The sequence below is a fragment of the Nonomuraea sp. SBT364 genome, from assembly GCF_001083785.1.
GTDB lineage: Bacteria > Actinomycetota > Actinomycetes > Streptosporangiales > Streptosporangiaceae > Nonomuraea.
Genome location: NZ_LAVL01000030.1, coordinates 1 through 57,671, shown reverse-complemented (window position 1 = coordinate 57,671; position 57,671 = coordinate 1). Strand labels below are relative to the sequence as shown.

Here is a 57,671-nt window from a genome sequence, read left to right as displayed (position 1 = left end):
CTCTGCCTCACCGTGGAACACGTCGGGTCCGACCTGAGCGGGTCGCTGACCTACCGCGACAGCCTGTACGAGGAGGAGTCGGCCGGGCTGCTGCTCGACCAGCTCCGCACGTTCCTGGCCATCGCGCTGCGGGCGCCGGACCTGCCCGCCGACCAGATCCCGCTGGAGGACTACGCGCGGACGCGCGCCAGGGTGCGCGAGGCGGACCAGACGGCGGTGCTCGACCCGCTGCTGGCCTCCGCGCCCGAGCTCGTGCGCGCCCGCGCCGTGCGCGCGCCCGACGCGGTGGCGCTGGACTGGCCGGACGGCGGCCTCACCTACCGCGAGCTGGACGAGCGCGCCTCCGCCGTCACCGCCGCCCTGCGCGCGCTGCGCGCCGAAGGCGCCTCCGTCGTCGTCCGGATGGGACCGGGCCCCGCCCAGGTCGCCGCCGTGCTCGGCACGCTCGGCGCGGGCGCGCACCTGACCTGCCTGGCCACCGGCGACGCGGGGGAGCGGGGCAAGGCGGTGCTGGCCGAGCTGCGGCCCGCCTGCGTGCTGGCCGAGGGCCCCGCCGACGACCTGGTCCGGTGGTACGCGGAGGAGCTCGGCGGCACCGTCGTCGACGTCGCCGAGCTGGCCGCGCCCGCCCGGCCGGCCCCGCTCGTCAGCCCCATGACCACCGCGCCCGCCTACATCGCCTACACCTCCGGCTCGACCGGCAGGCCCAAGGGGATCATCCAGTCGCACGGCAGCCTGGCCCAGTTCGCCACCTGGCTGGCCACCGAGTTCCGGATGCGGCCCGGCGCCAGGGTCGCCCAGTGGGCGGCCCCCGGCTACGACGCCGCGCTGGTCGAGACGTTCGCCGCGCTGACCGGCGGCGCGACGCTCTGCCCGGTGCCCGAGCGGATCAGGGCCAACCCGGAGAAACTGGCCGACTGGCTCGCCGACGAGCGCATCACGCTGCTGCAGACCGTGCCGAGCTTCGCGCGCAAGCTCCTCGACGCGATCACGGCCGGCGACGCCGGCCGCTCGCTGTCGCTCAGCTGCCTGCTGCTCGCGGGCGAGCCGCTGCCCGGCGACCTGGCCGGCGACCTGCGCGCGCACCTGCCGGCCGTCCGGCTGGCGAACCTGTACGGCGCCACGGAGACGATCCTGGCCACCTGGTACGAGGTGACCGGGCCGGTGCACGGCATGACGCCGATCGGCGGGTCCATCCCCGGCCGGCAGGTCGTCGTGCTGGACGACTGGGACCGGCCCTGCCCGCCGGGCGTCACCGGGCACCTGGTGGTCAGGAGCCCGTACGTCGCCCTCGGCTACGCGGGCGGCGGCGAGGACACCCGGCCGTTCGAGCCCGTCTACCACCTGCAGGCGTGCGGATCCGGCTTCGGCCGCTTCTACCGCACCGGCGACCGCGGCCGCCTGCGGTGGGACGGCCTGCTGGAGTTCCGCGGCCGCGGCGACTCCCAGATCAAGTTCCACGGCACCCGCGTCGAACTGGCCGAGGTCGAGGACGCGCTGAACCGGAACGAGGCGGTCGCCGAGTGCGCGCTCGTCCCGGTGAGCGGCCCCGACGGCTGGATCACCCGCCTGGTCGCCTACGTCGTGCCGAACCGCACGGCGGCGGGCGAGGCGGAGGTGCGGGCCGCCGACCTGCGGGCCACGCTGCGCACGCGGTTCGGCAAGAGCACGCTGCCCCTGTCGGTCAAGACGGTCAGCGCGCTGCCGCGCAACGTGGGCGGCAAGATCGACCGGCGGATGCTGCCGGCGCTGGTGACCGGCGGGCCACGCGGCGCCGCGCGGACTCCGGCGGAGCTGGAACTGGCCGCCATCTGGTCAGACGTACTTGGGGCCGAGCCGGACAGCGACGGCGACCCCTTCTTCGCGGTGGGCGGGCACTCGCTGATGGTGCCCCGCCTGCTCGACCGTGTGCGTGAGAGGTTCGGCGTCGAGGTGCCCCTGTGGGAGTTCTTCGCCAACCCCACCCTGAACGGCCTGGCCGCTCAGGTGAGCGCGCACGCGCTTTCCGCTGATGCTGTCAACCAATCTATGGCGGGTGAGTGATGTGACACTGGTGGAGACCTCGACGTCAGTCGACTTCGATGGGGAGAACCTGGATGTCCCGACAGTACGGCTGATCGCCGAGAACCAGGTCACCTGCGGCGTCGCCCCGTCAGCCCTGGCCAAGGTCGCGGCCAACAGACGGCTGTTCGAGGACGTCATCGCGCGTGGCATCCCCGTTTACGGCGTGACGACCGGCTACGGCGAGATGATCTACATGCTCGTCGACACCTCCAACGAAGTGCAGCTCCAGACCAACCTCGTCCGCAGCCACAGCGCCGGCGTCGGCCCGATCTTCGCCGAGGACGAGGCGCGGGCGGTCCTGACGGCCCGGCTCAACGCCCTGTCCAAGGGCTATTCGGCGGTCCGGCCGGAACTGCTCGAACGCATGGCGCTCTACCTCAACCTGGGCATCACGCCCGCCATCCCCGAGATCGGGTCGCTGGGCGCCAGCGGCGACCTGGCACCGCTGGCGCACGTCGCCTCGACGCTGATCGGTGAGGGGTACGTGCTGCGCGACGGGCGCCGCACCGAGACCGGGCCGGTGCTGCGCGAGTTCGGCATCGAGCCGCTGCAACTGCGGTTCAAGGAGGGCCTGGCGCTGATCAACGGCACCTCGGCGATGACCGGCCTGGGCTGCCTGCTCGTCACCCGGGCACTGGACCAGGTCCGGCAGGCCGAGATCGTCACCGCGCTGATCTGCGAGGTGCTGCAGGGCTCGACCAGCCCGTTCGTCGCCGACGGGCACGACATCGCCCGCCCCCACCAGGGGCAGATCGACGTCGCCGCCAACATGCGCGCCCTGCTGAACGGCAGCGGCCTGGCGGTCGAGCACAGCGAGCTGCGCCAGGCGCTCAGCGTCGACCCGCTGCGCCTGTCGATCCTGCGCGACAGGGAGCCGCCGCGCCGGCGCAAGGACGACGAGGCGCCGGAGCACGGCGTCCACCGGACGGAGGTCTACCTGCAGAAGGCGTACACGCTGCGGGCCATCCCGCAGGTCGTCGGCGCCGTCCGCGACACCGTCTACCACGCGGCCGCCACGCTGCGCACCGAGCTCAACTCCTCCAACGACAACCCCCTCGTCTTCGAGGGCAAGGAGGTCTTCCACGGCGCCAACTTCCACGGCCAGCCGGTCGCCTTCGTCATGGACTACCTGACGATCGCGCTCACCCAGCTGGGCGTCTTCTCCGAGCGGCGGACCAACCGGCTGCTGAACCGCCACCTCAGCAACGGCCTGCCGGAGTTCCTCGTCGCCGGCGACCCGGGGCTCAACAGCGGGTTCGCCGGAGCCCAGTACCCCGCCACCGCCCTGGTCGCGGAGAACCGGACGATCGGGCCCGCCAGCACGCAGAGCGTGCCGTCCAACGGCGACAACCAGGACGTCGTCAGCATGGGGCTGATCGCCGCCCGCAACGCCCGCCGGGTGCTGCAGAACAACAGCAGGATCCTCGCGGTGGAGTTCCTCTCCGCCGCCCAGGCGGTGGACCTGTCCGGCCGCCTGGACCGGCTCAGCCCGGCCGGGCGCGCCACCTACGAGCGGGTCCGCTCGCTCGTGCCGGTCCTGGAGGAGGACCGGTTCATGTCCGACGACATCGAGCTGGTGGCCGCCGCGATCTCACGCGGCGAGTTCCTGGCCGCCGTCGAGCAGGCCGACGTCGCCCTGCGCTGACCGGCGGACATACGGAAGCGCCCCCGGGGAATCCCCGGGGGCGCTTTCGTCACGGGCTCAGAAGTGCAGACCGTTCTTGGCCTGCCGGATGTGGTCGAAGGACGACAGGTCGGGCACCGTCCAGCCGTCCAGGTCGTACTCGTTCAGGCACTGGTCGACGAAGGCCTTGTAGCCGTCGACCTGGCCGCTCGCCGTCTGCGCGGCCAGCAGCTCCACGCGGGTGTTCTCGTGGTTGCCCGCGTAGTTGCGCTCGTACAGCTCGTGCCGGCCGCCGAACTCGGAGCCCACGGCGTCCCAGAGGAGCTTCATCACCTTGATCCGCTCGACCGAGTCGATGCCGCCGGAGCCGCGCAGGTACTTGTCCAGGTACGGCCGCACCTCGGGGTTCTTGAAGTCCTCGGCGCTGGAGTTGATGTAGATCAGGCCGCTGGCGATGTCCTGCTCGATGATCTCCTTGACCCGGGGATAGCCGGTCTGCATGAACCAGCGGTAGGCCAGGCCGTACTCCGGGTTGGGCAGGACCGCGCCGTTCGTCCACGGGACGGGGTTGCGCGCGGCCGCGTCCGACAGTCCCCAGAACAGGTTGCGCCAGGCCAGCACCTCGCCGATGCGGCTCTGCACGCCCCGGAAGTCCTTGGTGCCGGTGATCTCGACGGCCTTGGCCAGCAGGCCGGCGATGAACTCCAGCTTCACCGCCAGGCGGGTGCACCCGTGGAAGGTGAAGCGCTCGGGGAAGCCGGATCGGCCGGTGAACAGCTGCACCTTGCCGAGGTGGCCGTAGATGAAGACGTTCTCCCAGGGGATGAGCACCTTGTCCAGGACGAGGATCGTGTCGTTCTCGTCCAGCCGGGACGACAGCGGGTAGTCGAACGGGCTGCCCATCACGGTCGCCGCGGCGGAGTAGGAGGGCCGGCAGATCAGCTTCAGCCCCGGCGCGTGCATGGGGATGGTCGCCACCAGGGCGAACTTCTTGTCCTTGATCGGCAGGCCGTAGTGGGCGATGAAGTTGTAGTGGGTCAGCGCCGATCCCGTCGCCACCACCTTGGCCCCGCTCACCACCAGGCCGGCGTCGGTCTCCTTCTCCACGTGCACGAAGACGTCGGCGACCTCGTCCGGCGGCCGGCTGCGGTCCACCGGCGGGTGCACGATCGCGTGGTTCCAGAACAGGACCTTCTCCTGCGACTCCCGGTACCAGCGCCGCGCGTTGTCGGCGAACGGCTCGTAGAACTCGGCGTTGGCGCCGAGCGTGCCGAGGAAGGCCGCCTTGTAGTCGGGGCTGCGGCCCATCCAGCCGTAGCTCATCCGCGCCCACGCGGCGATGGCGCGCTGGTTGGCCACCAGGTCCTCGGCGCTGCGCGGGGTGGTGAAGAAGCTGTGGGTGAAGCCGTCACTGCCCGTGTCGGTCGGCACGACGAGCGCGTCACGCCGCTCCGGGTCGTGCAGCGCGTCGTAGAGCCGGGCGGTCATCCTGATCGGGTTGTGGAAGGCCGGGTGCGCCGTCACGTCCTTCACGCGGTCGCCGTACAGGTAGATCGCCCGGTCGTCGCGCAGGCTCTCGATGTACTCGGCGCCGGTCATCGGGCGGGTCTTCGGCCGGGAGTCCGGAACGGGTGGCGCGTCCTGCAGGTCTGTCATGGCATTTCCCCTATTCGAGCCCGAACCGGGCCTTGGCCAGATCGCGTTTGGCGATTTTGGCGAGGTAGGTGGACAGGCCGGCGTGCGTGACGAACATCGACATGTCCCGCCACACCCGCTCGACGCGCTCGCCGGCGCGCACGGCGCTCGAACCCGCCGTGGGGAACAGGTGCGACTCGACCGCCCGCCAGCACAGGGCGACGGCCTCCTGGCAGATGGCCGCCAGCTTCAGCTCGTGCTCGTGCGTGACGGCGGCCGGGCCGCGGGCGCTCGCCTCGCGCCACTGCCGGACCGCGTCCGTCGTCGCGGCCTCGGCCGTGGCGATCAGGCCGGCGGCCTTGCCGTAGGTGAGCTGGAAGTCCGGGTCCTCGGTACGCGTCACGATCGGCGGGAACGGCGTCGTGCGGGTGCGCATGAGGTCCTCGTAGGCGTCCAGCGCGCCCTTGGCCATGCCGACGGCGAGCAGCGCGTCCTCCATGACCATGAAGCTGAGCTGCCCGCCGCCGTACTCGGGGCCGTGCAGCTCGCGGCCCGGAGTGCCGCCGGTGACGTCGATCTGGCTCATGTGGTGCTTGAGCACGTATCGGTCGGGGACGCGGCCGCCGGCGACGCGGATGCTGTGCGAGCCGCTGCCCTTCAGCCCCAGCGCGTGACCCCAGTCGTCGAGGCGGGTCCACTCGCTGCGGGGTGCGATGAACATGACGGGCTCGCCCGACTCGATCAGCGCGTGCCCCATGAAGTGGGTGGCGTACGGCGAGCCCGAGCAGTAGCCCCAGGTGCCGTCGATCAGCCAGTCGCCGTCGGGCGTGCGCTCGGCCGTCCCGCCGGGCATCACGGTCGCCGGGCAGATGAACTCCCCGGAGGCGAAGATCTCCTCCTGGGTGCGCTCGTCGAAGATCGTGGCGGCCGGCAGCGCGTGCGCGGCGCCCAGGCAGAACATCCACCCCGTCGAGGGACACCCCCTGGTGAGGTTGATCGCCACGCGGACGAAGGTGTCGATCCCGAACTCGTAGCCGCCGTATCGGCGGGGCACCAGGATCCGGTAGAAGCCCGCCCTGGAGAACTCCTCGTGGACGTCCTCGGCGTAGAAGGTACGCCGCTCGGTCTCGGCCTGGCGCTCGGCCAGTGCCGGAATCATGGCCTCCGCCCTGGCGACCACGTCCTCGGGGGTGAGTCCGGGCTCCGGCGGTTCGGCGAGGCGATGCTCGAAAACAGTGGTGTCGACACCCATCGCTATGCGCGTCCTCACGGTTTCGTGGTCGAATCGGGCATGCCGTCAGCGTCACATCCACGATTTGGCCGCGCATCTCCCGGCGTGCTGTTCTGCGCGGGCACGGCGAAGCCCCCGGCTCAGGAAGCAGTTCCTGGGCCGGGGGCTTTCACAGGCCGGGCAATTCCGGTTGCCGGGGCGGTCGAATTCCTTTCTCCCGTCGTTTATCCATTCGGCGGTCAGTTGAAGGAGATGGCCACCTCCCCGAGCACCTGGCTGTTGTTGCCGGCGCCGACGAAGCAGGAGGAGGCCGAGCAGTCCACCGGGCCCACCGGGGTGCCGTCGTACCCGACGCCGTCGAACTGGCGGTTCAGCTTGAGCGGGATCGTCGCCGAGCCGCTCGCGTCCGTCGTGAACGAGGTGGCCGTGCCCCCGTCGCAGGCGGCGCCGGACGCCGTGGTCGCGCAGGTGGCGATGCCGAACTCGGCATTGGGCAGCGCCCCGGTGACGGTCACCGTGGCAGTGGCGCCGTCCTGGACGTTCGAGGCCGGAGAGACTGAGAAACTGGGCGCGGCGGCGGAGGCCGCCGGGCTGGTGGCGAAGGCCAGACCGCAGGTGACCGCGGCGGCGAGACCCAGCTTGGCAATCAGACCAGTCTTGCGCGTCATTCTTTACTCCTTTTTTCGGGGCGATTTGTTTCGCCGTCGTGAGTACAACTCTGCGGCATCGGCGGGGGGCTTTCCAGAGGAAATCAATTCAGCATGCTGCAATCGCGGTGACTGCATCTTGTCAATGATCGCCTTGCGTTCTGTTTGAAGATGGGCTATCCGCAGGCGAGCAATGCCGGATAAGACACCGGGCCGCGCAGCCGGGAGAATCCGGACCAGTGTGCCCGTCCGTACGGCACGGCTCATCGCTTGGGAGCGGCTGTGACCATCGACCAGATCACCCGGGACGCCAACGTCTACGGCGACGACATCAGCGAGATCTACGACCTGCTCTACCTGCGGCGCGGCAAGGACTACGCGGGTGAGGCCGACATCGTGACGAGCCTCGTGCGTGAGCGCGTGCCGCACGCCGACTCCCTGCTCGACGTGGCCTGCGGGACGGGGGAGCACCTCAAGACGCTGCGCGAGCGCTTCTCCCGGGTCGAGGGCCTGGAGCTGTCGGACGCGATGCGCGCCAGGGCGCGGGCCAAGCTGCCCGGGGTCGCCGTCCACCCGGGCGACATCCGCGACTTCCGGCTCGGCCGCGTCTTCGACGCCGTGTGCAGCCTCTACAGCACGGTCGGCTACATGTCGGGCACCGGCGAGCTCGACGCCGCGGTGGCGAGCATGGGCCGGCACGTGGCGCCCGGGGGCGTGCTGATCGTGGAGCCGTGGTACTTCAGGGACGGCTTCGCCGACGGGCACATCGGCGACGACGTGGTCCGCGAGGAGGGCCGGACGATCGCCAGGGTGGCCAGGTCGGCCCGCGACGGCGACACCGTGCGCGTCCAGGCGCACTACCTGGTGGCCGACGGGGCCGGCGTGCGCCACTTCGAGCACACCCAGGTGATGAGCCTGTTCTCCCGCGCCGAGTACGCGGCGGCCTTCGAGCGGGCCGGCTTCACCGCCGAGTGCCTGGAGGAGACCGGGCCGCTGCTGGCCGGCCGCTCCCTGTTCCTCGGCGTGCGGCGGGACGGATCCGCGCGGTGATCCCCCTGTTCAAGGTCGAGGTGGCGGACGGCACGGCCGACCGGGTCACGGCCGTGCTGGACAGCGGCATGCTCGGGCACGGGCCGCTGGTCGAGGAGTTCGAGCGGCAGCTCGGCGACCGGCTCGGCAATCCGCACGTGGCCGCGCTCAACAACGCCACCTCCGGGCTGCAGCTCGCGCTGCGCCTGGCGGGGGCCGCGGACGAGCCGGGCGGCGAGGTGCTCAGCACCCCCTTCACCTTCGAGGCGTCCAACTGGAGCATCCTGGCCGGCGGCCAGCGCGTCACCTGGGTGGACGTCGACCCGGCCACCCTCAACATGGACCTCGACGACCTGGCCAAGAAGATCACCCCGCGGACCAGGGCGATCATGATCGTGCACTGGGGCGGCTTCCCCGTGGACGTCGATCGCCTGGCCCGCATCCTGGACGACGCCGAGGCGGCGCACGGCCACCGCCCGGTGGTCGTCGAGGACTGCGCCCAGGCGTGGGGCGCCACCGTGCACGGCCGCCCGCTGGGCAACCACGGCAACCTGTGCGTCTACAGCTTCCACGCGACCAAGCACCTGAGCTGCGGCACCGGCGGCCTGCTCGTGCTGCCCGACGAGCGGTCGCTGCGGCGCGCCCGGCGGCTGCGCTTCTTCGGCATCGAGCGCGACGCCGACCGCGTGCACGCCGACTACGACGTGCCCGAGTGGGGCTACAACTTCTACCTCAACGAGATCGGCGCGGCCATCGGCCTGGGCAGCCTGACCGTGGTGGACGACCGGATCGCCCGGCACCGCCGCAACGCCGCCTACTACGACGCCGAGCTCGCCGGGGTGCCCGGCCTGGAGCTGACGGCGCGGACACCGGGGCTGGACTCGTCGTTCTGGCTCTACCCCGTCCTGGTGGAGGACCGCACCGCCTTCATCCGCAAGCTGGCCGGCGCCGGGATCGCGGCGAGCGTGGTGTGCCGGCGCAACGACGCGCACGGCTGCGTGCGCCCGGCTCCGGAGCCGCTGCCCGGCCTGGAGACCGTGCACGACCGCGTGGTCAACATCCCGGTCGGCTGGTGGCTGTCGGACGAGGACCGGGCGCGGGTCGCGCACACCATAAGATCCGGCTGGTGACTCATGGCAATCGCCGATAAAGGTTCGCGCCGGGCCGATGTTAACGTCTATTCATGGACGCTTCCTGTCGAATTTGCAGCGGGCCGGTCAAGGCGTTTGTCGACCTGGGCCGCCAGCCCCGCGGAAACGCTTTCCCCCGGGCCGGCCAGGTGGCCGATGAATTTCGTTACCAGCTGGTCGTGGGAATGTGCGACACATGCACCATGGTCCAGCTGATGGCGGACATTCCCCAGGAAGTCAGATATCACGACGAATACCCGTACCACGCCTCCAACTCGGTGGTGCACAGCCGGCACTTCGAGGGCCTGGCCCGGCACTTCCTGGACAAGGAGCTGACCGGCCCCGACCCGTTCATCGCGGAGATCGGCAGCAACGACGGCGTCATGCTCGCCACCATCGCCGCGGCCGGGGTGCGGCATCTGGGCATCGAGCCGTCCACCCAGGTGGCGGAGATGTCCAGGGCGCGCGGCGTGCGGGTGCTGTCGCAGTTCTTCGACGAGTCCTCCGCCGGGCCGATCCGCGCCGAGCACGGCCCGGCCGACGTGATGTTCGGCGCGAACGTGATCGCCCACATCTCCCACCTGGCCTCGGTGCTCAAGGGCGCCAAGAAGCTGCTCGGGCCCGGCGGCGTCTTCGTCTTCGAGGAGCCCTACCTGGGCAGCGTCATCGAGCAGACCGCCTTCGACATCCTCTACGACGAGCACTCCTTCGTCTTCTCCGTCCGTGCCATCCAGGCCGCGGCCGAGCCGTACGGGCTCGAACTCGTCGACGCCGAGCCGGTGGCGCTGCACGGCGGCTCGATGCGCTACACCCTCGGCCAGCCCGGCGCCCGCCCGGTCGGCCCCGGCGTGCCCGCGCTGCTGGCCGCCGAGGCCGCCCAGGGGCTGGGCGAGCACGCCACGCTGGAGGCCTTCGCCCGCCGCGCCGAGCGCATCCGCGACGAGCTGACCGCGCTCGTCGGGTCGCTGCGCGCCGAAGGCAGGACCGTCGTCGGCTACGGCGCCCCCGCCAAGATCACCACGGTGACCAACTACTGCGGCTTCGGCCCGGACGTCATCCCCTTCGTGTGCGACTCCACGCCGTCGAAGCAGGGCCGGGTGGTGGCCGGGTCGCACATCCCCGTGGTGACCCCTGCCGTGTTCGCGGAGAGCGATGCCGACTACGCGATCCTGTTCGCCTGGAACCACGCCGAGGAGATCATGGCGAAAGAGCGCGCGTTCGCCGCGCGCGGCGGCCGGTGGCTTCTCTACGTGCCCGAGGTGCATATCGTCTGAGCGTTTTCAGCACATGTGGAGATGCGCCGTGCGGGGTGGCCGCCCACCATTTAGGTAATTCCCCCAGCCGGGCGGTCCGAGAGAAAGGAACCCACGGTGTCTGTGGCGGCGGAAATCAGTCATACAGGCGCTCTCGGAGAGCGCCGCCCCGACCTTCCCGCATTGACCGGCCTACGTATCATCGCCGCGTTACTGGTCTTCATGAGTCACGTCGTCTATCCGATGACGTCAGGAAATCAGAATCCCGCGACGCCCTACAGCGACGACGGGATCACGCAGACCCTCGTCTGGCTCTTCTACCCCGGCGGCTACATCGGGGTGTCGTTCTTCTTCATCCTGAGCGGCTTCGTCATCACCTGGTCCTGGCGGCCGGGCGGCCGGACCACGTCCTTCTGGCGGCGGCGGGCGGTGAAGATCCTGCCCAACCACGTCGTCACCTGGGGCCTGGCGATGCTGCTGTTCGCAGCGTCGTTCACGCCGCTGTGGGGCCTGCCGAACCTGTTCCTGGTCAACTCCTTCTCGCCCGACCCCAACCTGTGGGGCGGCGCCAACATGCCGGCCTGGTCGCTGAGCTCGGAACTGCTGTTCTACCTGCTGTTCCCGTTCCTGATCATCCCGATCGCCAAGATCAGGGAGAACCGGCTGTGGCTCTCGGCGGCCCTCGTGGTCGTGGCCATGGCGGCGGTCTGCGTGGCCACGCTCACGCTGCTGCCCGACTCCCCCCGCTACCCGGGTGAGGCGCTGGCGCTGACGCAGTTCTGGTTCGTCTACATGTTCCCGCCGGCGCGGCTGTTCGAGTTCGTGCTCGGCATGGTCCTGGCCAGGATCGTGATCAGCGGCCGGTGGCCCAGGATCGGCGTCGCGCCGGTCATCGCCCTGCTCGTGGCCGCCTACGCCGCCACGCTGTGGGTGCCGGAGCCGTACAGCATCTCGCTGGTCACCGCGATCCCGTTCGGGCTGGCCATCGGCACCTACGCCGCGGCGAACCTGCGCGGCCGGCGCACCTTCATGGGCAGCAGGGTCATGGTCTGGCTCGGCACCGTCTCCTTCGCCTTCTACATGACCCAGGCCGTGGTGCTCTACTGGCTGCGCGAGGCGGTGCTGGGCGACACCGAGTACGGGCCGGTCGGCGGCACCCTGCTGATCCTCGGCCTCATCGCGGTCAACGTGGTGGCCGCCTGGCTGCTGCACAAGCTGGTCGAGGCGCCCGCGATGCGGCACTGGAGCCGGTCGAAGAAGGCGCCACCGCCGCAGGAGGCGCCGCGCACGCCGGTGCCCGCCGCCTCCTCGGCCGAGTGACCCTTCCCCCTGCCGTGCCCGCGATGCCCACCCCGTCAGCGGTGGGCATCCGCGTGACAAGATCCGACAAGACCCAGGAGACTGCCGTGAACAGACGTTGCCCGGTCCTCGACACCACCGGCAAGAACATTCACGCCGAGACGGACCAGCTGCGCTCGCAGGGCCACGCGACCCAGGTCGAGCTGCCGGGCGGGGTCATCGCCTGGTCCGTCAACACCCACGCCGCGATCAGGCGGCTGCTCACCGACCCCAACGTCACCAAGAGCGCCCGCAACCACTGGCCCGCCTTCGTCAACGGGGAGATCCCGCCCGACTGGGAGATGATCAGCTGGGTGGCCATGGACAACATGGTCACCGCGTACGGCAAGGACCACGTGCGGCTGCGCAAGCTCGTCGGCAAGGCGTTCACGCCGCGCCGCACCGAGGCGATCCGCCCGCGCATGGCCGAGCTGACCAACCAGCTCCTGGACGCGCTGGCGGCCGTGCCGCCGGGCGAGGTGGTCGACCTCCGCCAGAGCTTCGCCTACCCGCTGCCGGCCATGCTGGTGGCCGACCTCATCGGCATGTCCGAGGCGGCCCGGGTGCAGACCGCCAAGGTCATCGACATGATGGTGGACACCACCGTGAGCCCCGAGCAGGCCCAGGGCATCCTGCTCGGCTGGCGCGGCGCGATGGAGGAGCTCATCGCCGAGAAGCGCCGCAACCCCGGCGAGGACATCACCAGCGACCTGGTGGCCGCCCGGGACGAGGACGGATCGCGGCTGTCCGAGGTCGAGCTCACCGACACGATCTTCGCGATCCTGGGCGCGGGCTCCGAGACCACGATCAACTTCTTCGACAACGCCATCACCGCGCTGCTCACCCACCCCGACCAGCTCGAACTGGTCAGGACCGGGCGGGCGACGTGGGACGACGTGATCGACGAGACCCTGCGGGTCGACTCGCCGCTCGTCCACCTGCCGCTGCGCTACGCCGTCACCGACATCCACCTGGACGGCGTCACGATCCCGCAGGGGGACCCGATCCTCATCAACTACAGCGCCGTGGGCCGCGACCCGGCCCTGCACGGCGAGGAGGCCGGCCGGTTCGACATCACCCGGCCCGACAAGGAGCACCTGTCGTTCGGCTACGGCCCGCACTACTGCCTCGGCGCCAGCATCGCCCGCGCGGTCGCGCAGACGGGGCTCTCGACGCTGTTCGAGCGCTTCCCCGAGCTGAGCCTCGCGGTGCCGGTGGACGACCTGGTGCCGCTGCCCACCTTCATCATGAACGGCCACCAGGCCCTGCCCGTCCGCCTGACCGCGGCGGTGCCCGCCACGGCCGGCGCCCGCTGACCCGCCCGCACACGCGACGATCCGGCCCGGAGCACCGGGCCGGATCGTCGCGTTCCGTCGCCGTGTCACGCGGCGGCCAGCTCGTAGGCCCGGCGGGCGGTGACGAGCGGCTTGGCGGCGCCGGCGCCGGTGTCGTCCTGGGCGAGCCACCACGGGTTCGCCCTGGCCCAGGCGATCGTCCGCAGCAGCCCATCCTCCAGCGAGGTGGCGCAGTCCCAGCCCAGCACCCGCCGCGCCTTGGAGCTGTCGGGGATGCGCCGGGGCACGTCCTCGTAGGCCGAGCCGAGCGCGGTGCGGGTGTCGACCGCGATCTCCTCGGCCTCGGCGCCCGTCAGCTTGGCCACCAGCTCGCCCGCGTCCCTGATGCTCGTCTCCACCATGCTGCCCAGGTTGAACGACTCGCCGACGGCCGCCGGGTGCGAGGCGGCCAGCAGGGTGCCCTCCACGGCGTCGTCCACGTACGTGAAGCAGCGGGTCTGCTCGCCCCGGTCGTACAGGACGATGGCGCGGCCGTTGAGCGCCCGGTGCACGCTGCGGCTGAGGACGAACGCGGGCCGCTGGCGGGGGCCGTAGGCGTTGAAGTAGCGCACGATCGTGGTCTCCAGGTCGTGCTGGCGGCCGAACGCGAACGTCAGGTGCTCGGTCAGCGCCTTGGCGGAGGAGTAGGTCCAGCGGTCGGCGGAGGTGGAGCCGAGGACCCGGTCGGCCTCCTCGGTCCACGGCACCGCCGGGTTCTTGCCGAACACCTCGCTGGTGCTGGCCACCACGACGCGCGCCCCGGCCCGCGCGGCCGCCTCCAGGACGTTGCGGGTGCCCTGGAAGTTGATGTCGATGACGTCCAGCGGGCGGGCCAGGTACTGGTCCACGCCGACCACCGCCGCCAGGTGGTAGACCACGTCCACCCCCTTGCCGATGGCCCTGGCCAGGTCCTCCGGGTTGCGCACGTCACCCCGCACGAGCCTGGCGTGCGCCCGGGCCAGGTGCTGGTGCTCGGGCAGCGGGCCGCTGTCGAAGACGGTCACCTCGTCACCGCGGGCGATCAGCCGCTCCACCAGGTGGCTGCCGATGAATCCGGAGCCGCCGGTCACGACCACGCGGGTGGGCCTCGGGCTGAGCTGCGCCAGGTTTGCGTTCGACATTTCTTCATCCCTTTCACGGGGTGTTTTATTTTCTTCGACAACTCCAATATCCCGGATCGAGGGCCGTTGAATAAGATTGTCCGGCTTCAGCAAGCTGCAGCGCCGGTCAGCTTCCTGCCGGAGAAATGAGAACACCCGGCCCTGGAAAAGGACCGGGTGTTTTCGGGGACGGGGTCAGCCGGCGGCCGGCGTGACGGTCCGGTAGGTGAGGATGACGATGCCCGACTCCAGCGGCGTGGCGCCGGCGAGCCTCAGCGGCGCCGCGGTGCCGTCGCTGTAGAGCAGCTCGCCGCCGCCGCCGCTGCCCACGAGGACGGGGTGGAGCCAGATCTGCACCTCGTCGAGGAGGCCGTGCTCGATGAGCGTGGCGGTGAGCCGGCCCCAGCCGTAGATGAGGATGTCGCCGCCCGGCTGCTCCTTGAGCTTCGTCACCTCCCCGACGGCGTCGCCGCCGAGTACGGTGCTGTTGTTCCAGCCGGCCTTCTCCAGCGTGCCGGAGACGACGTACTTGGGCAGGCTGTTCATCCGGGCGGCGTACTCGCCCCCGTCTTCCATCCCGGGCCAGGCCTCGGCGAAGCCCTCGTACGTCACACGCCCCATGAGCAGGGCGTCGGCGGCCTTGAGCGTGGCGAGGGCGTGGTTCTCGGCCTCGTCGCTCCAGTAGTCCATGGACCATTCCTCGGGCCGTTCGATGACGCCGTCGAGCGACATGATGACCGATGCGATGACCTTGCGCATGGGGCGACTCCAGAGAGGTGGATGGCTACGATCGGACGCTGTCGGAGGCGGCGGCCACCGGGACGCCGGGCGCGGCCTGGGCGACCGGCTCGGCGGGGCGGCTCTTGCCGAACCACCGCGTCCACAGTCTCATGACGGGACGTTCCAGGGCGTAGTAACTGACGGTCGAGAGCGCGACGCTGGTCGCCAGCACGAACAGGGCCAGCTCCCAGAAGCCGACCGTGCCGCGGAACTGGGTCGCGTCGACCGGAGTCGTGCCGAAGATGTTGCCGTTGCGCAGGAAGACCTCCTGCAGCACGACGTGCCACAGGTAGATGCCGTACGAGATCCGCCCGAGATAGCGGATCACCGGGTTGGCCAGCGTCACGTCCATGAGGCGCGACTTGGCGTGCGGCACGGTCAGCGGCACGATGAACAGCACGCCGAAGACGAGGACCAGCGAGTGCCCCACCAGCTCCTGGACCAGCGCGGGCACGTCACCGGCGCCCGGGGTGCCGAACGGCTGCGGCGCGTACGCCAGGTAGACGGCCGCCGCGCCCAGCCAGAACAGGTTCGGGCGCCGGGCGGCCAGCCGGTAGAGGCCGGGCGTCCGGCCCGAGGCGTCCTGGTAGGCCGACAGGGTGCCGAGCAGCATGCCGCAGGCGAAGGCGCTCATGTAGTAGAACGGCCAGAACCACAGCTCGTACGGGCCGGTGAAGGTGGGCAGGTTCGTCCAGGTCACCCAGGCCAGCCCGAGCACCAGCACGGCCACCGGGGTGACCATCATCCAGCGCAGCCGCGCCCGCAGGTCCTCGCGGCGCCGGGCGAGCCGGCCGGAGATCCACGCCAGCAGCGGGATGGCCAGGTAGAACGTCAGCTCCGTCGGCACCGTCCAGGTGTGCAGGAGGCCGGTCATCGGCTGACCTTCCTGCCAGAAGAAGTGGATCGCCAGGAACGGGCGCAGCACGTCCCACACGTTCGCGATGCCGTTGAGGTTGATCGCGAGCAGCGCGACCGCCAGGACCAGCCAGTACGCGGGCAGGATGCGCAACGCCCGCCTGGTGAGGAACGCGGGGATCGCCGGCCGCCTGGTGCCGGCGATCGCCGCGCGGGCGAACGGCCTGTACAGGAACAGGCCGGACAGGACGAAGAAGGGGGGCAGGCACACGGCCAGCCCGTCGGCCAGGACGCCCCAGATCCCGTTGCCCGGCTGGTCCATGAAGCTGGAGTCGCCGGACAGCCAGGCTGCGTGGAATACGAGAACTCCCAGAGCGAGGACTCCGCGCACTCCTTCCAATCTGGGAAGGCGTTCGCCTTCAGCGGTTCCGCCACCGCTAGCGCGGGCTGTTGCCACCATCGCGTGCTCCCATCAGGAGTGTTTCATCGGCACTTTTCTGGCCGTATCCGTTTATTGCTACGCGTCGATATCAGCACGGCCGATCGGTGAACTACATCTCCTGAATTGCGGGATATTGAGTTATGGGAACAGGCCGCGCTTTTCTGCAGTGACGATCAGCGGCGGACGGCTTCCCCGGGCGCCGGGCTCGGCGTCCAGGACGGCGCCGGGGCGAGCCCGCGCATGCCGTTCCGCAGCACCCGGAAGACCATGCCGGGGCTCATCAGCGCCTGCGGCGGGTCGACCAGACCGGCCACCCGCATGAAGGTCCTCGTCACCGCGCCGTCGCGGGTGGCGGCGACCTGCAGCTTCGCCATGTACGCGTTCATCATCTTGACCATCGCCGGGCGCGGCCCCGCCACCTCGGCGAAGCTGAGATCGCCGCCGGCCGAGATGTTCCACGGCACGTCGATCACCGCGGAGATGTCCTTGAGGAAGCTCAGCGGACGCGGCTCCACGCCCTGCCGCAGGTGCGTGCGCAGCGTGAGCGCCTCCAGCGCGGCCACCGTCATGCCCTGGCCGTACACCGGGTTGAAGCTGCACGCGGCGTCGCCCAGCACGAGCAGCCCGTCGGGGAAGCGCTCCAGCCGCTCGTAGTGCCGCCGGACGCTGGCCGGATACCTGAAGGACACCGGGTCGTCGAGCGGCTCGGCGTCCCGGATCACCTCGTAGATGTCCGGCACGGGCAGCGACCTGACGAACTCCATGAAGCCCTCGTGGGTCGCGGGCGCGCTGTCGCCGAGAACCCCGGTGAGCGACAGCACGCAGCGGCCGCCCTCGATCCGGGAGAAGAAGGCGCCGCGCGGGTGCGAGGGGCCGGAGACCGGGTTGATCGACAGATCGCCGTCCAGGATGCTCTCGTCGGGCAGCCGGTAGTGCCGCGTGGTGTAGGTCAGGTCGATCTTGACCTTCTCCTCGGCGGGCCGCTCGTAGCCGAACTCCTCCAGCCACACGGGCGTGCGCGAGCCCCGGCCCGTCGCGTCGACGACGAGGTCGGCCTCGATGAGCTCCTCCCGGTCGCCGTCCTGCGGCCGGACCCGGACGCCGGTCACCCGGGCGCGGTCGGCCGTCGCGACCAGGCCGGCGATGTCGCACCGCTCGACGAACGTCACGTTCGGCAGCTCGGCGACCCGGGCCCGCACCTGGCTCTCCAGCACCGGCCGGGCCGCCGACACGCACACCAGCCCCGTGGTGCCCGGTTCGAGCCGGACGCCGTTGAAGAACCAGCGCAGCTCACCCAGGTCGCCGGTCGGCACGCCGGCCGCCTTGGCGCCCTCGGTGAAGCCGGGGAACAGCTCCTCCAGGATCTGCTGGCCCCGGGCGAGCAGCCCGTGGACGTGGCGCCCCTGGGGCACCCCGCGCCGGGCGGTGCTGACGCCCACCAGGGAATCACGATCCACCACCAGCACGTCCGTATACGCCTCGGCGAGCACCCGGGCCGCCAGCAGGCCCGCCATGCTGCCACCGAGCACCACCGCGCGGTCTCCCACGGCCATCGCGGTCACCTCCCACGTTTCTGATCGTCGGCAGAACCATCGTCACGCCGCCCGGTGTGCGGGTGCATCTCCTGAAATGCCGGTCGGGACCCGTACGCTCCCGGCCGCCCGGCGACGGTCATCGCAGGGAGCGCGCGAACGCGCGGATGTCGCCGACCAGGGGGCCGGGCTGCTCCAGCGCGGCGAAATGGCCGCCCCGGTCGTACTCGGTCCACTGCGTGATCGTCGGCAGCGCCTGGTCGGCGAAGCGGCGGATCGGCCGGGTCGCGTCCGCCGGGAACACGGCCACCGCGACCGGCATGGCCAGCGGCCACGGCCCGCCCCACGTCCGGACGAACGCCGCGTCGCCGTAGGAGGACTCGTAGTAGAGCTGGGCGGAGGAGCCCGCCGTGGCGGTCAGCCAGTAGATGGACACGTTCGTCAGCAGGTCGTCGCGGCTCACCGCGTCCTCGGGCGACTTGTCGGAGTCCGTCCACTCCTTGAACTTCTCCACGATCCAGGCGAGCTGCCCGGCGGGGGAGTCCGTGAGCCCGTACGCGATCGTCTGCGGGCGGGTGGACTGGATCTTCTGCCAGCCGACCCCGTCCTGCTGGAACCGGCCGCCGTGCTCCAGCCGGGCGAGGTCGTCCGCGCTCAGGTCGGCCATCGCGGCCGGGTCCGGCGGCGGGAACGTCACCAGCATGTTGATGTGCACCCCGGCCACGTGCGCCGGGTCCGCCAGCCCGAGCTGGAGCGAGATCACCTTGCCCCAGTCGCCGCCCTGCGCGACGTAGCGGTCGTAGCCGAGCCGGCTCATCAGCTCGGCCCAAGCCCGCGCCACCCGGGGCACGTCCCAGCCGGTCTCCTTCGTCGGGCCGGAGAAGCCGTACCCGGGGATGGACGGGATGACCACGTGGAAGGCGTCGGCCGGGTCGCCGCCGTGCGCGGCGGGGTCGGTCAGCGGGCCGATCACGTCCAGGAACTCGGCGACCGAGCCCGGCCAGCCGTGCGTGATGATCAGCGGCGTGGCGTCCGGCTCGGGGGAACGGACATGCACGAAGTGCACGTTCGCGCCGTCGATCTCGGTGGTGAACTGCGGGAAGGAGTTCAGCCGCCGCTCGGCGGCGCGCCAGTCGAAGCCCGTGCGCCAGTACTCGGCCAGCTCCTTGAGGTAGTCCAGGGGCACGCCCCGGTCCCAGCCGACACCGGGCAGCTCGTCCGGCCACCGGGTGGCGGCGAGTCTCCGGTTCAGATCGTCGAGGTCGTCCTGCGGGATGTCGATACGGAACGGACGCATGTGTGCCCCTGGTTCGCTAGAGCTGTCTGGGGGAGGGGCGAGGACCGCGCGCGCCTCTGGCCCCACGACGTCATCGTCGGCCCCGCCCGCTCCCGCACGCATCTCGCGACGTGCGGCATCCGCCCGCTCTGCGGCCCGCCCGGCCGCCCTCCGGACATGCGGGCGGCCCGTCCGGTCCGCCGCCAGGGGCGGCAGGCCGGACGGGCCGATGTCCCGGCGCCGGCCACGCTGACGGCGCCGGCGGTCCGGTGCTAGGCGGTGACCTTGGTGATGACGTCCGCCACCTGGGCCACGGCCGAGTAGTCGCCGGGGCTGAACCGGGTCTTGGTGACGGCGAACGCGATGCCGCTGGGCAGGTGCAGCTCGGCGTGGCTGCCGCCGGCGCCGGGCCAGCCGATCACGGTCTTCGGGTCGGGGCCGTTCTCCACGGGCCGGCCGAGACCGAAGCCGAGCGCGTACTGGGTGGGGTGGCCGAAGATCTGGTCCACGTCCTCGACGGCGAGCGCGGAGACCTCTTCGAGCTGCTCGGGCGTGAGCAGGCGGACCCCGTCCACCTCGCTCTGCAGCGCCGCGTAGAGCTTCGCCAGCGCCCGCGCGCTCATGGTGCCGCCGGCCGGGATCTCCGCGCCGAGGTAGTCGCGCCGGTTGACGAGCTCGGCCGACAACTGCACGGCCTTGGGCACGGCCTTGAAGTACGTGGGCATCATCTGGGCCAGCATGTCGAGGTCGACCGGGTCGCCGACCTGCACCTGCGGGGCCACGCGGTCGATCTCGGACTCCGGCACGGCCAGGTAGAGCTCGTCGGCCACGCCCAGCGGCCCGGACACCTTCTCGCGCAGGACCTGCGAGATGCGCTTGCCGGTGGCGCGGTGGACGACCTCGCCGATGATGTAGCCGAACGTCTGGGCGTGGTAGCCGGTCTTGGTGCCGGGCTCCCACCACGGCTCGGCGGCGGCCAGCCCGCCGACGATCTTGTCCCAGTCGGTCAGGTCGTCGCCGGTGGTGTCCTCGGGGACGCCGGGCGTGCCCACGGTGTGGGTCAGCGCGTGCCGGATCGTCGCCTTCTCCTTGCCGTTGGCGCCGTACTCGGGCCAGATCTCGGCGATGGGGGTGTCGTACCCGAAGACGCCCTCCCCGACGAGCACGTGCACCACCGTCGAGGTGAGTGCCTTGCCCGCGGAGGTGGCGTAGATCGGTGTGTCGGAGGTGAGAGGCCGCCCGGTCGCCTGGTCGGCGACACCTGACACGGCGTCGGCCAGCAGTTCACCGTGACGGTAGACGGCGACCTGCAGACCCGTCTCGGCTCCGGATTCGACTAGCTGGTCGATCGTCCCCTGAACTTGCCGCTGGAGATCGCTCATGGTCCCGTTCCCTTTGATGGTGGATGTCCTCGCCTCAACTGAGGGCCATTCACAGACAGTTTGCTGAGAGAAAAGGTCGCCGGACAACCGAACAGATGAACGCCGCAATCTCGGAGAAATCGGCGGCTGCACGTCCAGCATTCTCGGAGATGCAGCCGGGCCGGCCCGGCCAGCAAGATGTGCCAGTAAAGCATGATTCGTAACGCTATTCATTCGGTTGATATCGCATCCGGTTGATTTCGCATCACCGCGCGTGAGGGAGGCTTGATGGCACTGCTCGCGCCACCGGGACCGGCCACGGCCGGCTACTGGAACAAGAAGACCGAGACCATGCCACGCGAGGAGCTGGCCGCCTGGCAATGGCGCAAGCTGCGACTCGCGCTCGCCCACGCCAGGGCGAACTCGCCCTTCTGGCGGGACCGGCTGCCCGAGCGGCTCGACTCGCTGGAGGACTACTTCGCGCGGGTGCCGCTGCTGTACAAGAAGGACCTGATCGCGGCGGAGGAGACGGCGCCGCCGTACGGCACCTGGCCGTCGATGGACCCCTCGTTCGCGATCCGGCACCACCAGACCAGCGGCACCAGCGGCGACCCGCCCGTGCGCACCTTCGACACCCAGCGCGACTGGACCTGGGGCGTCGACCTGTGGTGCACCGTCCTGCACGGCATGGGCGTGCGTCCCGGCTACAAGGGCCTGGTCGCCTTCGGCTACGGGCTGTTCATCGGGTTCTGGGGCATGCACTACGGGCTGGAGCGGATGGGCTGCCGGGTCGTCCCGGCGGGCGGGCTCGACTCCAAGGCCCGCGTGCGCATCCTGGTGGACCTGCAGATCGAGGTGCTGGGCTGCACGCCCAGCTACGCCATGCGGCTGATCGAGACGGCCCGGGAGATGGGCGTCGACCTGGCCCGGGACGCCAACGTCAAGATCATCATGGCCGGTGGCGAGCCGCGGCCGGAGTCGACCACGCAGGCGATCTCCGAGGCGTTCGGCGCGCGCGTGTTCAACGCGGCGGGGACGACCGAGTTCGGCACGGTGTCGATGTTCGAGTGCCCGTGGCTGAACGGCGGCTGCCACATCATCGAGTCGGGCGTCATCGAAGAGGTGCTGCACCCCGACACGCGCCGGCCCGTCGGCTACGGCGAAGAGGGCATCCGCGTGACGACCGGCCTCGGCCGCGAGGGCATGCAACTGTTCCGGCACTGGACCGACGACCTCGTGGTGAAGCGGCCGTGGAGCGAGTGCGGCTGCGGCCGGACCTGGGACTGGTTCGACGGCGGCATCCTCGGCCGCCGCGACGACATGCGCAAGATCCGCGGCGTCTCGGTCACCCCCGTGATGGTCGAGGACGTCCTGCGCGCCTTCCCCGAGGTGAGCGAGTACCAGGTGGTGCTGCGCACGATCCGCGGCCTGGACACGATCGTGCTGCGGGTCGAGCCGGACGACATCCCCGGCCTGGACGTCACCGACCTCGGCACCCGCGTCAGCACGACGATGAAGCAGGAGATCGGCATCCGCCCGGACGTGGAGTTCGTGACTCCGGGCACCCTTCCCCGGTTCGAACTGAAGGCGGCGAGGTTCCATGACGAACGCAGATGAGCTCTCCGACAAGCAGGAGCGGCAGCTCCGCGACTGCTACGCGACGCTGCACGAGCTCGCGGAGACCTGCGGGGTCCCCTCCGTCGTGGCCGCCGCGCGCGCCGCCGTGGCCGAACTGCACGCCGCACTGGACGGGCAGGCGCTCGACTTCGGGTTCTACTCGCACAAATGGAGCGCAGAGCAGCCCGTCTGAGCCCGGAGGAGGCGCAATCATGGCCGGCAGGACGAAGAAGATAGTCGCGATCAACGGGTCGGAACGCGACGGCAACACCGCCGACGTGCTCGCGTACGCCGCGGGCGTCGCCTTCCGGCGGGGCGTCGAGTTCGAGACCATCCACCTGCGTGACATCGACATGCTGCGCTGCGGCCCGTGCGGTGACTGCAACGACCGCGTCGTACGGTGCGTGCAGACCGACGACGTGCCCGGCGTCGTGGACAAGATGATCGCGGCGGACGCCATCATCTACGCAGCGCCCGTGCACGGGTTCGGCACGTCCAGCCTGATGCAGACCTTCATCGAGCGGGCCGGCGTGGGCTACCTGCGCTTCGACCGGCCGCTCAGCAACAAGGTCGCCGGGATCATCGCGCTGGCCCGGCGCTACAGCGCGGGCGAGGTCTGGGCCCAGCTCATGGCCAACGCCCTGCTCAACCGCATGATCGTCGTCGGCGCCGGGTTCCCGGCCACGGTGCACGCGCTGCACAAGGGCGACGCGGCCTTCGACGAGGAGGGCCTCATCAACGTGGGCCGCCAGGTCGAGCGCATGATCGACATGATCGAGCTGCTGGACGACTACCGGGAGCTCACCGGACGCCAGGACATCCTGCCCCCGCCCGAACGCAACGAGCGCGAGGGGCTGGCCTGGAACGCGGCGCGGGAGCGCATGTGAGCGCGCCGGCGGACGACGGCGCGTTCGAGGAGGAGTACCGGCGGCTGCACGCCAGGTTCTACGCCGGGGCGATGTCGCAGGACGACTGGGCCGGCTGGCAGGAGCGGCGGCTGGCGAGCGTGCTGCGGCACGTCACGGCACGCTCGCCGTTCTACCGCCGGCACCTGGCCGGGGTGGACCTGGCGCGGGTGACCCCGCGCACGCTCCCGCTGCTGCCGTTCACGACCAAGGACGACCTGCGCAGGGAGATGTACGACGTGCTGTCCGGCGACATCGCCGAGGCGGCCGTCTATTACGAGACGACCGGCACGACCGGCGCGTCCACGCCCTGCCCGCGCGGTCCCAGGGACGTCATGACGAGCAACTCCGCCGTCGCCGAAGCCTGGCGGCGGCTGTTCGCGGCCCGCTTCGGCGACCGCAAGCCCGTCGTCGGCCTGATGGGCCCGTCGGAGCTGTACGCGTTCGGCGACGTCTTCGGCGCCGTCACCGCGGAGCTCGGCATCTGCCACGTCAAGATCTGGCCGGAGTCGCCGCGCGTCGGCTTCCGCAAGGCGCTGCGGCTCATCGAGGAGCTGGGCGTCGAGGTCCTCGTGTGCGCGCCGGCCCTGTGCCTGAGCCTGGCCAAGGCCGCCCTGCACTACGGCTACGACCTCGACCGGCTGCCGGTGTCGATGTTCCTGGTGCTCGGCGAGGTGTGCACGGGCGCCTTCCGGGCGAACGTGACCTCGCTCTGGCCCGGCGCGGCCGTCTACCCCGCCCTGTACGGCTCGCAGGAGGCGCTGTGCATCGCCACCGGCGCGATCACCGGCGACCTGCACCTGTCCAAGCCGAACTACCTGGCCGAGGTCGTCGACCCGGACACGGGCGAGGCGCTGGGTGAGACGGGCGAGGGCGAGCTGGTCCTGACCATGCTGATCGACGGCATCAAACCGCTGATCAGGTACCGCACCGGGGACCTGGTCCGGATCACGCCGGCGCCGCCCGGCGCGCCCCTGCCGGGGCCGGTCGTCGAGGTCATCGGCCGCGTGGCGGACCGCATCCACCTGGGCAGCGCCACGCTGCAGCCCGCCGAGCTGGAGAGCGCCGTGCTGAGCGGCGTGCGGGGCTGCCTGGGCTACCAGATCGTCATCGATCCGGGTGACGAGGTGACCGTCCGCCTGGATCTGCTGCCCGAGGTCAGCGGCGACCCGCGCGAGGTGGGCGAGGGCGTGTCCGCGCGGCTGCGCGAGCTGGCCGGGGTGCGCGCCGGGGTGAGCGTGGACGCCGGCCTCGATCCGGTGACCAACACCGGCTCGTTCACCAGCTGGAAGGCGGCCAGGATCCTCGACAACCGGTCGGCGCCCGACCGGGTGGCGCTGGTGGCCCGCGAGGTGGCTCACCGCTACGCGATCACGACGTGAGAGGAGCCCGTCCGGCCGCCGGCCGGACGGGCTCTTCCCGCGCGCCGTCCTACTCTTTGTCGATCTTGACGGCCTGGGCGATGTAGTCGCGCAGCGCCGCGTCGTGCGTCTCCAGGTCGGCCGTCTTCTTGAGCTTGACGTGCCGGGTCTGCTTGCCCGACCCGGCCAGCAGGCCGTGCGCGTCCTCGAAGCTCGCGCCCCGCTCGAACGCGAACGTGACGTGCGTCTTGCTCAGGCTGATGATCGCCAGGACCTTCTTGTCGCGCCATGAGGGGGACCCGTAGGTCAGCACTTCGCGCGCGTCAGGGGCCGCGTCGGCCATCAGCGTGCGCAGCCCCTCGACGATGTCCTTGTACTCCGGGGAGACCCTGGTCTTCACGAACTCGTCGACGTCCGGGTTACCCATGGGCAGACCTCCTTGTGATGGTGACGGCTTCTATATCAGGGCGGATGCGTTCGGCGTGACATCGCCGCGGAACAGTCCGGCCGGGTCGACCCGCTCCCGTACGCGGTCGGCCGCGCGGATCTGGTCCGGGCCGAGGTGCCCCTGCGGCTGGTCGCGGTCCTCCACGAAGGTGGGTGCGGTCCTGCCGGTGTCCCAGGGGGCGAGCGCCTCGCGGATCCGGGCGCAACGGTCGCGGATGGCGGCCAGGCCGGGCTCGTCGAGCACCACGCCCGCGCCCGAGTAGGCGTAGGCGGCGTCGAGCCGGTCGAGCGCCCCGCCGGGCGCGGCGGGGGCCGCGTAGGCGCCGCCGAGCTGCCGCAGCCCGGCGGTGACCAGCGGCGAGCCGGCCGGGTCCGCGATCAGGTCGAGGAGGCGCGCGGCGCCGTCGTCGCCGATCTCGCGCAGCAGCAGGTGGTCGCCGGCGATGGCGATGGGCTCGTCCGGCTCCATGTGCGCGTCGAGCACCGCGGCGGTGGTGGTCGTCTCCCACGTGTCGAGCACCGGCTCCGCGATCGCGCGCAGCGGCCCGAGCAGGTCGGCGGCCAGCCGTTCTGCGGCCTCGGTGCCGCCCCCGCTGCCGGCCTCGGTGCCGAGCACCACGCCGTCCACGCACAGCACCGGGCCCGCGCTCAGCGCGGGCGGGATCTCCGGCAACGGCGGCAGGTTCATCACCCGCAGCGACGTGCCGGCCTCCCACGGCGCGTCCAGCGCCCACCGGCGCCAGGCCGACAGCAGCCGGGGAGCGTGCTCGGCCGGCCAGTAGGCGGCGCCCGTGACCACCCGGGCCGCCGGGAACAGGCTGACCTCGACGGCCGTGACCACGCCGAAGCCGCCTCCGCCGCCGCGCAGCGCCCAGAACAGCTCGGGGTCGGACGCGGCGTCGACACGGCGTGTCTCGCCGTCGGCGGTGACGAGCTCGACCGCCAGGACGCTGTTGGCGGCCAGCCCGTGCTTGCGGCCGTAGAAGCTCAGTCCGCCGCGCAGCAGGTAGCCGACCACGCCGACGGTGGGGGCCGAGCCGTGCGGCGCGGCCAGCCCGTGGGCGGCGGCGGCCGTCACGACGGCGGCCCACTCGGTCCCGGCGGGCACGCGCGCCACCCGGCGGGCCGCGTCGATCTCCACGGCGCCGTCCATCCGGGTGCGGATCAGCAGGGCGCCGTCCATGGCCCGGCCGGCGGGCGCGCCGTGCCCGGTGCTGTGCACCCGCACCCCGAGCCCGGCCGCGCTCGCGTGCCGGATGGCGGCCCTGACCTGGTCCACGGTACGCACGGTGGTGGCGGCGACCGGCCGCAGCGGGCCCGCGAGGTTGAACACCCGCGTGGCCGCGTCGTACGCCGGATCGCCGGGCGAGGCGATGATCGTGCCCGGCTCGTCAACCACGGTCATGAGCGTCAGCCTCCAGCTCGGGTGCCCGCGTGTCAGGCCGTTGTCCAGCTTCGCACGCGACCGCCCGTGACACGTCTTCCAAAATGCGGTTCCGGTCTCGCACATCAGGAGATGTGCCGGGCCGCCGGCGCGGCGCACCATTGCCTCAGGGTGCACCGAATTCGCGGGAGAGCGACGTATTTCATGGCTTCCGAATTCATCGACACGGCAGAAATCGACACGGCCGAAATCGGCAGGCATTATGACGAGCGCTCGCCGATCGGCGACGTGCTTCGCGACGGCCATATCCACATGTGGTACTGGTACGACGACGAGGACGACGCGACGCTGGCCGAGGCCGTGGGCCGCACCAGCCGCAAGGTCGCCGACACGCTCGGGCTGCGCCCCGGCGAGCGGCTGCTCGACGCCGGCTGCGGGCCGGGCGCGACGAGCGTGTTCCTGGCCACCGACTACGGCGCGCGCGTCACCGGGATCTCCATCAGCGAGTTCGAGCTCGGCGCGGCCCGCGACAGGGCCGCCGCCGCCGGCGTCGGCGACCTGGTGCGCTTCGAGTACGGCGACTACACCGACCTGGCCTACGCCGACGACTCCTTCGACGCCGTCCTGGCGCTGGAGTCGCTGCAGAACGCCCCCGACCTGGCCGTGGTGTTCGGCGAGCTGTTCCGGGTGCTGCGCCCCGGCGGCCGGATCGCCTTCTCCGACTTCAGCCTGGAGTCGCGGGCCGAGCCCGAGCGGGTGGCGAAGTTCATGGCCAGCCTCAAGCTCCGGGAGCTGCCCACGCTCGCCGAATGGCTGGAGCACGCGCGCGGCGCCGGCTTCGTGCCCGAGGAGTACACCCAGTGCGGGCCGAGGGTGTTCGGCCGCAAGTCCAAGTACCTGCGCACCGCGATGCCGCGCAGGCAGGAGATCGCCGAGCGGTTCGGCGAGGCCGCGGTGACGACGTTCTCGCGGCGGCACCTCGGATTCTTCGCCCCCCGGCCCGACCAGATCGGGTACGTCATCGTCTCCGCCCGCAAACCTTTGAGATGAGCGCGAGGCGGGCGATCACCACGAAAGGACGCGCACATGACTCTGTCCATGTCCCAGCCGGCCGTCGCCGACCTCGTCGAGACGTTCTCCGGCGCGGCTCCCGACCGGGTCGGCGCCGAGTACCTGCGGCTGATCGAGCAGCTCTGGGACGGCGGCACGGCGACCGAGCTGGCCTTGCCCGCCGTGCCCCTGCTGGTGGAGCGGCTGGCGACGGTTTCCGATGACCGCAAGGCCCACCTGGCCGTCGTGCTCGGCCTGCTGGCCGGCGCCGACGACCCGGACCACACCGGCGAGCTGACCTCGGCCGTCCGGCAGGGGGTGGAGCTGTACCTGGACCTGTGGATCGGCAGCGCCAACGGGCAGCCGCTCTCCCTGGCCCTGGCCTACCTCCTGTCGCACTTCCCCGAGGACCGCGACCGCATCCTGGCGGTCGCCGGCGACCGGGGCCTCGACGCGTACGACCTGTCCAAGCTCGACCGGGCCCTCGGGCAGCTCGACCTGGAGAACCCGGTGATCGGCCGGGTCTTCCCGTCGCCCGAGGTGTGGGCGCTGATGGACGAGGCGGAGCGCGACTTCGACAACTCGTGGATCAAGGCCATGCCCACCGAGCAGATCATCCTCAACTGGGACAAGGACACCAGCACGGTCCGCGGCAACCTGGGCGCGGCGGCGCACTGGGCCGCGCTCAACGGCGCGCCCACGCCCGTCGAGGTCGGCAGCGTCCCGCCCCGCGACGCGCTGGCGCCGCCGCCCGAGGCCGGCGTCGAGCTCTTCGCCCCGCACGCGGCCGCGTTCCGCTGCCCGCGCTGCGCGGGCGACCTGGACTTCACCGGCGACGAGGTGCGGTGCGCGGGCTGCGCGGCCACGTACCCGATCGGCAGCGGCATCCTCAACCTCACCGAGGACGCCGAGCGCAACGCCGGCGACTTCCTCTACAAGCTGGCCGAGGTGCCCAGCATGGGGCACTTCTACGAGGCGTACGCGCGCCCCAACTTCCTGAGACTGGCCGGCTCCAACTGGGGCACCGCGATCAGCCCGGCCGACGAGGACGCCTACATCGCCGAGCACGTCCGCCCCGTCGAGGGGCCGGTGCTCGACCTCGCCTGCGGCGCCGGGCGGTGGACGCGGACGCTGGCCGGGGCCGTCGGCGCGGAGCGGGTGATCGCGCTCGACATGTACCCGCCCATGCTGACGGCCACCCGCCGGCGGCTGCCGGAGCTGCCCGCGGTCATGGCGGGCGCGCGCAGGCTGCCGTTCGGCGACGCGACGCTGGGCGCCGTCATGTGCTGGAACGCGTTGCAGGCCTTCCCCGACGACGCGCCGGAGGCCATCAAGGAGATCGGCCGGTGCCTGCGTCCCGGCGGCACGTTCACGTTCCTGACGTTCCACTCCTCCGCCGACCCCGTCTACCGCCACCTGGTCGCCTGCCACTACTTCCCGGGCCACCAGGGCGGCATGGAGCTGTTCGAGCTGGACGACATCAAGGCGTGGCTGGCCGCGGCGGGCCTGACGATCCGCCACGAGTCCGGCCCCGGGACGTTCGTGCTCGTCACCGCCGAGCGCCCCGCCTGACGAACAACCAGAAGGGCCGTTGCCGATCAGATCGGCAACGGCCCTTCTCCCTCGCCCGGGTATCAGCGGTTCAGCTTGAGCTGCACCACCTTCTCCAGGTCGGCGGCCGAGTAGTCGCGTCCCGCCGAGGCGGTGCTGAACGACTCCACGGCCAGGCTGTGCCCGGGGCTCGTCACCGGGTTGCGGAAGCCCGTGCCGATCGCGTACGCGTTGTACTCGTCCAGCAGCTTCTGCGCCTCGGCGGTGGCGGCGGTGAAGCGCGTCACCGGGTCGGCGCCGCCGGCCAGCACGTCGCCCATGGCCCGGGTCATGACGTCCTGGTTGCCGGCGAAGTCGCCGAACAGCGCGCCCTGCGACACCGGGACCGGCCCGCCGCCCGGCACCGCCCGGCTGGGGTAGCGGCTGACGTGCTCGTAGCCGAGGCGGTGGTAGGGGTGCTGGTCGAACCAGCCCTCGTCCTCCAGCAGCCGGTAGGAGGAGTGCGTGATCGGGATGAAGCTGCTGAACTTGTGCCGGTCGGCGGCGTTGCGCGGGTTGTGCAGGAACTGGATGAGCGCGAGCGCCCCGTCCCGGGTGTCCTCGTCGAGGCCGTTCGCCAGCCACAGCGACGTGCCCGCCACCGCGTTGCCGACGTAGGGCACGTCGCCGTTGTACGGGAAGACGCCCACCTCGACGTCGAACCCGTTCTTGTGGGCCGCCTGCACCATGTAGTTGACGTCGTTGGACGAGGTGAGCCTGATCGCCACGTCACGCTCGGCGAAGGCCCGGAACGTGCCCGCCCAGTCGGGGATCTTGCCCGTGTAGAGGCAGTGGCCGCGCGCGTGCAGCCGCCGCCACCACTCGACCCAGGCGAGCATCTCGTCCGAGGCCAGGTAGGCGGTGGTGGCCCGGCCCGACCTGCCGTTGTCGTTGTCGACCAGGAGCCCGCCCTGGGTGGCCAGCGCCTGCTGGAAGAACGTCCCGTGGTTGGACCAGGTGATGGGGTAGGCGGGCCGGTCGCGGGAGCCGGCGATCCGCTCGCAGACCTCGTCCACCTCGGCCCACGTCTGCGGCAGCTCCGACACACCGGCGGCCCGCAGCAGCCCCTTGTTGGCGAACAGCAGGCTGGTCGTGCCGCCGGACGGCATCGAGGTGAGGTCGCCGTCGAGGGAGAAGTACTCGCGGAAGGCAGGGAGCAGGTCGTCGATCACGACCGGCTCGCCGAGGATCTCCGTACGGCCGCCGATCGCCCGCTGGAGCGAGGTGAACACCGGCTCCCCGTCGCGCCCGACCAGGTCGCGGGCGGCCTGCCCCATGTAGAAGTAGTACTCGGCCACGGCGGGCCGCTGCCCGCTCGCCGCCGCCTGCGCGACCTGCAGGGGGAAGGTCCAGAAGTCCTTGCCCTCGATGTTCACCTCGTACTCGGGGTGCGCCCGCTCGAAGTCCCTGCCCTGCTCCCGCCACCGGTCCATCCAGCCGGGGAAGGTCAGGTCCGGCACCCACACGTCCAGAACGATCTTGGTTTTCATGCGATCCCCCGATGCTGCGCGGTCAGCTTCTCCAGGTCGGGCACGATGTCCGACGGGCTCGGCCGGTTCAGCCACTCCTCGTGCAGCGAGTTCGCGCCCGCCGCGTACGCCGGGTCCTCCAGCGTGCTGACGATCAGCGCGCGGACCTCCTCCGCGGACTGCTTCTGGTGGTCGAGCCGGAACCCGGCGCCGCGGCCGGTGATGTACGACGCGGCGATGGGCGACAGGATGTGCCGCTCGGGGATCACGCTGCCGCCCTCCTCGGTGAACTCCAGCCGCTGCGACTCGTCCGTGTCGGCGATGATCTGCGGCACGTTCGCGGCGACGGAGGCCCAGAAGGTGCCGCTGGAGCCGTGGTTGATGCTGGCCGAGCACGTCGGCAGCAGCTGCGAGAGCGGTACGTAGTCCACCACGCGGACGTTGTCCGGGATCGGCGGCAGCCCGACGAGCTGGTTGGCGTCCAGCGTGGCGACGAGCTCGACGTCGAGTCCGGCCACCGCCTCCAGGATCTTCGGCGTACGCCATTCACCCTGGTGATAGGTACGGGTCGACAACCCCAGCGACAGCGCCACCCTCGGCCGCTCGGGCGTCCCGTACAGCCAGGAGGGCTTGACCCCGCCGCCGTTGTACGGGATCCAGCGCACCGGCAGCGACGCGATGCCGGTGGAGACCCGCATCTCGGGCGGCAGCGGGTCCACGGTCCACTGCCCGAGCAGCAGTTCCTGGTCCACCTCGACGCCGTAGCGCTCGGCCAGCGGCCGCACCGCCTCGGCCAGCGGGTTGACCGCGCCGGCCGAGCCGCGCGCCGCGAACAGCTCCGTGGCCCAGCCGCTGTAGTCGGGGCCCATGATGACCCGCGCCTGCGCCGCGCCCGCCGCCCGCGCCGCCACCGCGCCGCCGGGGAACCACGGATCCCACAGCACCAGGTCGGGCCGCCAGGCCAGGGCGAACTCCACCAGGGCCACGTTGTCCGCGCTGGGTTCCGGAGGCAGGTGGTACTTCGCCGCCGACAGCAGGAACTGGTAGAACACGTCCCAGCTGTCACGGTCGGCGGGCGCCACGTCCAGGGCCGCCGCCAGCCGGTCCATCTCGGCCACGTTGGGCGCCAGGTCGGGCCGGGCCCAGCCCTGCGCGGTCGTCTCCGGGACGCCGCACACCACCGCCGTCAGCCCGGCGGCGGTGATGTCGTCCTCGGCCCCCGGCGGGCACGCGATGACGACCTCGTGCCCGGCGGTCTGCAACGCGTGGGCGTAGGGGACGGCCGGGAACAGATGGCATCTCTGGGGCCAGACGGTGAGCATCACTCTCATGGAGGCTCCTCAAGGATTAGAGATGAGCGTGGGTCGACCGGTAGCGCCTCAGGTGCTCGCCGGTGAGGGAGTCGGGGGACCGCAGGAGTTCCGGCGGGGTCCCGGTGAACACGATCCGGCCGCCGTCCTTGCCGCCGTCGGGGCCCAGGTCGATGACGTGGTCCGCCTGCTGGACGACGTCCAGGTTGTGCTCGATGGCCACCACGGTGTTGCCCTGGTCGACCAGCGTGTCGATGAGGGCGAGCAGCGTGCCGATGTCTGACATGTGAAGACCCGTGGTGGGCTCGTCCAGGACGTAGACGGTGCCGGTGCGGTGCAGCTGCGCGGCCAGCTTGATGCGCTGCAGCTCGCCGCCCGACAGCGTGCTGAGCGGCTGCCCGAGCGTCAGGTAGTCCAGGCCGACGTCCGTCAGCGCCCTCAGCTTGCGGCGCAGCGCGGGCTGCGTGAACGTGTCGACGGCCTGCTCGGCGGGCAGCGCCAGGACCTCGGCGATGGACCGGCCGTCGAGCCGGTGGGCCAGCACGTCCTGGTGGAACCTGCTGCCGTCGCAGGCGGTGCAGCGGATCGTCACCGGGTCCATGTAGGCCAGCTCGGTGATGATGACGCCGCGCCCCTCGCACTCCGCGCAGGCGCCCTCGGAGTTGAAGCTGAACAGGCTCGCCGGCTGCCCGCTGGCCTGCGCGAACAGCTTCCTGATCGGGTCCATCAGCCCCAGGTACGTGGCGGGCGTGGAGCGGGCGGAGGCGGCGATCGGCGACTGGTCGACGTAGACGGCCTCGGGGTACGTCCGCGTGAACACCTCGGCGATCAGCGTGCTCTTGCCCGATCCCGCCACCCCGGTGACCACGGTCAGCACCCCGACGGGGATGTCCACCGACACGTCCTTGAGGTTGTGCAGGCGGGCGCCGGTGATCGGCAGGACGCCGCGCGGCTGCCGGAAGTCGCTCTTCATCGTGGTCGCCGCGCGCAGCCCCCGGCCGGTGAGCGTGTCGGCCTCGCGCAGCCCCTCGAACGAGCCGGTGTAGACGATCTCGCCGCCGTGCGCGCCCGCCTTCGGCCCGACGTCCACGACGTGGTCGGCGATGGCGATGACGTCCGGGTCGTGCTCGACGACGAGCACGGTGTTGCCCTGGTCGCGCAGCGCCCGCAGCAGGTCGTTGAGCCGCCCCACGTCACGCGGGTGCAGTCCGACGCTCGGCTCGTCGAAGACGTACGTCATGCCGGTCAGCGTGCTGCCCAGGTAGCGCACCAGCTTGAGCCGCTGCCCCTCGCCGCCCGACAGCGTCGCCGTGGCCCGGTCCAGGCTCAGGTAGCCGAGCCCGATCGCCGCCACCCGCCGCCGCGCCACGCCGGCCGAGCGGGCGATGGGCGTGGCCACCGGGTCGTCGATGCCGTCGAGCACCTCGATCAGGTCGGTGATCTGCATCCGCGTCCACTCGGCGATGTTGCGCCCGCCGATCGTGGTCGCCAGCGCCTGCGCGTTCAGCCGGGCCCCGTCGCAGTCCGGGCAGACGCCCTCGGAGATGAAACGCTGGATCGTCTCCCGGGTCCGCTCGCTGGTCTTGCTCATGTCACGCTTGACGCCGAGCCGGGTGAACCGGTCGAGCAGGCCCTCGTAGCTGGTCTTGTACGAGCCGCTCTTCGTGGTGAGCTGGACCTTGCCGCCGGTGCCGTGCAGGAAGAAGTCCATCTCCTCCGGCGTGTAGTCGCGCACCGGCTTGGCCGGGTCGAGCTTGCCGCTGTTGGCGTACAGCTGCCAGTCGGGGGTGCCGACGCCGTAGCCGGGCACCAGGATCGCGCCCTCGGCCAGCGACTTGTCCCGGTCGAGCATCAGGTCCACGTCGGCGCGGACGCTGCGGCCCAGGCCGTCGCAGCCGGTGCACATGCCGCGCGGGTTGTTGAAGGAGTACGTCGAGGCCAGCCCGTCGCTGGGGGTGCCGTACCGGGCGAACAGGGACCGGATGACCGAGTAGATGTCGGTGATCGTCCCCACCGTGGAGCGGGCGTTGCCGCCGAGCGGCTTCTGGTCCACGACGACCGGCGGCGTGAGGTTCTCGATCGCGTCGGCCAGCGGCCGCTCGTACTTGGGCAGCTGGTTGCGGATGAACCACGGGTAGGTGCTGTTGAGCTGCCGCTGGGCCTCCACCGCCACCGTGTCGAAGACGATGGACGACTTGCCCGATCCCGACACACCGGTGAAGACGGTGATCTGGTTCTTCGGGATGGTGAGGGACACGTCCTTGAGGTTGTGCTCCCGCGCCCCGGTGACCCTGATGGCGTCGAGGCTGGGGGAGAGGGCCGGCGCCGGCGCCGGATCTGCTGTGACGCTCACTGATGCTCCTGTTCCTGCGGGGCGCGGGAGACACGGTGATCCGGCCGAGGTGCTCCAACCTCCGGCCGGATCACTGGTCGAGGACCGGTTACTTGGCCACGGTCTCGGCCACCTGGTGGTCGAGCTCGTCGTGCGCTGTCCCGGCCTGCGCTGTCCCGGCCTGCGCTGCGCCGGGGTCGTCCTCGGTCTGGCCGGCGGCCTCGGCCTCGGCGGTCGGCGGCGCGTGCCGCAGCGCGACGGCGGCCACGGTGGCCAGCACGAGCGCGACGGCGGCGCTGGCCACGGCGGTGGTGTTCATCGCCGAGGTGAACGCATCACGGGCGGCCGTGAGCAGTTGCGTCGCCACCGGCCCCGACAACTGCTCGACGGCCGTGTAGGCGCCCGCGATGCTCTCCTGGGCGGTCTGCGCCACCCCGGCGGGCACGCCCGCGGGCACGCCGTCGCCGAGGCTGCCCTGGTAGACGGCGGTGCCGACGCTGCCCATCACGGCGATGCCGAACGCGATGCCGAACTCGCCGCTGGTCTCCGACATCGCCGATGCCGAGCCCGCCTTCTCCGGCGGCACGGACCCCATGATCAGCCCGGTGCCCAGCGCGCCCATCGGGCCGGCGCCGAGCGAGCTGACGATGAGACCCGTGACCAGCAGCGCGACGCCCGCGGAGCTGCCCACCTGGGTGAGCAGCAGGTAGCCGGCCGCGGTGACCACCAGGCCGCCGGCCATGACGTACCCGGGCCTGATCTTGCGCGCGATGGCCGGCGCGGCCATCACACCGAAGATGGTGGCGATCGTCGAGGGCACCAGCCACGCGCCCGCCTGCAGCGGCGAGAGGCCCTCGACGGTCTGCAGGTAGAGGTTGACCAGCAGGTACGTGCCGCTCATGATGCCGCCACCCACCATGATCACCAGGGCGGCGCTGAACGAGCGGTTCCTGAACAACTGCATGTCGAGCAGTGGGCTGGCCAGCCGCCGCTGCCGCTGCACGAACAGCACGCCGACGATCAGGCCGACGGCGACGGCGGTGATGTTCAGCGGCTGCCAGCCGCCTCTGGCGACCTCCTTGAGCCCGTAGATGACGGGCAGGATCGCGGCCAGCGACAGCGCCACGCTCAGCAGGTCGACCTTGCCGCCCTCGGAGTCGCGGTACTCCGGCAGCAGCTTCGGCCCCGCCAGCAGGAGCAGCGCCATGACCGGCACGCCCAGCAGGAACACCGAACCCCACCAGAAGTTCACCAGCAGCACGCCGCCGACGACCGGGCCGATCGCCATGCCGCCCATGAAGCAGCTCATCCACACGGCGATCGCGATGCCCATCTGCTGGGGATTCTTGAACATCACGCCCAGCAGCGACATCGTGGACGGCATCAGGGTGGCGCCGGCGATGCCCATCAGCGCCCGGGAGATGATCAGCATCTCCGCGCTGGTCGAGTACGCGGCCGCCACCGAGGCGGCGGCGAACGCGACGGCGCCGATCAGCAGCAGCCTGCGGCGGCCGACCCGGTCGCCGAGCGTGCCCATCGTGACCAGGAACCCGGCGATCAGGAATCCGTAGATGTCGGTGATCCAGAGCTGCTGGGTCGCGCTCGCGCCCAGGTCCTGGCTCAGGTGTGGCAACGCAAGGTACAGCGCGCTCATGTCCAGCGACAGCAGCAGGGTCGGCAGGGCCAGGACGGCCAGGCCGATCCACTCCTTGCGACCGGCCCGCACATCGGACCCGGCGCCGGAGCTCACATCCATGGGAAATCCTTCCGTCTGGGGGGTTTCCAGGGCCCGCGGCCCTAGTGCAAGGGGGAATCCGGAGTGGTGACGACGGCCCGCAGCACAGTGGTGAACTCCGAGGCCCAGTCGGCCATCGTGTCCGGGTTCCACAGGTTGGTGTTGTAGCCGAGGGTTCCGATGATCTCCCCGGCGGGCGTGATGTTGAGCTCGCACAGCGCGCCGTCCGGGATGTCGCCGCCGGACGGCTGGGACAGCAGCCGGGGGACCTCGGAGTACTCGACGTCGCCGATCCGCTCCCCGTTCATCGCGAACGGCGAGTGGAAGACCTGGAACAGGAACAGGCCGCCGTCGTCGGCCGCCGCCGTGCTCATGAGCTGCGGCGCCTGCGCCACGATCTCCGAGAACGGGATGTCGTGGGCGTAGCTCTCCAGGCAGCTCGCCCGCACGCGCAGCGCCACGTCGCCGAAGGTGTCGCAGCCGACCAGGTCGGTGCGCAGCGGCACGAAGTTGAAGAACGACCCGACGGTCTGGTGGAAGCGCATGGCGCCGCGCCCGGTGGTGAAGGTCGGGACCGCGATGTCGCTCGCCCCGGTGATGCGGCGCAGCACGATCGCGTGCGCGGCGAACAGGACCATGAACGGCGAGCAGCGCAGCCTCGCCGCCGCCTTCCTGGTCGCGGCGCTGAGCTCGGCGCCGACCGTGAAGCGGTGCCAGCCGGTGGTCTTCGGCAGCCCGGCCGAACGCGGATGGTCGGTGGGAAAGGTGAGCATCTCGGCCCCGCGCAGCTTCTCCCGCCAGAACTCCCGCGCGGCGTCCAGCTCGGCGGAGGCGGCCCGCTCCCGCTCCCACGCCGCGTACTCCCGGTACTGGGGCGGCGCGGCCGGCAGCTCGACCGGGTGCCCGCGGCGGACCGCGTAGCAGAGGGCGACCTCCCGCATGATCACGTGCATCGACCAGGCGTCGGCCGCGGTGTGGTGGACGGCCAGCACGAGCACGGCGTCGGCCGGGTCGAAGCGGCCCAGCACCCCGCGCAGCAGCGGCACCGCCGTCGCGCTGTAGGAGCCCGACTCCACCTCGTTGACCAGCTCGCTCGCCCGCAGGTCACGCGAGCCGGGATCGGTGCCGGACAGGTCGCGCACCGCCAGCTCCACCGGGCCGGGCGGCATGATCCGCTGATGACTGTCGCCGGGCTCGCGCACGAGCAGCGTGCGCAGCGCCTCGTGCCGCGCCACGACGTCGCCCATGGCGGCGCGCAGCGTCTCGTCGTCGATCTCGCCGCGCAGCCGGCAGGCGTAGAAGATGTTGTACGCCGGTCCGAACGGCCCCGAATCGTCACCCTCGTCGAAGACGGACAGGAATTCCTGATTGAGGGAAAGCGGAACGCGGCTCACCGGCTCGCTCGGCGTGTGCAGGATTTCGGTGACGCTCACCACAGGGTCCCTTCACTGAATTCGCCGCAAAGGCGCAACGCGGACGAACTAAAAGAATATCCGCGTGCGGCTTTCCGGACTTATTCTGGATTGCTGTCTTTCAGCGTCCGATGCCGAGGTAGGTGTAGCCGAGGTGGCGTAGTTCGGCGATCTTTTGCTTGGTGTAGTAGGCGCGGCCGTCGAGGATGAGGCATTGGGGGGCGACGGGGAGGGTGGCGTAGTCGATGTGGGTGAAGTCGTGGTGGAGGGCCATGATGGCGATGCAGTCGGCGTCGCGGACGGTTTCGTGGAGGGTTTCGGTGGGGGTGATGCCGAGTTGGGTTTCGGCTTGGTAGGGGTCGACGAGGGGGTCGTGCAGCTTGACGGTGGCGCCGGCTTTGAGGAGGGCGGTGATGACGCCTTCGACGGGGGTGGCGCGGAGGTCGCCGGTGTTGTTCTTGAAGGCGGCGCCGAGGATGGCGATGGTTGCTGTGGCGGGGTTTTTGCCCTGGCTGGCCAGGGTGTCGATGATGAGTTGGCTGGTGTGGTCGGGCATGGTTTGGTTGATTTTGCGGCTGGTGGGTGGGGTGTGGAGTTCGATGCCGTGTCGTTGGGCGGTGTGCCAGACCATCCAGGGGTCTTTGACGAGGCAGGAGCCGCCGACGCCGATGCTGGGCAGGAGGATGTTGACGTGGTGTTTGCCTTTGGTGATGGTGTTGGCGGCGGTGATGACGTCGAGGACGTCGACGTTGTAGGCGGCGCAGAATTTGGCGAGTTCGTTGGCCATGGCGATGTTGAGGTCGATCCACCAGTTGTCGGCTAGTTTCACGATTTCGGCGGCTTCGGGGGAGTCTTGGGTGAGGACGTCGACGTGGAGTGCTTGGCGCCAGAACAGGGCGGCGTCTTGGGTGCTGTCGTCGTCGATGCCGCCGACCACGATGGGGAGTGACCGCAGCTCTTTGAGTGCGGTGCCTTCGGCGAACCGTTCGGGGGTGAAGGCGAGGTTGAAGTCGGTGCCGCAGGTGAGGCCGCCCTGCTCCAGCAGTGGCCGAACGAAGTCGCGGGTCGTTCCGGGTGGGACGGTGCTTTTGACGAGGACGAGTTGTCCGGGGCGTAGGTGCCGGCCTATCTGCTCGGATGCCTGTCCCAGTTGCTCTTCGACCATGGAGCCGTCGGTGCGGACGGGGGTGCCGACGGTGAGTAGCAGGACGTCGGCGTCGGTGATGGCGGCGAAGTCGGTGGTGAGGCTGAGCCGGCTGTCGGTGATGGCGGCTTCGAGCAGGGGTGCGAGGCCGTCTTCTTGGTAGCGGCAGTGGCCGTCTTGGAGTTCTTGGATGAGGTGGGTGTTGGTGTCGATGCCTGTGACGTGCCAGCCTCGTTCGGCGAGGATCGCGGCGTAGCAGGAGCCGACGTAGCCGAGTCCGATGACGGCCACTTTGGGCTGTTCGTTTTCGCGCAGGTATCGCATAAACGTTCCCCTTTTGTGGGTGACCGGTCGAATTCCTGCTGTCAGCACAACGCAATTCGTGGTGGGGCGCATCTTGTGGGTTGCCTGGCCGGGGCAATACAGGAGATGCGGCTGGAATTGCTGGTGGCCGATGCTGTGGAGTGGTGCATCGACGAAGGGCCGGAGATGAACGAACACAAGGCGTTGATCCTCGACGAGGTGCGTAAATACCACGCCGATGTGGAACCCGCCGGGGATTTCGAGCCGGGCGTCACCGAGATCTGGCCGACCGGGGCCGTGCATGACGTGGCCGACCGGCTGGCGCTGGTCGAGGCGGCTCTCGAACTGCGGGTGGCCGGCGGCAGCCGGGCCAGGAAGTTCGAGTCGGTCTTCGCCCGCAAGATGAAACGCCGCAAAGCCCACCTCACCAACTCGGGCTCTTCGGCGAACCTGCTGGCCATCTCGGCTTTGACGTCACACCGGCTGGAAGACGCCCGTCTGCGGCCGGGTGATGAGGTGATCACTGTTGCGGCGGCGTTCCCGACGACGGTGAACCCGATCCTGCAAAACGGTCTCGTCCCGGTTTATGTGGATGTGGAACTCGGCACCTACAACCCGACCGTGGACATGGTGGCGCGGGCGATCGGCCCGAAAACGCGGGCGATCATGATCGCGCACACCGTCGGCAACCCGTTCGCGGTGGCGGAGATGGCCGAACTCGCGGCCGAGCATGAACTGTTCCTGGTGGAGGACAGCTGCGACGCCGTCGGGTCGACGTATGACGGCGAGCCGGTGGGCACGTTCGGTGATCTGACCACGGTCAGCTTCTACCCGGCTCATCACATGACGATGGGTGAGGGCGGGTGTGTGCTGACCTCCAGCCTGTTGCTGTCTCGTATCGTCGAGTCGTTGCGGGACTGGGGGCGGGACTGCTGGTGTGAGCCGGGTGAGAGCAACACCTGCCTGAAGAGGTTCAGCTATCAGATGGGGACGTTGCCGCACGGCTATGACCACAAGTACATCTACTCGCATGTCGGCTACAACTTGAAGATCACCGAGTTGCAGGCGGCGCTCGGGTTGAGCCAGCTGGGCAAGGTGGATGACTTCTGCGCCGCCCGCCGTCACAACTGGCGGCGGCTGCGCGAGGGCCTGGAAGGCGTCCCGTATCTGATCTTGCCGGAGGCCACGCCGCGCTCGGATCCGAGCTGGTACGGATTCGTTCTCACCGTCGACCCCGGGGCGCCGTTCGATGCCAAGGAACTGGTGGACTTCCTGGAGGACCGCAAGATCGGCACCCGCCGCCTGTTCGCGGGCAACCTGCTGCGCCATCCGGCCTACCTCGACCGCGAGCACCGGGTGGTGGGGGAGTTGGTCAACACCGACCTCATCACCACCCACACCTTCCACGTCGGCGTCTATCCCGGCCTGACCGACCAGATGATCGACTACGTGGTCGCCTCGATCAAGGAATTCATCGCCGCACGCGGATGAAGCTCACCCCAGGCGGTCCAGCCAGCGGAAGAGCTGAGGGAAGACCTGCTGGGCCGCCTCGTCGGTGAGCATCCCGTGGCCCTCTCCCGCCAGCTCCGTCCAGGCGGAGTCCGGGTGCAGGCGCGGCAGGTGGGCGCGGACGGCCTCCACGGGGATACGGGGATCCCTGTCGCCGTGCGCCACGAACAGCGGAACCCCGGGCAGCTCGTCGTCGGGCGCGAACCGCGCGGTCTTCAGGAACGCCCGCACGGCGGCGTGCTCGACCTCGCGCAGGTCCGCCGAGCGCAGGAACGAGCACAGCAGGAAGGCGCCGCGCACCTCCGGCGCGGCCAGCGCCACACGTGAGGCCAGGTAGCCGCCGTAGCTGAGCCCGCCCGTCACGACAGGGCCCACCGCCGTCTCCCGGAGCACCCGCAGCGCGTCGTCCACGTCGTCGGACCCGTACAGCTCGGGCAGAGGAGCGGACACCGCCGGGTCGAGGAGCCTGCTGCCGCGCAGGTTCGGCTGCACCACGCGCCAGCCGGCCAGCGCGAGGGAGTCCGCCAGCGGCGACCAGGTGGCCAGGTTGGCGCCGTTCGGGCCGCCGTGGAAGAGCACCACGGTGCCGCGCGGCTCGCCGGACGGGTCGCGTACCACGCAGGGGAGCGTGCCTCCGGCCAGGGTGTGCGCCGCGGGAGGCAGGCCGTGGGGCGAGGAGGCGGCGCGCAGCCGTATCGGGGGGCCGCCGAGCTCGGCCAGCTGGAGCCGCCTCGGCTGGTCGGCCGAGGTCCAGGTGAGCGCGAGCAGGTCGCCGTCGCGCCGCACGTCGTGCACCACCGCCGGGGCGGGGCCGGTGAGCGGGCGCAAGGCGCCGGTGCGTATCTGCCACGCCCGCGCCGTCCTGCCGGGCCACGACTCCACGACGAGCGCCAGCTCCCCGTCCGGCAGCCAGGGGCCGAGCGCCGCGACGGGGCCGTCCCAGTGGCAGGTCCAGGTACGGCCCGCGCACACGACCCGGCGGGCCCGGCCCCGGCGCAGCAGGATCGCGATCCTGTCCGGCGCCGTGGCCACGTCCTCGACGGCGACCTTGGGCGGCAGCTTGACCGTCCCCACCACGGGATGGGTGAGGACGTGCCCTTCCCGGGAGACCGGCCCGTGCCCGTCCGGCCAGACGGCGCGGGGGACGGCCTGCTCGGCGGCCAGGTCGTCGTAGACCATGGCGCTGAGCACGCCGTCCTCCCAGCGCGGCTCGGCGTGCCAGAGCGGCCCCGACGTGAGGGGAGCCCAGCGGCCGCCGGCCCAGAGCGCCAGGTGGCGGCCGGACCAGGCGTCGGTGCTGACCACCGGGCCGCGCGGGGTGAGCGCGAGCGCGGGCCGCCCGCCGTCCACCTGCGAGCGGAGGAACGGCGGGGGCAGCCCGGGGACCACCCGGTCAGGCAGGCGCATATTCTTTGGCGCGCAGCGTCACCGGCACGACCCGCTCACCGATCAGCAGCTCCACCGTGTCGCCCGGCCGGTGACTCTCCACCCAGGCGTCCAGGTCGTCCAGGCTGTCGAAGGCCGCGTCGCGCGCGCCCCTGATCACGTCGCCGGGCCGAACCCCCGCCCCGGCCGCCGGCGTCCCGAGCGCCACGCCCTGCACCAGCAGGCCCTCGCCGCGCACCGCGCCCACCGGGATGACGCCGAGCTCCGTCTTGTGCATCGTGTGGTAGCTGTGCGGCGTGCCGTCGAGGTAGTCGCCGAGCAGTTCGAGGAAGTGGTCCCAGTGGTGCAGGAAGCCGTCGCGCTCGAACCTGCCGTGGCCCTCGTCGGGGAAGCCCTCCTGGCGCAGGGAGAGCCTGGTGTGCCCGGCACCGTGGTCGGACAGCTCGAAGGTCATCCGCACCTCGGCGTCGCAGGAGTACAGCGCGGTCACCAGCTCCAGCCTGCGGTGCCGGGTGAGCTTCTCGACCCTGCCCGGGTAGGCGAAGGGCAGGCGCGCGCCGGGATCGTACAGCCAGCAGAAGGCGGCGCCCTCACGCTCCGGCAGGATGCTCGCCACGGTGCCCAGCCAGTACTCGGCCGCCTCGGGCGCGAACATGGCGGCCCACACGGTCTCGCGCGGATGGGTGAGGACGCGTTCCAGATTGTTGGTCGACATCGTGCACTCCTTAGTTGACCTCGGTCAGTACGGCGACCCGCGACCGGGTGATGGTGAAGGTGGCGAACACCGCGAGCCCGAACAGGATCACGGCCGCGGCGGTGAACGAGGCGCGCAGCCCCATCAGCGAGGCCAGCACGCCGCCCAGCAGCGCGCCCACCGGCATCCCGCCGTAGGTGACCAGGCGGTGCACGCCGGTGATCCTGCCGAGCAGGTGGTCGGGGGTGCCGGACTGGCGCAGGGACATCTGGTTGACGTTCCAGATCGCGGCGGCCAGCCCGGCCAGGATCTCGCCGAGGCCGGCGACCCACACGTTCGGCGCGACGGCGGTGACGAGGAAGGCCAGGCCCGTCCCCGCCAGCGACAGCCGCAGGCTGACCGCGACGCCGAACCACCGGTTCAGCCTGCCCGCCTGGGCCGCGCCGAACAGCGCGCCGCAGGCGCCGACCGCCAGCAGCAGGCTGAACCCGACGGCGCCGAGCCCCAGCGCCTGCTGGGCGAACAGCACGAAGATGGCGTTGCCCGCCATGCACGCCACGTTGAAGAAACCGCCGATCGCGGTGATCGAGCGCAACACCGGCTGGCGCCACAGCCAGGAGAACCCCTCCTTGATCGACTGCCGCACGGTCATCCCGCCGAGCGCGTCGCGCCGCACGTGGTAGTCGCCGCGCATCTTCCGCAGGAACAACGCGCTGACCAGGAAGGACAACGCGTCGCCGACGAACGGCAGCGCCCTGGAGGCGGTGAACATCAGGCCGCCGAGCGGCGGCCCGACGAAGGACTCGACCGTGGTGCGCGAGGCCACCAGCCACGAGTTCGCCTGCTGGATCCGGTCCGCGTCACCCGACACGACCCGGGGGAGCACGGCGGCGTTGGCGCTGTCGAACACCGTGTCCGCGATGGCGATGAGGAAACCGGCCAGCATGAGCACGGCGATGCTCGCGGTCTGCGTGACCACGGCGGCGGCCAGCGCGGCCGTCAGCGCGGCACGTACCAGGTCGGCCAGCCACATGGCGCGCTTGCGGTCCCACCGGTCGGCCATCACCCCCGCCGGCAGCGCGAACAGCAGCCACGGCAACCTGGCCACGACGATCACCGAGGAGACCACGAACGGGTCGCTGGACAGCGTGGCCGCCAGCAGCGGCAGCGCCGCCGACGAGATCCCGTTGCCGAGCAGTGAGACCGACGTGGCGGCCCACAACTTCGGGAAGTCGGGGGCGCTGGTGAACACCGTGCGGGAGGTCATGGGATGTCCTTCGAGGCAGGATCCAGTTCGACGCAGAGCCGGTGGGCGAGCGCCGCGTCGCCGTCGAGGCCGAGCTCCCGTGAGCAGACGGCGGCGGCGCGGGCGGCCTCGGCCCCGCGTAACGTACCGGAGCCCGCCGCCGTCCAGAAGACCTCGCGCGCCGCCTGCCAGTCCTTGCGGCTCGCGTGAAAGGCGCCGATCGCGTACAGCGGCTCCGGGTCCACCGGGTCGAGCTCCCGCAGCCGGGCGACGGCGTCGGCGGGGGCGCAGGACGTGCCCGCGAAGGTGTCGAGCTTGAGGTAGGCCTCCAGCACGAGCGCGCGGTTCTCGTGCTGGTAGTGGGTCCGCACCGGGTCGTCGACCAGGGTGGCCAGGGCGTCGTCGTGGTCGAGCGCCGCCCGCATGTGCGCGATCACCGGCTCGCGGTCGCCGCTCGACAGCTCGTGCAGGGCGGCGGCACGGTGGTAGCGGCTGGTCACCAGGTGTGCCAGCCAGCCGGGCTCGCGGCTCAGCCCGGCCGACTCCCGCGTGGCCACACCCAGCCAGCGCGCGGCGCTCGCGTGATCACGGCCGCGGGACAGCGCGGACACCAGCTGCAGCGCCGACAGCACCCGGAGCGCCGGCCGCCCGGCCTGCTCGGCCAGCCGCCCGAAGATCTCGTGCGGCACCGGCGACTTCCTGTTGAGCTGGAAGGCCGCCCTGCCGATCTCGTACGCCAGTTGCTGGCCCGTCGCCTCCGCGCTCATGGACAGCGTCCCGGCCAGGCGCATGATCGTCCGGTGGAAGCCGAGCTGGGTGAGCAGCGACACCACGGTCACCCGCTCGGACGGCGTCAGTTCCGCCCAGCGCTCGACCCGGTCGGCCAGGGTGTGCCAGCGGGGCGTGCGCAGCTCCTGCGGGAGCTCCCCCGGGTGCGCGCACAGGTACGCACGGCTCCTGGCCTGGACGGCCACCTGATGGCGGGCGCTGGTCACCGAGATCGTGCTGAACCAGTGCGGCGTGACGGGTTCGGCCTCGCCGGTCAGCATGCGGGCCAGGTGTACGGCGTGCCGCGAGCGCAGCGGGACCGGGGCGGAGTCGCTCAGGTCGAACCACGCCGACCAGCGCCTGCGCAGCTCGCCCACGTCGAGCACGGTCACCTCGGGGAAGCTCAGCTCGCCGAACGGGCGGGACTCGTCGCGGAGGTGGGTGAAGGCGGGCATCTGAAGCTCCTAGGCGACGGGGCACGGCAGGCTGTCGGCGGACGGCGTGAGGGGCTCGAACACCTCCGAGCGGTGACATACGACACGCCGCACGACGTGACCGTACGCATCGGGCAACTCCACCTCGGCCGGCTGCCGGCCGAACAGCCGCTCAGCCAGCCCCACCTCGGCCAGCCCCACCTCGGCCGGTTGCGTCGCGGTTGGTTGCGGCGGCGGCGTGCCGGGGGCGGTGCGCAGGGTTCCGTCGCCGGTGGTTCTGGCCTCAACGAAGGCCAGGTGGGCGGGGCCGGCGGCGGCGACGGCCAGGCCGCGGGCCCGCTCGCGCGCCTGCAGCGCCGACGACGGCCGGGCGCGGCTGAGCGCCAGCCTGGCGGCGACCGCCTCGTACACGGCATGCCGCACGGCGGGCGCGGTCCCGTGCCGCGCCGCCGCGCCGCAGGTCAGCGCCAGTCCGCCGGCCCGGTGCAGCAGGGCGAGGACGACGTCGGGGCCGATCCCCGCCACCCGCACGGTCCGCAACGTCACCGCGTGGCCGCGCAGGGCGTCGAGCAGGCGGGCCGGCAGCACGGCCTCGTGCAGGTGGTCGAGCCGTTCGAAGCGGATGTCGCCGGTGCGCCAGCCCCGCGTGAGCACGTGCCGCTCGACGACCTCGAGCAGCGCCGCCGTCCTCGCCTGCCCGTGGTCGCGGCCGGCCGCCGTGCCGACGGAGGTCTGCGCGCACCAGCGCACCTCGGGCGGCGGCGGATCCCAGCCGAGCAGGACGGCCTGAGCGGGCACCGCGACGGGCGCCCCATCTCTCATACCGGACCCGATCACCCAGCGCATGGGCGTCGAGCGGGGCGTCCCCGCGGGTTCGACGGTCGGCAGGCCGCCCGGATCCCGGCGGGTCGGCAAGGCGTCGCGTGCCGCCATGTGGCTCACGTGCTGCGCGTACTCGCCCGTCGCGCGCACCCGCGCGCGCTCGGGGTCCGCGTCGCAGGCGCCGCCGCTGATCCCCGCCTCGTCACGCAGCCAGGCCAGGTGCAGCGCGCCGCCGAGCAGCGGGAGCAGCGCGGGTGCGCCGGGCGCCCGGACAGGTGACATGCGATGCTCCTCGGAGGGTGACACGGACGTCGGGGGCCTGTTGCGTGGCGGCCTGCCCCGTTGACGTCCCGTTCGGCTGTCCCGGCCGCCCGGGGACGAGCCGGTTAGTACGACTTCGTGCCGAGAACGTCGAACTCCTCGGCGCTCTCGTCGACTTCACCCAGGTCCCAGGTGACCTCCATGTGCGTTCACCTCCTCTCGGTTCGTAGATCCATCGTCTGCCGAGAAGGTGATCCGGCACATCTCTCACGTTGCCGTCTTGATCTTCTTCCGACGTGCTCTCAGCGTCCGATGCCGAGGTAGGTGTAGCCGAGTTGGCGTAGTTCGGCGATCTTTTGCTTGGTGTAGTAGGCGCGGCCGTCGAGGATGAGGCATTGGGGGGCGACGGGGAGGGTGGCGTAGTCGATGTGGGTGAAGTCGTGGTGGAGGGCCATGATGGCGATGCAGTCGGCGTCGCGGACGGTTTCGTGGAGGGTTTCGGTGGGGGTGATGCCGAGTTGGGTTTCGGCTTGGTAGGGGTCGACGAGGGGGTCGTGCAGCTTGACGGTGGCGCCGGCTTTGAGGAGGGCGGTGATGACGCCTTCGACGGGGGTGGCGCGGAGGTCGCCGGTGTTGTTCTTGAAGGCGGCGCCGAGGATGGCGATGGTTGCTGTGGCGGGGTTTTTGCCCTGGCTGGCCAGGGTGTCGATGATGAGTTGGCTGGTGTGGTCGGGCATGGTTTGGTTGATTTTGCGGCTGGTGGGTGGGGTGTGGAGTTCGATGCCGTGTCGTTGGGCGGTGTGCCAGACCATCCAGGGGTCTTTGACGAGGCAGGAGCCGCCGACGCCGATGCTGGGCAGGAGGATGTTGACGTGGTGTTTGCCTTTGGTGATGGTGTTGGCGGCGGTGATGACGTCGAGGACGTCGACGTTGTAGGCGGCGCAGAATTTGGCGAGTTCGTTGGCCATGGCGATGTTGAGGTCGATCCACCAGTTGTCGGCTAGTTTCACGATTTCGGCGGCTTCGGGGGAGTCTTGGGTGAGGACGTCGACGTGGAGTGCTTGGCGCCAGAACAGGGCGGCGTCTTGGGTGCTGTCGTCGTCGATGCCGCCGACCACGATGGGGAGTGACCGCAGCTCTTTGAGTGCGGTGCCTTCGGCGAACCGTTCGGGGGTGAAGGCGAGGTTGAAGTCGGTGCCGCAGGTGAGGCCGCCCTGCTCCAGCAGTGGCCGAACGAAGTCGCGGGTCGTTCCGGGTGGGACGGTGCTTTTGACGAGGACGAGTTGTCCGGGGCGTAGGTGCCGGCCTATCTGCTCGGATGCCTGTCCCAGTTGCTCTTCGACCATGGAGCCGTCGGTGCGGACGGGGGTGCCGACGGTGAGTAGCAGGACGTCGGCGTCGGTGATGGCGGCGAAGTCGGTGGTGAGGCTGAGCCGGCTGTCGGTGATGGCGGCTTCGAGCAGGGGTGCGAGGCCGTCTTCTTGGTAGCGGCAGTGGCCGTCTTGGAGTTCTTGGATGAGGTGGGTGTTGGTGTCGATGCCTGTGACGTGCCAGCCTCGTTCGGCGAGGATCGCGGCGTAGCAGGAGCCGACGTAGCCGAGTCCGATGACGGCCACTTTGGGCTGTTCGTTTTCGCGCAGGTATCGCATAAACGTTCCCCTTTTGTGGGTGACCGGTCGAATTCCTGCTGTCAGCACAACGCAATTCGTGGTGGGGCGCATCTTGTGGGTTGCCTGGCCGGGGCAATACAGGAGATGCGGCTGGAATTGCTGGTGGCCGATGCTGTGGAGTGGTGCATCGACGAAGGGCCGGAGATGAACGAACACAAGGCGTTGATCCTCGACGAGGTGCGTAAATACCACGCCGATGTGGAACCCGCCGGGGATTTCGAGCCGGGCGTCACCGAGATCTGGCCGACCGGGGCCGTGCATGACGTGGCCGACCGGCTGGCGCTGGTCGAGGCGGCTCTCGAACTGCGGGTGGCCGGCGGCAGCCGGGCCAGGAAGTTCGAGTCGGTCTTCGCCCGCAAGATGAAACGCCGCAAAGCCCACCTCACCAACTCGGGCTCTTCGGCGAACCTGCTGGCCATCTCGGCTTTGACGTCACACCGGCTGGAAGACGCCCGTCTGCGGCCGGGTGATGAGGTGATCACTGTTGCGGCGGCGTTCCCGACGACGGTGAACCCGATCCTGCAAAACGGTCTCGTCCCGGTTTATGTGGATGTGGAACTCGGCACCTACAACCCGACCGTGGACATGGTGGCGCGGGCGATCGGCCCGAAAACGCGGGCGATCATGATCGCGCACACCGTCGGCAACCCGTTCGCGGTGGCGGAGATGGCCGAACTCGCGGCCGAGCATGAACTGTTCCTGGTGGAGGACAGCTGCGACGCCGTCGGGTCGACGTATGACGGCGAGCCGGTGGGCACGTTCGGTGATCTGACCACGGTCAGCTTCTACCCGGCTCATCACATGACGATGGGTGAGGGCGGGTGTGTGCTGACCTCCAGCCTGTTGCTGTCTCGTATCGTCGAGTCGTTGCGGGACTGGGGGCGGGACTGCTGGTGTGAGCCGGGTGAGAGCAACACCTGCCTGAAGAGGTTCAGCTATCAGATGGGGACGTTGCCGCACGGCTATGACCACAAGTACATCTACTCGCATGTCGGCTACAACTTGAAGATCACCGAGTTGCAGGCGGCGCTCGGGTTGAGCCAGCTGGGCAAGGTGGATGACTTCTGCGCCGCCCGCCGTCACAACTGGCGGCGGCTGCGCGAGGGCCTGGAAGGCGTCCCGTATCTGATCTTGCCGGAGGCCACGCCGCGCTCGGATCCGAGCTGGTACGGATTCGTTCTCACCGTCGACCCCGGGGCGCCGTTCGATGCCAAGGAACTGGTGGACTTCCTGGAGGACCGCAAGATCGGCACCCGCCGCCTGTTCGCGGGCAACCTGCTGCGCCATCCGGCCTACCTCGACCGTGAACACCGGGTGGTGGGTGAGCTGACCAACACCGACCTCATCACCACCCACACCTTCCACGTCGGCGTCTATCCCGGCCTGACCGACCAGATGATCGACTACGTGGTCGCCTCGATCAAGGAATTCATCGCCGCACGCGGATGACCCGCCCTGCGCGCCACAAGCCGAGAAGGTGATTCCTCATGAGCCGGACCGACGCATGAAGGCCCTGGTGTTGTCCGGCGGGTCCGGCACCCGCCTGCGTCCCTTCAGCTATTCGATGCCGAAACAGCTCATCCCCATCGCCAACCGTCCCGTGCTGGAGCACGTGCTGGTGAACATCCGCGACCTGGGCGTGACGGAGATCGGCATCGTCGTCGGCTCCTGGGCGGCGGAGATCGCCGCGGTCATCGGGGACGGCTCGTCGCTCGGCCTGCGCGTCACCTACATCCGGCAGGACGAGCCCCTCGGGCTGGCGCATGCCGTACGGCTGGCGCGCGGATTCCTCGGCGAGGACGACTTCGTGCTGTATCTCGGCGACATCATGCTGCCCGACGGGGTCGCCCTCATCGCCGCGGACTTCCGCGCCCGGCGGCCGGTCGCGCACGTGGTGGCGCAGCGGGTGCCGGATCCGCGGGCGTTCGGCGTCGTGGAGCTCGGCGCGGGCGGGGCCGTACGGCGGCTGGTCGAGAAGCCCCGGTGGCCGCGCAGCGACCTGGCCATGGTGGGCGTGTACTTCTTCACCGCCGCCGTGCACGAGGCCGTCGCCGCCATCACGCCGAGCCGGCGCGGCGAGCTGGAGATCACCGACGCCGTCCAGTGGCTGGTCTCGCAGGGGCGGCCGGTCCGGGCCACCGAGTACCGGGGGTTCTGGAAGGACACCGGCAAGCCCGACGACGTGCTCGAATGCAACCGGAGACTGCTCGGCGAGCTGGGCGGGCGGGTCGAGCTCGGCCCCATGACCAGGACCCTGCGGTCGCGGATCGACGGGCCGGTGATCGTCGGCGCGAACACGGTGATCGAGGACTGCCTCATCGGGCCGAACGTGTCCATCGGCCGCGACTGCGTGCTGCGCGGGACGCGGCTCAGCGACTCCATCGTGCTGGACGGCGCGTCGATCCTGGAGGTGCCCGGCATGCACGGCTCGATCGTCGGCCGCTCGGCGGTCATCGAGCCGGCCCGCTCGCCCGCGATCCCGTACCGTCTGCTGGTCGGCGACAACACCCGCGTCCAGATCGCCCCCGTGGCCCGCTGACAGCGGCCGCCCGCGCCCCCCGAACCGGCCCCCGACATGCGGCGACCGACCGGTGGGGCCGGTCGGTCGTCGTGGCAGGGGTTGGGGTCAGGCTACGGCGGGCGTGTTCTGGTACGCCGTGATGAGCCACTGGCCGTCCTGCTTGGCCAGCACCCAGGTGGCGCGCACGGCCCGCTCCGGCGCGACCTCGGTCTCGCCGCCGGCGAGCACGCCGCCCTTGGTGACGAGCACCGCGGCCTCCGGCCCGAGGAACTTGGCCGACACGGGCTCGCCGAACACCCGCGTCCCCTTGAGCGGCCCGGCGTAGGCGGCGCTCATGTACGCCCGGATCCCGTCGCGGCTCGTGACGAAGACGTCGCCCGGCAGGATCATGGTGGCGTCCTCGGTGAACGCGCCGGCGAAGGCGTCGCCGTCGTTGGCGGCCCAGGCGGCGATGATGCGCCGGGGCACCTCGCGCACGGCTGTCGTGTCGTCAATGGTGGTCGATGTGGCGCTCATGTGCTCGTCCTCCACTCAGCGGCTGAAAAACACCCTCCGCGACCATAACTCCACCCCGGCGGCGGCCTTTCTCCTGCCGTGCCCAAAGGGCCGGCTCATTTTCCCGCATTCTCAAAGATGTACGCGCCGCCGCCGCCTGTGACGATATCCGCAAGAACCGGCATTCAGGGCGGGTATCCGTTCGCGGGCCCTTTCATTGGGGAAATTCAGCAGTGGAGGACACCGGATGACTGACAATCGGGCAGGCGAGCTGAGTTTCGCCCTGATCGAGGAGAAGGTCGGAGAGATCTGGCGGTACGTCCTGGACGTGCCGGACGACATGGCGGATGCCACGTTCTTCGACCTGGAAGGCGAGTCGATCTCCGCGATCCGCATCGTGTCGCGCATCGAGGACGAACTGGGCGTCGAGCTCGAGGTGGGCGACATCTTCGAGGAAGACCCCAACGTCGGCGCACTGGTGCTCAGGGTCGCCGCCGCGGCGAAGGTCTCGTCCCTCGCCTGAACGCGCCACCGGCGCGAGCTTTTGACCGCTGGGACACGCGGCCCAGCGCCCCGAGGGAACAGTAGGAGGAAATGGTGGCGACGACGACCGAGGTTCCGGCACGGGAAGAACTGGTGCGGCGGGTGTCCGCGCTCGCTCCCGGCCTACGGGCCAGGGCGGCCTGGGCCGAGCAGAACCGGCGTCTCCACGAGGAGTCGATCGAGGCCCTGGCCGACGCCGGCGTCTTCAGGATGCGGGTGCCCGCGCGTTTCGGCGGCTACGAGTGCGACACGCGCACGCTGGTCGACGTGGGCGCGGAACTGGGCCAGGCCGACGGCTCCACCGCGTGGACGGCGTCGGTCTACTGGATTCCGACCTGGATGGTCTGCCTGTTCCCGGACGAGGTGCAGGCCGAGGTGTTCTCGACGCCGGACGTGCGGGTGTGCGGCACCCTCAGCCCCACCGCGATGGCCGCCCCGGCGAGCGGCGGCGTCGTGGTCAACGGCAAGTGGGGGTTCGTCAGCGGCGCCTGGCACAGCCACTGGCAGGAGATCGTGGCCATCCTGGTGGGCCCTGACCAGGAGCCCATGCCCATCATGGCGCTCGTGCCCACCTCCGAGTTGAAGATCATCGACGACTGGCACACGACGGGGCTCCAGGGCACCGGCAGCGTCAGCACGGTCGCCGAGAACGTGTTCATCCCGGCCGAGCGGGTGCTCCCGCTGCCCGCCGTGCTCCAGGAGCAGTACGCCTCCCAGCTGAACGCCGGCATCCCGATCTACCGGGCGCCGCTGCTGCCCGTGGCTTCGGCCTCGTCGGTCGGCACCCTGCTGGGCCTGGCCAAGGCAGCCAGGACGGCGTTCCTGGAGCGGCTGCCCGGACGCAAGATCACCTACACCGGGTACGAGCAGCAGAACGAGGCGCCCCTCACCCATCTGCAGGTCGCCTCGGCCGCCCTCAAGATCGACCAGGCGCAGTTCCACGCGGAGCGGCTGGCCGCGACCGTGGACGGCAAGAGCGAGCGCGGCGAGTCGTGGACGCTGGAGGAGCGGGCCAGGGTCCGCGCCGACATGGGCGCGGTGTGCGCGCTGGCCAAGGAGGCCACGGACATCCTCGCCACGGCCAGCGGCGGCTCCTCTCTCTACTCCGACGTGCCGATCCAGCGCATCCTGCGTGACGTGCACAGCGCCAACCTGCACGCGCTCATGCACCCCAACACCAACACCGAGCTGTACGGCAGGGTCCTGTGCGGCCTGCCGCCGAACACGCTCTACATCTGACGGCGCGTCCCCCGCGTTCCGGCGAACCCCGATGCCCCGCTGCCATCCGGCCGCGGGGCATCCGCGCGTCACGCCGCCTCCAGCTCCGCCGGCGTTCCCGCCGCCGCGGTGGCCGCGGTGGCCGCCGTGGCCGCTGTGGCCGCCGTCGCCGGGTCGCGGCGCTGCCCGGCCGGGGCGCAGGCGTCGACGATGAGCTCGCGGCCGAGGTTGCCGCGGACCAGCAGGTCGGCCACGACTCCCCAGCTCGTGCTTCCCTCCGGCGCCCGCAGCGCCGCCGCGACGGCGGTCAGGTCGTCCACCACCTCCTCCAGGATGTCGGCGACGGCGTCGGCGTTGTGCTCCAGGATGTCGATCCACAGCTCCGGCGGGCTGCCGGCCACCCGGGTCACGTCGTACAGCCCCCTGCCCGCCAGGGACAGCACGTCCGGCTGCCCGGCCGCGTACGCGAACCGGGCGGAGAGCGCCGCCGACATGACCAGCGGCGCGTGCGAGACCGCGGCGGCGGCCCGGTCGTGCGCGGACGGCGACAGGAGCGTCACCTGCGCCCCGCAGGCCGCCACGAGCTCGGCGACGGCCCGCACCGCGTACAGGGCGGTGGCCGGGCACGGGCACAGCGCCCACTTGCGGCCGGTGAACAGGCCGGCCCGGGCGGCGCCCGCCCCCGGCACCTCGCGCCCGGCCATCGGATGCCCGGGGACGTACCTGCTCAGGTCGCAACCGGCCAGTTCGGCGCTCGCCAGGATCCGCGCCTTGGTGCTGGCGACGTCGGTGTAGACGGCGCCCAGCTCCCGGGACTGCGCGTCGCGCAGCACCTGGGGAACGGTGGACGGCGGGGTCGCGATGACCACCACGTCCGCGGGCGGCTCGTCGAGGGTCAGCGCGATCCCCGCCCCCATGCGCACCGCCTCGGACAGCGCGCGCGGGTCGTGGTCGGCGAGCGTCACGCGGATGCCTTCGGCGCGCAGCGCGAGCGCCACGGAGGTGCCGATCAGCCCGCACCCGATCACCGTGACCCGGCGGATCGTGGACCGTGCGGTCCCGCTTGTCGTGGACGTCAAGATGGCCATGGTGATCGGTCCTTCCTCAGCATGTGTGCTTCTACAGTCATGCTGCGCCGGACCAGGCCCGAAAAGGGGGATGAGCGACGTCCGCTTACTGTCGCAGGGCAGCACGTTCCTGCCAGGCGCCCGGGAACGCGGCAGCCGCCCGCCCCGGGGGACGAGCGGCTGCCGGGGTGAGACGGTCAGGTCCAGGGAGCGACCGGATACCAGGGGATGATCTCCCGCCGGGCGAGGAGCCTGACGTCCCAGTAGAGGAACGTGAACACCCCGGCGACGATGAGCGCCGACGCCGTGAGCACCGCGATCCGGTGCGGCTTGGCGGCCAGCCACCGGTGCACGCGACTGCCGAACACCACGGCCATGACCAGCAGCAGCACCGCGAGCAGGACGATGTTGCCGATGGACTGCAGCGTGAAGGCCGCGGCCCCGTACAACGGGTTCCCGCTCTCGGCCGCGTCCCGGAACATCGCCCTGAACAGCCCGTACGGACGCCCGATGAGGAACCCGCCGATCAGCACGCCCATGAAGACCGTCCGCGCGTCGGGCCGCCGCTCGAACGGGTCGGGCACCAGCTTGAGCGCGGCCAGCCCCAGATACAGCATCGCCAGGCCGACGATGCCGAACGCCACCATCGACTGGATGCTGCGCGGAGAGAGCCCGCCCGCGACGTTCGCCGTCGTGGAGAACTGCGGCATGCTCGTGCCGACGATCCCGACGAGCGCCCCGTACAGGGCGGAGACCGGGATCATGCCGGCGGCCAGCAGCCCGAGCGGCCGCAGCGCCGCCCTGAACCGCTCCCCGCGCCCTGCGCCGTCGCCGATCATGGGCGCGAGCGCGCCGAACACCGCGATGTTGCAGGCGGTGAACGTGCCGGCCATGCCGGTCACGAAGGCGAACACCACGCCCGCCGCGATGCCCGCGATCGGCGCTTCCGCGGCGTCATGCCCCAGCAGGGTGTCGGCGACGGTGCCGCCGATCGTCTCGTCCACGAACCGGGCCGACCACACGACCGTCAGCAGGAACCCGATCAGCGCGCTGATCAGGACGACCCGGCCGCGCCGCACGGTCCGCAGCTCGCCGTCGCGCGCCGCTCGCCCGCTCAACGTGTCCGCCATCACCCACCACCGTTCACTCGGAGTGTCATGTACGGTCAGGATGAACGGCGATCTTCGGGGCGATTTCTTCGAGAATGCTCAATTTCTGGCCACTCATGGCCACACGGTCAGCACCACGAGCGCCACGGCGATCAGCGTGTCCAGCACGAAGCAGAACTCCGCCAGCGAGCGCACCACGACCTTCCCGGTTCGATGGTGGTGGACGTCCCACGCGGCGTGGCCGAGCATCCCCGCCGCCACCAGGTACGCGCCCGCGTCCCCGCCGATCGCCAGCGTGACCACCGCGACGAGCCCGAAGCCGGCCATCGCGAGCAACGGGCGCGACAGCCCGCCGGAGCCGGTGAGCAGCCCGTACACCGCCAGGACGGCAGCGAGGCCGAGCATCGGCCAGGTCGGGTCGACGGCGGGGACCAGGGCCCGGGTGGCGCCGATGACGACCCCGCTGATCAGGAACAGCGGCCACGCCGCCGTGGGCCTGCGCAGCGCGGCGGCGCCCAGGTAGATCAGCGCCGAGGCGGTGAGTATCGGCGCGATCTCCTCGCCGCCCGTCAGGCCGTAGGCGATGACCCCGGCCACGGCGATCGCGGCCATGGTGGGCCAGTGGCGGAGCGGTGAGACCTGTTCGGTCATGTTCTTCAAGCGCGTTCTCCTTCGGTGAGGTCTCCCAGCCTGGTCGCGGCCGCCGATCGCCAGTAGTGACGGATGAGCACGCCGGCGCATGGACGTGTCACATGATCAGATGACATCTGTCATCCGCTGACGCCTTGCTGCGACAATGGCCGCGTGCGTGACCTCCCGATCGACCGGATCGACCAGGAGACGGACCTGGGCGGCTTCCGCCGGGGCACCTGGTGGAGCGTGACCGCGACCACCGGGATCTTCCTGGTCTTCGTCGCCGGAGCCTGGATCATGGATCCCGGCGTGGCCCCGTGGGCGAGAGCCGCGGGCGCGGTCGCGCTGACCGTCACCGGGCTGGCCGGCATGGTGCTGCTCAGCCGCCGGATGGAGCCCGGCCCGGCCGTCCGCCTCCCCGTCCTGTGGACGGCCGCCGGGGGCGCGGGCGCGGCCGTGCTCGGCGCGCTCATGCTGGCGCGCGGCGACGACGGCCGGTGGTCGCTGCCCGCCGCGCTCGTGGTGTCGATCGTCGCGGCGTTCCTGCGGCCGGTGCCCCGGTGGGCGCTCATCATCGCGACCGCGGCCGCCGCCGCGGCCGTCGGCGCCGTCTCCGGCGCGCCGCTGCCGGGCGCCGCGCTGCTCCCGCCCTGCGTGGTCCTCGTCACCGCGTGGGCGACCCTGGGCATGCTGTGGGGCTGGGACGTGGCCAAGCGGCTGAACGACGTGCGCAGGCTCGCCGCCGAGCTGGCTGTCAAGGAGGAACGGCTGCGGTTCGCCGCCGACCTGCACGACATCCAGGGCCACCACCTGCAGGTGATCGCGCTCAAGAGCGAGCTGGCCGCCCGGCTCGCCGGGACCGACCCGGCGCGCGCCGCCGCCGAGATGGACGAGGTGCGCCGCCTGGCCGTGGACGCGCTCACCGACACCAGGGCGGTGGTGCAGGGCTACCGCCGCACCACGCTCGACGCGGAGATCGCCAACGCGACCGGAGTCCTGGCCGCCGCCGGCATCGACGCGCGGATGTCCGTCGAGCCCGCCGACGCCGCCCGCCTGGCCGGCCCCAGCCGCCACCTGCTGGGCCTGGTCATGCGGGAGGCGACCACCAACGTGCTGCGCCACAGCCGCGCGCGGCACGCCGAGGTCGACTACCGGGTGACCGGCGACCTCGCCCGCCTGCGGGTGGCCAACGACGGCGCGGTGGCCGCGCCGGGCCCGGAGGCGGGCAGCGGGCTGCGTACCCTCGCCGAACGGCTGGCGTCCGCCGGCGGCGAACTGACCTGGGAGCACGACGACGACCGCTTCGCCGTGGTGGCCCGCCTGCCCGCCGCGACCGCGGAGGCCCGATGATCCGGTTGCTGATCGCCGACGACGAGGACCTCCTCAGGGGCGCCCTTGCGGCGCTGCTGGAGCTGGAGGACGACCTCACCGTCACCGCCGAGGCCGCCACCTCCACCGACGCGGTGCGCCTGGCGAGGGAGCACCGGCCCGACATCGCGGTTCTGGACCTGGAGATGCCGCCGTCCGACGGGCTGCGCGCGGCCGAGACGATCAGGGCGGAGCTGCCCACCCAGGTCATCCTGGTCACCCGGCACGCCAGGCCGGGCGTGCTGCGCCGGGCCCTGTCGGCGGGCGTCAGCGGCTTCGTGCCCAAGACCACGCCCGCGACCAAGCTGGCCGAGATCATCCGGGCCGTCGCCGCCGGCCGGCGCTACGTCGATCCCGACATCGCCGCCTCCGCCCTCACCGAAGGCGCCTGCCCGCTCACCGACCGGGAGCTGGAGGTGCTGCGGGCCTCGCGGACCGGGGCCTCGGTCAACGAGATCGCCGAGCGGGTCCACCTCGCGCCGGGCACGGTCCGCAACTACCTGTCGGCGGCGATGGCCAAGCTGGGCGTCGGCTCGCGTCACGCCGCCGCCCACCGTGCCTGGGAAGAGGGCTGGATCTAGGAGTCGCGCGCCTCGTCCAGCACCCGGGCCGATTCGCGCTCGTAGGAGGTGCGGGCCGACAGCACGAGCAGGCCGCCGAGCACCATCGGGACGATCAGCGCGTACATGGCGACGACGAGGGAGCCGGTGGCGTCGGAGGTGATGCCGACGATCAGCGGGCCGAACGCGGCGCCGAGCGTGAGCAGGAACTGCAGCACCGCGAAGCCGAGCCCGCGCGAGCTCGCGCCGACGACGTCGGCGACGGACGCCGTGCACGTCGGGATCGCGGTGGCGGACACCGTGACGGCCAGCAGCACACAGATGATCATGGGTACGGTCGACCCGATGAGCAGGGCGCAGCCGAGCAGCAGCGAGCCGACGGTGATGCCGGTGCCGCCGACCAGGAGGAGCCCGGCCCGGTGGCGGGCGATGGCCTTGCGGCCGAGGCGGCCGCCGATCACGGTGCCCGCGACGACGCCGACGATGGTGACGAGGCCGCTGGTGGTGCCCGCGACGCCGATGGGCAGGCCGTAGGCGCGCGAGAGCAGCGACGGCAGCCAGTAGTAGATGCCGCCCAGGCCCAGCGTCAGGATCATCACGCCCACGGAGACCCGGAGCAGCGTCCGGATGCCGAGGACCTCGCGGACCTGGCGCCAGAAGGGCGGCAAGGCCGGGGC

At 71.1% G+C, this 57,671-nt stretch carries 48 protein-coding genes (1 of these 48 running past the window's edge); 20 read left to right on the top strand and 28 right to left on the bottom strand.

Annotation, left to right across the window (positions count from 1 at the left end; translation table 11 throughout):
• Together ADY59_RS16710 and cmdF are read left to right on the top strand one after the other, a co-directional pair.
• Window positions 1-2,043, top strand: the 3' portion of a protein-coding gene (locus ADY59_RS16710; RefSeq protein ID WP_197093691.1) for a non-ribosomal peptide synthetase. 1,158 nt of this gene lie to the left of the window's left edge; the window shows 2,043 of its 3,201 coding nt (coding positions 1,159-3,201); its start codon lies beyond the left edge, outside the window; its stop codon occupies window positions 2,041-2,043.
• The gene (gene cmdF / locus ADY59_RS16705) at window positions 2,036-3,709 is read left to right on the top strand and encodes a tyrosine 2,3-aminomutase (protein ID WP_197093690.1); all 1,674 of its coding nucleotides are present in this window, start codon (window positions 2,036-2,038) and stop codon (window positions 3,707-3,709) included. Before ADY59_RS16710 ends, cmdF begins: the two co-directional genes overlap by 8 nt.
• Window positions 3,710-3,766: 57 nt before the next feature.
• Here cmdF and ADY59_RS16700 read toward each other — a convergent pair whose 3' ends face one another.
• The 3 genes from ADY59_RS16700 to ADY59_RS16690 all read right to left on the bottom strand — a co-directional run bounded on the left by ADY59_RS16700 (window position 3,767) and on the right by ADY59_RS16690 (window position 7,222).
• Window positions 3,767-5,344: a 4-hydroxyphenylacetate 3-hydroxylase family protein gene (locus ADY59_RS16700; protein ID WP_049563123.1), complete on the bottom strand. Its 1,578-nt coding sequence runs from the start codon at window positions 5,342-5,344 to the stop codon at window positions 3,767-3,769.
• Window positions 5,345-5,354: 10 nt separating this feature from the next.
• The gene (locus tag ADY59_RS16695) at window positions 5,355-6,575 is read right to left on the bottom strand and encodes an acyl-CoA dehydrogenase family protein (RefSeq protein WP_049563121.1); all 1,221 of its coding nucleotides are present in this window, start codon (window positions 6,573-6,575) and stop codon (window positions 5,355-5,357) included.
• A 218-nt stretch (window positions 6,576-6,793) separates the two neighbouring features.
• Complete coding sequence (locus ADY59_RS16690) at window positions 6,794-7,222, bottom strand: enediyne antibiotic chromoprotein (protein WP_049563118.1); 429 nt, start codon at window positions 7,220-7,222, stop codon at window positions 6,794-6,796.
• A 261-nt stretch (window positions 7,223-7,483) separates the two neighbouring features.
• Between ADY59_RS16690 and ADY59_RS16685 the strand changes: the two genes are divergently transcribed.
• The 5 genes from ADY59_RS16685 to ADY59_RS16665 all read left to right on the top strand — a co-directional run bounded on the left by ADY59_RS16685 (window position 7,484) and on the right by ADY59_RS16665 (window position 13,267).
• Window positions 7,484-8,251, top strand: coding sequence for a class I SAM-dependent methyltransferase (locus ADY59_RS16685; RefSeq protein WP_063780683.1), 768 nt, complete (start codon window positions 7,484-7,486; stop codon window positions 8,249-8,251).
• Window positions 8,248-9,360, top strand: a complete 1,113-nt coding sequence (locus ADY59_RS16680) for a DegT/DnrJ/EryC1/StrS family aminotransferase (RefSeq protein ID WP_049563114.1) — start codon at window positions 8,248-8,250, stop codon at window positions 9,358-9,360. Before ADY59_RS16685 ends, ADY59_RS16680 begins: the two co-directional genes overlap by 4 nt.
• 53 nt (window positions 9,361-9,413) lie before the next feature.
• On the top strand, window positions 9,414-10,634 hold the full coding sequence (locus ADY59_RS16675; protein WP_049563113.1) for a class I SAM-dependent methyltransferase: 1,221 nt from the start codon (window positions 9,414-9,416) through the stop codon (window positions 10,632-10,634).
• 96 nt (window positions 10,635-10,730) lie between these two features.
• On the top strand, window positions 10,731-11,933 hold the full coding sequence (locus ADY59_RS16670) for an acyltransferase family protein (RefSeq protein ID WP_331459486.1): 1,203 nt from the start codon (window positions 10,731-10,733) through the stop codon (window positions 11,931-11,933).
• A gap of 86 nt (window positions 11,934-12,019) precedes the next feature.
• Window positions 12,020-13,267, top strand: coding sequence for a cytochrome P450 family protein (locus ADY59_RS16665; protein WP_049563111.1), 1,248 nt, complete (start codon window positions 12,020-12,022; stop codon window positions 13,265-13,267).
• A gap of 65 nt (window positions 13,268-13,332) precedes the next feature.
• Here ADY59_RS16665 and ADY59_RS16660 read toward each other — a convergent pair whose 3' ends face one another.
• The 6 genes from ADY59_RS16660 to ADY59_RS16635 form a co-directional block, all read right to left on the bottom strand.
• Entirely contained in the window at window positions 13,333-14,406 is a 1,074-nt protein-coding gene (locus ADY59_RS16660) for an NAD-dependent epimerase/dehydratase family protein (RefSeq protein WP_049563110.1), read from the bottom strand.
• A 174-nt stretch (window positions 14,407-14,580) separates the two neighbouring features.
• The gene (locus ADY59_RS16655; RefSeq protein WP_049563108.1) at window positions 14,581-15,144 is read right to left on the bottom strand and encodes a dihydrofolate reductase family protein; all 564 of its coding nucleotides are present in this window, start codon (window positions 15,142-15,144) and stop codon (window positions 14,581-14,583) included.
• Window positions 15,145-15,169: 25 nt separating this feature from the next.
• A complete protein-coding gene (locus tag ADY59_RS16650; protein ID WP_197093689.1) occupies window positions 15,170-16,411 on the bottom strand; it encodes an acyltransferase family protein in 1,242 nt (413 codons plus the stop codon).
• Window positions 16,412-16,635: 224 nt separating this feature from the next.
• Window positions 16,636-18,015, bottom strand: coding sequence for an FAD-dependent oxidoreductase (locus ADY59_RS16645; protein ID WP_049563156.1), 1,380 nt, complete (start codon window positions 18,013-18,015; stop codon window positions 16,636-16,638).
• Window positions 18,016-18,133: 118 nt separating this feature from the next.
• Window positions 18,134-19,291, bottom strand: a complete 1,158-nt coding sequence (locus ADY59_RS16640) for an epoxide hydrolase family protein (RefSeq protein ID WP_049563105.1) — start codon at window positions 19,289-19,291, stop codon at window positions 18,134-18,136.
• A gap of 251 nt (window positions 19,292-19,542) precedes the next feature.
• A complete protein-coding gene (locus ADY59_RS16635) occupies window positions 19,543-20,652 on the bottom strand; it encodes a serine hydrolase domain-containing protein (RefSeq protein WP_049563103.1) in 1,110 nt (369 codons plus the stop codon).
• A 267-nt stretch (window positions 20,653-20,919) separates the two neighbouring features.
• On the opposite strand from ADY59_RS16635, the gene ADY59_RS16630 reads away from it, so the two are divergent.
• The 4 genes from ADY59_RS16630 to ADY59_RS16615 are packed head-to-tail and all read left to right on the top strand — an operon-like array spanning window position 20,920 to window position 24,535.
• Window positions 20,920-22,248, top strand: coding sequence for a phenylacetate--CoA ligase family protein (locus ADY59_RS16630; RefSeq protein WP_049563102.1), 1,329 nt, complete (start codon window positions 20,920-20,922; stop codon window positions 22,246-22,248).
• Entirely contained in the window at window positions 22,232-22,441 is a 210-nt protein-coding gene (locus ADY59_RS16625; protein WP_049563100.1) for a DUF6052 family protein, read from the top strand. Before ADY59_RS16630 ends, ADY59_RS16625 begins: the two co-directional genes overlap by 17 nt.
• Window positions 22,442-22,460: 19 nt before the next feature.
• Window positions 22,461-23,135, top strand: a complete 675-nt coding sequence (locus tag ADY59_RS16620) for a flavodoxin family protein (protein WP_049563099.1) — start codon at window positions 22,461-22,463, stop codon at window positions 23,133-23,135.
• Window positions 23,132-24,535, top strand: coding sequence for a phenylacetate--CoA ligase family protein (locus tag ADY59_RS16615; RefSeq protein WP_049563097.1), 1,404 nt, complete (start codon window positions 23,132-23,134; stop codon window positions 24,533-24,535). The genes ADY59_RS16620 and ADY59_RS16615 overlap by 4 nt, the downstream gene beginning before the upstream one ends.
• Before the next feature lie 49 nt (window positions 24,536-24,584).
• Here the strand turns inward: ADY59_RS16615 and ADY59_RS16610 are convergent, their stop codons facing one another.
• Entirely contained in the window at window positions 24,585-24,941 is a 357-nt protein-coding gene (locus tag ADY59_RS16610) for a DUF1801 domain-containing protein (RefSeq protein ID WP_049563096.1), read from the bottom strand.
• A gap of 30 nt (window positions 24,942-24,971) precedes the next feature.
• Window positions 24,972-26,366 (bottom strand): FAD-binding oxidoreductase, encoded by a 1,395-nt coding sequence (locus tag ADY59_RS16605; RefSeq protein WP_049563094.1) that lies wholly within the window; start codon window positions 26,364-26,366, stop codon window positions 24,972-24,974.
• Window positions 26,367-26,549: 183 nt separating this feature from the next.
• Between ADY59_RS16605 and ADY59_RS16600 the strand changes: the two genes are divergently transcribed.
• Together ADY59_RS16600 and ADY59_RS16595 are read left to right on the top strand one after the other, a co-directional pair.
• Window positions 26,550-27,395 (top strand): SAM-dependent methyltransferase, encoded by an 846-nt coding sequence (locus ADY59_RS16600; RefSeq protein WP_049563092.1) that lies wholly within the window; start codon window positions 26,550-26,552, stop codon window positions 27,393-27,395.
• 36 nt (window positions 27,396-27,431) lie between these two features.
• The gene (locus ADY59_RS16595) at window positions 27,432-28,967 is read left to right on the top strand and encodes a class I SAM-dependent methyltransferase (protein WP_049563091.1); all 1,536 of its coding nucleotides are present in this window, start codon (window positions 27,432-27,434) and stop codon (window positions 28,965-28,967) included.
• A 62-nt stretch (window positions 28,968-29,029) separates the two neighbouring features.
• Here the strand turns inward: ADY59_RS16595 and ADY59_RS16590 are convergent, their stop codons facing one another.
• The 6 genes from ADY59_RS16590 to ADY59_RS16565 form a co-directional block, all read right to left on the bottom strand.
• Entirely contained in the window at window positions 29,030-30,475 is a 1,446-nt protein-coding gene (locus ADY59_RS16590) for an extracellular solute-binding protein (RefSeq protein WP_049563089.1), read from the bottom strand.
• Complete coding sequence (locus ADY59_RS16585; RefSeq protein WP_049563088.1) at window positions 30,472-31,785, bottom strand: nucleotide disphospho-sugar-binding domain-containing protein; 1,314 nt, start codon at window positions 31,783-31,785, stop codon at window positions 30,472-30,474. The genes ADY59_RS16590 and ADY59_RS16585 overlap by 4 nt, the downstream gene beginning before the upstream one ends.
• A 16-nt stretch (window positions 31,786-31,801) precedes the next feature.
• Window positions 31,802-34,117, bottom strand: coding sequence for an ATP-binding cassette domain-containing protein (locus ADY59_RS16580; protein WP_049563086.1), 2,316 nt, complete (start codon window positions 34,115-34,117; stop codon window positions 31,802-31,804).
• An 88-nt stretch (window positions 34,118-34,205) separates the two neighbouring features.
• Window positions 34,206-35,852 carry an MFS transporter gene (locus tag ADY59_RS16575; RefSeq protein WP_049563085.1) on the bottom strand — a complete coding sequence of 549 codons (1,647 nt, stop codon included), beginning with the start codon at window positions 35,850-35,852 and terminating at the stop codon, window positions 34,206-34,208.
• A gap of 41 nt (window positions 35,853-35,893) precedes the next feature.
• A complete protein-coding gene (locus ADY59_RS16570) occupies window positions 35,894-37,264 on the bottom strand; it encodes a condensation domain-containing protein (RefSeq protein ID WP_197093688.1) in 1,371 nt (456 codons plus the stop codon).
• 100 nt (window positions 37,265-37,364) lie between these two features.
• Entirely contained in the window at window positions 37,365-38,711 is a 1,347-nt protein-coding gene (locus ADY59_RS16565) for a nucleotide sugar dehydrogenase (RefSeq protein ID WP_049563083.1), read from the bottom strand.
• Window positions 38,712-38,816: 105 nt separating this feature from the next.
• Here ADY59_RS16565 and rfbH (ADY59_RS16560) point away from each other — a divergent pair, with 105 nt between their 5' ends.
• Entirely contained in the window at window positions 38,817-40,181 is a 1,365-nt protein-coding gene (gene rfbH / locus ADY59_RS16560) for a lipopolysaccharide biosynthesis protein RfbH (RefSeq protein ID WP_231618747.1), read from the top strand.
• Between the two features lie 3 nt (window positions 40,182-40,184).
• Here the strand turns inward: rfbH (ADY59_RS16560) and ADY59_RS16555 are convergent, their stop codons facing one another.
• The 6 genes from ADY59_RS16555 to ADY59_RS16530 form a co-directional block, all read right to left on the bottom strand.
• Window positions 40,185-41,606 (bottom strand): alpha/beta hydrolase, encoded by a 1,422-nt coding sequence (locus tag ADY59_RS16555; protein ID WP_049563081.1) that lies wholly within the window; start codon window positions 41,604-41,606, stop codon window positions 40,185-40,187.
• Window positions 41,593-42,300, bottom strand: coding sequence for an SRPBCC domain-containing protein (locus ADY59_RS16550; RefSeq protein WP_049563079.1), 708 nt, complete (start codon window positions 42,298-42,300; stop codon window positions 41,593-41,595). Before ADY59_RS16550 ends, ADY59_RS16555 begins: the two co-directional genes overlap by 14 nt.
• A 10-nt stretch (window positions 42,301-42,310) precedes the next feature.
• Window positions 42,311-43,546 (bottom strand): MFS transporter, encoded by a 1,236-nt coding sequence (locus ADY59_RS16545; protein WP_049563077.1) that lies wholly within the window; start codon window positions 43,544-43,546, stop codon window positions 42,311-42,313.
• Window positions 43,543-44,748, bottom strand: a complete 1,206-nt coding sequence (locus tag ADY59_RS16540; RefSeq protein ID WP_049563076.1) for a hypothetical protein — start codon at window positions 44,746-44,748, stop codon at window positions 43,543-43,545. Before ADY59_RS16540 ends, ADY59_RS16545 begins: the two co-directional genes overlap by 4 nt.
• 9 nt (window positions 44,749-44,757) lie before the next feature.
• The gene (locus ADY59_RS16535) at window positions 44,758-45,831 is read right to left on the bottom strand and encodes a YcaO-like family protein (protein ID WP_049563074.1); all 1,074 of its coding nucleotides are present in this window, start codon (window positions 45,829-45,831) and stop codon (window positions 44,758-44,760) included.
• Window positions 45,832-46,112: 281 nt separating this feature from the next.
• Window positions 46,113-47,459 carry a nucleotide sugar dehydrogenase gene (locus ADY59_RS16530; RefSeq protein WP_049563073.1) on the bottom strand — a complete coding sequence of 449 codons (1,347 nt, stop codon included), beginning with the start codon at window positions 47,457-47,459 and terminating at the stop codon, window positions 46,113-46,115.
• Window positions 47,460-47,564: 105 nt separating this feature from the next.
• Here ADY59_RS16530 and rfbH (ADY59_RS16525) point away from each other — a divergent pair, with 105 nt between their 5' ends.
• Window positions 47,565-48,929 carry a lipopolysaccharide biosynthesis protein RfbH gene (rfbH, locus tag ADY59_RS16525; RefSeq protein WP_231618746.1) on the top strand — a complete coding sequence of 455 codons (1,365 nt, stop codon included), beginning with the start codon at window positions 47,565-47,567 and terminating at the stop codon, window positions 48,927-48,929.
• Window positions 48,930-48,984: 55 nt separating this feature from the next.
• Entirely contained in the window at window positions 48,985-50,019 is a 1,035-nt protein-coding gene (locus tag ADY59_RS16520; protein ID WP_049563071.1) for a glucose-1-phosphate thymidylyltransferase, read from the top strand.
• An 87-nt stretch (window positions 50,020-50,106) separates the two neighbouring features.
• On the opposite strand, the gene ADY59_RS16515 is transcribed toward ADY59_RS16520, so the two are convergent.
• The gene (locus ADY59_RS16515) at window positions 50,107-50,517 is read right to left on the bottom strand and encodes an SgcJ/EcaC family oxidoreductase (RefSeq protein WP_049563149.1); all 411 of its coding nucleotides are present in this window, start codon (window positions 50,515-50,517) and stop codon (window positions 50,107-50,109) included.
• 226 nt (window positions 50,518-50,743) lie between these two features.
• Between ADY59_RS16515 and ADY59_RS16510 the strand changes: the two genes are divergently transcribed.
• Both ADY59_RS16510 and ADY59_RS16505 read left to right on the top strand, forming a co-directional pair.
• Window positions 50,744-51,019, top strand: coding sequence for a phosphopantetheine-binding protein (locus tag ADY59_RS16510; protein WP_049563069.1), 276 nt, complete (start codon window positions 50,744-50,746; stop codon window positions 51,017-51,019).
• Between the two features lie 74 nt (window positions 51,020-51,093).
• Entirely contained in the window at window positions 51,094-52,278 is a 1,185-nt protein-coding gene (locus ADY59_RS16505) for an acyl-CoA dehydrogenase family protein (RefSeq protein WP_231618745.1), read from the top strand.
• 68 nt (window positions 52,279-52,346) lie between these two features.
• Here the strand turns inward: ADY59_RS16505 and ADY59_RS16500 are convergent, their stop codons facing one another.
• From ADY59_RS16500 to ADY59_RS16490, 3 genes are all read right to left on the bottom strand, one after another.
• The gene (locus tag ADY59_RS16500; protein WP_197093687.1) at window positions 52,347-53,336 is read right to left on the bottom strand and encodes a prephenate dehydrogenase; all 990 of its coding nucleotides are present in this window, start codon (window positions 53,334-53,336) and stop codon (window positions 52,347-52,349) included.
• A 185-nt stretch (window positions 53,337-53,521) separates the two neighbouring features.
• On the bottom strand, window positions 53,522-54,454 hold the full coding sequence (locus ADY59_RS16495; protein ID WP_049563066.1) for a hypothetical protein: 933 nt from the start codon (window positions 54,452-54,454) through the stop codon (window positions 53,522-53,524).
• Between the two features lie 93 nt (window positions 54,455-54,547).
• Window positions 54,548-55,093, bottom strand: coding sequence for a hypothetical protein (locus ADY59_RS16490; protein WP_049563064.1), 546 nt, complete (start codon window positions 55,091-55,093; stop codon window positions 54,548-54,550).
• Between the two features lie 144 nt (window positions 55,094-55,237).
• Here ADY59_RS16490 and ADY59_RS16485 point away from each other — a divergent pair, with 144 nt between their 5' ends.
• Window positions 55,238-56,416 (top strand): sensor histidine kinase, encoded by a 1,179-nt coding sequence (locus ADY59_RS16485; protein ID WP_049563063.1) that lies wholly within the window; start codon window positions 55,238-55,240, stop codon window positions 56,414-56,416.
• Window positions 56,413-57,015 (top strand): response regulator transcription factor, encoded by a 603-nt coding sequence (locus ADY59_RS16480; protein WP_049563061.1) that lies wholly within the window; start codon window positions 56,413-56,415, stop codon window positions 57,013-57,015. The genes ADY59_RS16485 and ADY59_RS16480 overlap by 4 nt, the downstream gene beginning before the upstream one ends.
• On the opposite strand, the gene ADY59_RS16475 is transcribed toward ADY59_RS16480, so the two are convergent.
• Window positions 57,012-57,671, bottom strand: a 660-nt coding sequence (locus tag ADY59_RS16475; protein WP_049563060.1) for an MFS transporter, incomplete at its 5' end; no start/stop codon positions are given. The two genes, ADY59_RS16480 and ADY59_RS16475, sit on opposite strands and share 4 nt — an antisense overlap.

Coding starts and splice junctions, on each gene's coding strand:
- ADY59_RS16585 (WP_049563088.1), bottom strand. CDS start 31,785: ATGAGAGTGATGCTCACCGTCTGGCCCCAGAGATGCCATCTGTTCCCG.
- ADY59_RS16675 (WP_049563113.1), top strand. CDS start 9,414: ATGGACGCTTCCTGTCGAATTTGCAGCGGGCCGGTCAAGGCGTTTGTC.
- ADY59_RS16590 (WP_049563089.1), bottom strand. CDS start 30,475: ATGAAAACCAAGATCGTTCTGGACGTGTGGGTGCCGGACCTGACCTTC.
- ADY59_RS16480 (WP_049563061.1), top strand. CDS start 56,413: ATGATCCGGTTGCTGATCGCCGACGACGAGGACCTCCTCAGGGGCGCC.
- ADY59_RS16640 (WP_049563105.1), bottom strand. CDS start 19,291: ATGCGTCCGTTCCGTATCGACATCCCGCAGGACGACCTCGACGATCTG.
- ADY59_RS16595 (WP_049563091.1), top strand. CDS start 27,432: ATGACTCTGTCCATGTCCCAGCCGGCCGTCGCCGACCTCGTCGAGACG.
- ADY59_RS16630 (WP_049563102.1), top strand. CDS start 20,920: ATGGCACTGCTCGCGCCACCGGGACCGGCCACGGCCGGCTACTGGAAC.
- ADY59_RS16555 (WP_049563081.1), bottom strand. CDS start 41,606: ATGCGCCTGCCTGACCGGGTGGTCCCCGGGCTGCCCCCGCCGTTCCTC.
- ADY59_RS16660 (WP_049563110.1), bottom strand. CDS start 14,406: ATGTCGAACGCAAACCTGGCGCAGCTCAGCCCGAGGCCCACCCGCGTG.
- ADY59_RS16545 (WP_049563077.1), bottom strand. CDS start 43,546: ATGACCTCCCGCACGGTGTTCACCAGCGCCCCCGACTTCCCGAAGTTG.
- ADY59_RS16695 (WP_049563121.1), bottom strand. CDS start 6,575: ATGGGTGTCGACACCACTGTTTTCGAGCATCGCCTCGCCGAACCGCCG.
- ADY59_RS16655 (WP_049563108.1), bottom strand. CDS start 15,144: ATGCGCAAGGTCATCGCATCGGTCATCATGTCGCTCGACGGCGTCATC.
- rfbH (WP_231618747.1), top strand. CDS start 38,817: ATGCGGCTGGAATTGCTGGTGGCCGATGCTGTGGAGTGGTGCATCGAC.
- ADY59_RS16610 (WP_049563096.1), bottom strand. CDS start 24,941: ATGGGTAACCCGGACGTCGACGAGTTCGTGAAGACCAGGGTCTCCCCG.
- ADY59_RS16575 (WP_049563085.1), bottom strand. CDS start 35,852: ATGGATGTGAGCTCCGGCGCCGGGTCCGATGTGCGGGCCGGTCGCAAG.
- ADY59_RS16700 (WP_049563123.1), bottom strand. CDS start 5,344: ATGACAGACCTGCAGGACGCGCCACCCGTTCCGGACTCCCGGCCGAAG.
- ADY59_RS16605 (WP_049563094.1), bottom strand. CDS start 26,366: ATGACCGTGGTTGACGAGCCGGGCACGATCATCGCCTCGCCCGGCGAT.
- ADY59_RS16540 (WP_049563076.1), bottom strand. CDS start 44,748: ATGCCCGCCTTCACCCACCTCCGCGACGAGTCCCGCCCGTTCGGCGAG.
- ADY59_RS16625 (WP_049563100.1), top strand. CDS start 22,232: ATGACGAACGCAGATGAGCTCTCCGACAAGCAGGAGCGGCAGCTCCGC.
- ADY59_RS16620 (WP_049563099.1), top strand. CDS start 22,461: ATGGCCGGCAGGACGAAGAAGATAGTCGCGATCAACGGGTCGGAACGC.
- ADY59_RS16520 (WP_049563071.1), top strand. CDS start 48,985: ATGAAGGCCCTGGTGTTGTCCGGCGGGTCCGGCACCCGCCTGCGTCCC.
- ADY59_RS16535 (WP_049563074.1), bottom strand. CDS start 45,831: ATGTCACCTGTCCGGGCGCCCGGCGCACCCGCGCTGCTCCCGCTGCTC.
- ADY59_RS16635 (WP_049563103.1), bottom strand. CDS start 20,652: ATGAGCGATCTCCAGCGGCAAGTTCAGGGGACGATCGACCAGCTAGTC.
- ADY59_RS16510 (WP_049563069.1), top strand. CDS start 50,744: ATGACTGACAATCGGGCAGGCGAGCTGAGTTTCGCCCTGATCGAGGAG.
- ADY59_RS16530 (WP_049563073.1), bottom strand. CDS start 47,459: ATGCGATACCTGCGCGAAAACGAACAGCCCAAAGTGGCCGTCATCGGA.
- ADY59_RS16565 (WP_049563083.1), bottom strand. CDS start 38,711: ATGCGATACCTGCGCGAAAACGAACAGCCCAAAGTGGCCGTCATCGGA.
- ADY59_RS16515 (WP_049563149.1), bottom strand. CDS start 50,517: ATGAGCGCCACATCGACCACCATTGACGACACGACAGCCGTGCGCGAG.
- ADY59_RS16600 (WP_049563092.1), top strand. CDS start 26,550: ATGGCTTCCGAATTCATCGACACGGCAGAAATCGACACGGCCGAAATC.
- ADY59_RS16645 (WP_049563156.1), bottom strand. CDS start 18,015: ATGGCCGTGGGAGACCGCGCGGTGGTGCTCGGTGGCAGCATGGCGGGC.
- ADY59_RS16495 (WP_049563066.1), bottom strand. CDS start 54,454: ATGGCGGACACGTTGAGCGGGCGAGCGGCGCGCGACGGCGAGCTGCGG.
- ADY59_RS16550 (WP_049563079.1), bottom strand. CDS start 42,300: ATGTCGACCAACAATCTGGAACGCGTCCTCACCCATCCGCGCGAGACC.
- ADY59_RS16690 (WP_049563118.1), bottom strand. CDS start 7,222: ATGACGCGCAAGACTGGTCTGATTGCCAAGCTGGGTCTCGCCGCCGCG.
- rfbH (WP_231618746.1), top strand. CDS start 47,565: ATGCGGCTGGAATTGCTGGTGGCCGATGCTGTGGAGTGGTGCATCGAC.